The organism is Castellaniella sp. S9 (assembly GCF_027257175.1).
Taxonomy (GTDB): domain Bacteria; phylum Pseudomonadota; class Gammaproteobacteria; order Burkholderiales; family Burkholderiaceae_B; genus Castellaniella.
This window is the reverse complement of sequence record NZ_JAPFGD010000005.1, coordinates 338262-392446: the sequence shown is the minus strand read 5'-3', so window position 1 is coordinate 392446 and position 54185 is coordinate 338262. Positions and strand designations below refer to the sequence as shown.

44 protein-coding genes, 1 tRNA gene and 2 pseudogenes (1 of these 47 only partly in view) are annotated in these 54185 nt (G+C 64.5%); 14 read left to right on the top strand and 33 right to left on the bottom strand.

Annotation, left to right across the window (positions count from 1 at the left end; genetic code table 11):
- Window positions 1-134: 134 nt before the first annotated feature.
- A pseudogene (locus tag OOZ48_RS10880) lies at window positions 135-581 on the bottom strand (integrase core domain-containing protein); the annotation flags it as partial.
- A gap of 155 nt (window positions 582-736) precedes the next feature.
- Between OOZ48_RS10880 and istA the strand changes: the two are divergent.
- Together istA and istB are read left to right on the top strand one after the other, a co-directional pair.
- On the top strand, window positions 737-2317 hold the full coding sequence (gene istA, locus OOZ48_RS10875; protein WP_269498176.1) for an IS21 family transposase: 1581 nt from the start codon (window positions 737-739) through the stop codon (window positions 2315-2317).
- The gene (istB, locus tag OOZ48_RS10870; RefSeq protein WP_269498175.1) at window positions 2314-3072 is read left to right on the top strand and encodes an IS21-like element helper ATPase IstB; all 759 of its coding nucleotides are present in this window, start codon (window positions 2314-2316) and stop codon (window positions 3070-3072) included. The genes istA and istB overlap by 4 nt, the downstream gene beginning before the upstream one ends.
- A 131-nt stretch (window positions 3073-3203) precedes the next feature.
- Here istB and OOZ48_RS10865 read toward each other — a convergent pair.
- From OOZ48_RS10865 to OOZ48_RS10840, 6 genes and pseudogenes are all read right to left on the bottom strand, one after another.
- Window positions 3204-3499: pseudogene (locus OOZ48_RS10865) on the bottom strand (IS481 family transposase); the annotation flags it as partial.
- Between the two features lie 57 nt (window positions 3500-3556).
- Complete coding sequence (locus OOZ48_RS10860; RefSeq protein ID WP_036993197.1) at window positions 3557-3862, bottom strand: ArsR/SmtB family transcription factor; 306 nt, start codon at window positions 3860-3862, stop codon at window positions 3557-3559.
- Window positions 3863-3996: 134 nt separating this feature from the next.
- The gene (locus OOZ48_RS10855; protein ID WP_036993199.1) at window positions 3997-4980 is read right to left on the bottom strand and encodes an LLM class oxidoreductase; all 984 of its coding nucleotides are present in this window, start codon (window positions 4978-4980) and stop codon (window positions 3997-3999) included.
- A gap of 66 nt (window positions 4981-5046) precedes the next feature.
- Entirely contained in the window at window positions 5047-6171 is a 1125-nt protein-coding gene (locus OOZ48_RS10850; protein ID WP_269498171.1) for an alkene reductase, read from the bottom strand.
- Between the two features lie 165 nt (window positions 6172-6336).
- Complete coding sequence (locus OOZ48_RS18545; protein WP_066694822.1) at window positions 6337-6567, bottom strand: aldehyde dehydrogenase family protein; 231 nt, start codon at window positions 6565-6567, stop codon at window positions 6337-6339.
- A gap of 183 nt (window positions 6568-6750) precedes the next feature.
- A complete protein-coding gene (locus OOZ48_RS10840; protein ID WP_269498169.1) occupies window positions 6751-8175 on the bottom strand; it encodes an aminotransferase-like domain-containing protein in 1425 nt (474 codons plus the stop codon).
- A 264-nt stretch (window positions 8176-8439) separates the two neighbouring features.
- Between OOZ48_RS10840 and OOZ48_RS10835 the strand changes: the two genes are divergently transcribed.
- Complete coding sequence (locus tag OOZ48_RS10835) at window positions 8440-9330, top strand: LysR family transcriptional regulator (RefSeq protein ID WP_269498167.1); 891 nt, start codon at window positions 8440-8442, stop codon at window positions 9328-9330.
- Window positions 9331-9354: 24 nt separating this feature from the next.
- Here the strand turns inward: OOZ48_RS10835 and OOZ48_RS10830 are convergent, their stop codons facing one another.
- Window positions 9355-9648: a helix-turn-helix domain-containing protein gene (locus OOZ48_RS10830; protein WP_003460387.1), complete on the bottom strand. Its 294-nt coding sequence runs from the start codon at window positions 9646-9648 to the stop codon at window positions 9355-9357.
- A gap of 106 nt (window positions 9649-9754) precedes the next feature.
- On the opposite strand from OOZ48_RS10830, the gene OOZ48_RS10825 reads away from it, so the two are divergent.
- Window positions 9755-10396 (top strand): substrate-binding domain-containing protein, encoded by a 642-nt coding sequence (locus OOZ48_RS10825; RefSeq protein ID WP_269498165.1) that lies wholly within the window; start codon window positions 9755-9757, stop codon window positions 10394-10396.
- Window positions 10397-10451: 55 nt separating this feature from the next.
- Here the strand turns inward: OOZ48_RS10825 and OOZ48_RS10820 are convergent, their stop codons facing one another.
- Together OOZ48_RS10820 and OOZ48_RS10815 are read right to left on the bottom strand one after the other, a co-directional pair.
- Window positions 10452-12392 carry a tyrosine-type recombinase/integrase gene (locus tag OOZ48_RS10820; protein ID WP_269498164.1) on the bottom strand — a complete coding sequence of 647 codons (1941 nt, stop codon included), beginning with the start codon at window positions 12390-12392 and terminating at the stop codon, window positions 10452-10454.
- 226 nt (window positions 12393-12618) lie between these two features.
- A tRNA-Gly gene (locus OOZ48_RS10815) sits at window positions 12619-12694 on the bottom strand.
- A gap of 259 nt (window positions 12695-12953) precedes the next feature.
- Between OOZ48_RS10815 and murB the strand changes: the two genes are divergently transcribed.
- Window positions 12954-13970: a UDP-N-acetylmuramate dehydrogenase gene (gene murB, locus OOZ48_RS10810; RefSeq protein ID WP_269498163.1), complete on the top strand. Its 1017-nt coding sequence runs from the start codon at window positions 12954-12956 to the stop codon at window positions 13968-13970.
- A gap of 5 nt (window positions 13971-13975) precedes the next feature.
- On the opposite strand, the gene dapB is transcribed toward murB, so the two are convergent.
- Window positions 13976-14767, bottom strand: coding sequence for a 4-hydroxy-tetrahydrodipicolinate reductase (gene dapB, locus OOZ48_RS10805; protein WP_269498162.1), 792 nt, complete (start codon window positions 14765-14767; stop codon window positions 13976-13978).
- Between the two features lie 4 nt (window positions 14768-14771).
- Window positions 14772-15188 (bottom strand): outer membrane protein assembly factor BamE, encoded by a 417-nt coding sequence (locus OOZ48_RS10800; protein WP_442867573.1) that lies wholly within the window; start codon window positions 15186-15188, stop codon window positions 14772-14774.
- 223 nt (window positions 15189-15411) lie between these two features.
- Here OOZ48_RS10800 and fur point away from each other — a divergent pair, with 223 nt between their 5' ends.
- Window positions 15412-15828, top strand: coding sequence for a ferric iron uptake transcriptional regulator (gene fur / locus OOZ48_RS10795; protein WP_269498161.1), 417 nt, complete (start codon window positions 15412-15414; stop codon window positions 15826-15828).
- Window positions 15829-15870: 42 nt separating this feature from the next.
- Here the strand turns inward: fur and recN are convergent, their stop codons facing one another.
- A complete protein-coding gene (gene recN, locus OOZ48_RS10790) occupies window positions 15871-17511 on the bottom strand; it encodes a DNA repair protein RecN (RefSeq protein ID WP_269498160.1) in 1641 nt (546 codons plus the stop codon).
- A gap of 13 nt (window positions 17512-17524) precedes the next feature.
- A complete protein-coding gene (locus tag OOZ48_RS10785; protein WP_269498159.1) occupies window positions 17525-18442 on the bottom strand; it encodes an NAD kinase in 918 nt (305 codons plus the stop codon).
- A gap of 116 nt (window positions 18443-18558) precedes the next feature.
- Between OOZ48_RS10785 and hrcA the strand changes: the two genes are divergently transcribed.
- The 5 genes from hrcA to dnaJ all read left to right on the top strand — a co-directional run bounded on the left by hrcA (window position 18559) and on the right by dnaJ (window position 24600).
- Entirely contained in the window at window positions 18559-19572 is a 1014-nt protein-coding gene (hrcA, locus tag OOZ48_RS10780; RefSeq protein ID WP_269498158.1) for a heat-inducible transcriptional repressor HrcA, read from the top strand.
- A gap of 65 nt (window positions 19573-19637) precedes the next feature.
- Window positions 19638-20684 carry a ferrochelatase gene (gene hemH, locus OOZ48_RS10775; RefSeq protein WP_269498157.1) on the top strand — a complete coding sequence of 349 codons (1047 nt, stop codon included), beginning with the start codon at window positions 19638-19640 and terminating at the stop codon, window positions 20682-20684.
- Between the two features lie 108 nt (window positions 20685-20792).
- Window positions 20793-21350: a nucleotide exchange factor GrpE gene (gene grpE, locus OOZ48_RS10770; RefSeq protein ID WP_442867572.1), complete on the top strand. Its 558-nt coding sequence runs from the start codon at window positions 20793-20795 to the stop codon at window positions 21348-21350.
- A gap of 111 nt (window positions 21351-21461) precedes the next feature.
- The gene (gene dnaK / locus OOZ48_RS10765; protein ID WP_269498154.1) at window positions 21462-23384 is read left to right on the top strand and encodes a molecular chaperone DnaK; all 1923 of its coding nucleotides are present in this window, start codon (window positions 21462-21464) and stop codon (window positions 23382-23384) included.
- Window positions 23385-23481: 97 nt separating this feature from the next.
- Window positions 23482-24600, top strand: coding sequence for a molecular chaperone DnaJ (dnaJ, locus tag OOZ48_RS10760; protein WP_269498150.1), 1119 nt, complete (start codon window positions 23482-23484; stop codon window positions 24598-24600).
- Here dnaJ and OOZ48_RS10755 read toward each other — a convergent pair.
- Window positions 24597-27371 (bottom strand): M16 family metallopeptidase, encoded by a 2775-nt coding sequence (locus tag OOZ48_RS10755; protein WP_269498148.1) that lies wholly within the window; start codon window positions 27369-27371, stop codon window positions 24597-24599. The two genes, dnaJ and OOZ48_RS10755, sit on opposite strands and share 4 nt — an antisense overlap.
- A gap of 92 nt (window positions 27372-27463) precedes the next feature.
- Here OOZ48_RS10755 and OOZ48_RS10750 point away from each other — a divergent pair, with 92 nt between their 5' ends.
- The 3 genes from OOZ48_RS10750 (at window position 27464) to tcuB (ending at window position 31048) form a co-directional block, all read left to right on the top strand.
- The gene (locus OOZ48_RS10750) at window positions 27464-28393 is read left to right on the top strand and encodes a LysR family transcriptional regulator (protein ID WP_269498146.1); all 930 of its coding nucleotides are present in this window, start codon (window positions 27464-27466) and stop codon (window positions 28391-28393) included.
- 84 nt (window positions 28394-28477) lie between these two features.
- Window positions 28478-29881 carry an FAD-dependent tricarballylate dehydrogenase TcuA gene (gene tcuA / locus OOZ48_RS10745; protein WP_269498145.1) on the top strand — a complete coding sequence of 468 codons (1404 nt, stop codon included), beginning with the start codon at window positions 28478-28480 and terminating at the stop codon, window positions 29879-29881.
- A gap of 15 nt (window positions 29882-29896) precedes the next feature.
- Window positions 29897-31048 (top strand): tricarballylate utilization 4Fe-4S protein TcuB, encoded by a 1152-nt coding sequence (gene tcuB, locus OOZ48_RS10740; RefSeq protein ID WP_269498143.1) that lies wholly within the window; start codon window positions 29897-29899, stop codon window positions 31046-31048.
- Here tcuB and OOZ48_RS10735 read toward each other — a convergent pair.
- The 18 genes from OOZ48_RS10735 to OOZ48_RS10650 all read right to left on the bottom strand — a co-directional run.
- Window positions 31045-31767 (bottom strand): SDR family oxidoreductase, encoded by a 723-nt coding sequence (locus tag OOZ48_RS10735; protein ID WP_269498140.1) that lies wholly within the window; start codon window positions 31765-31767, stop codon window positions 31045-31047. The two genes, tcuB and OOZ48_RS10735, sit on opposite strands and share 4 nt — an antisense overlap.
- Window positions 31768-31828: 61 nt before the next feature.
- Entirely contained in the window at window positions 31829-34354 is a 2526-nt protein-coding gene (locus OOZ48_RS10730) for a branched-chain amino acid ABC transporter ATP-binding protein/permease (protein WP_269498139.1), read from the bottom strand.
- A 10-nt stretch (window positions 34355-34364) separates the two neighbouring features.
- Window positions 34365-35240: a branched-chain amino acid ABC transporter permease gene (locus OOZ48_RS10725; protein ID WP_269498137.1), complete on the bottom strand. Its 876-nt coding sequence runs from the start codon at window positions 35238-35240 to the stop codon at window positions 34365-34367.
- Window positions 35241-35316: 76 nt separating this feature from the next.
- Window positions 35317-36579 (bottom strand): ABC transporter substrate-binding protein, encoded by a 1263-nt coding sequence (locus OOZ48_RS10720; protein WP_269498135.1) that lies wholly within the window; start codon window positions 36577-36579, stop codon window positions 35317-35319.
- A 167-nt stretch (window positions 36580-36746) separates the two neighbouring features.
- On the bottom strand, window positions 36747-37715 hold the full coding sequence (locus OOZ48_RS10715; protein ID WP_269498133.1) for an NAD-dependent epimerase/dehydratase family protein: 969 nt from the start codon (window positions 37713-37715) through the stop codon (window positions 36747-36749).
- Window positions 37716-37728: 13 nt separating this feature from the next.
- Window positions 37729-38136, bottom strand: coding sequence for a cupin domain-containing protein (locus OOZ48_RS10710; RefSeq protein ID WP_269498131.1), 408 nt, complete (start codon window positions 38134-38136; stop codon window positions 37729-37731).
- A gap of 39 nt (window positions 38137-38175) precedes the next feature.
- Window positions 38176-39117 carry an NAD-dependent epimerase/dehydratase family protein gene (locus tag OOZ48_RS10705; protein ID WP_269498129.1) on the bottom strand — a complete coding sequence of 314 codons (942 nt, stop codon included), beginning with the start codon at window positions 39115-39117 and terminating at the stop codon, window positions 38176-38178.
- On the bottom strand, window positions 39114-39947 hold the full coding sequence (locus tag OOZ48_RS10700) for a sugar phosphate isomerase/epimerase family protein (RefSeq protein ID WP_269498127.1): 834 nt from the start codon (window positions 39945-39947) through the stop codon (window positions 39114-39116). Before OOZ48_RS10700 ends, OOZ48_RS10705 begins: the two co-directional genes overlap by 4 nt.
- Complete coding sequence (locus OOZ48_RS10695; RefSeq protein WP_269498125.1) at window positions 39944-42496, bottom strand: branched-chain amino acid ABC transporter ATP-binding protein/permease; 2553 nt, start codon at window positions 42494-42496, stop codon at window positions 39944-39946. Before OOZ48_RS10695 ends, OOZ48_RS10700 begins: the two co-directional genes overlap by 4 nt.
- Window positions 42493-43365: a branched-chain amino acid ABC transporter permease gene (locus OOZ48_RS10690; protein ID WP_269498123.1), complete on the bottom strand. Its 873-nt coding sequence runs from the start codon at window positions 43363-43365 to the stop codon at window positions 42493-42495. Before OOZ48_RS10690 ends, OOZ48_RS10695 begins: the two co-directional genes overlap by 4 nt.
- Window positions 43366-43398: 33 nt before the next feature.
- Window positions 43399-44646, bottom strand: coding sequence for an ABC transporter substrate-binding protein (locus OOZ48_RS10685; protein ID WP_269498120.1), 1248 nt, complete (start codon window positions 44644-44646; stop codon window positions 43399-43401).
- A gap of 59 nt (window positions 44647-44705) precedes the next feature.
- Window positions 44706-46157, bottom strand: a complete 1452-nt coding sequence (locus OOZ48_RS10680) for an FAD-dependent oxidoreductase (RefSeq protein ID WP_269498118.1) — start codon at window positions 46155-46157, stop codon at window positions 44706-44708.
- A gap of 7 nt (window positions 46158-46164) precedes the next feature.
- Window positions 46165-47955: a thiamine pyrophosphate-binding protein gene (locus OOZ48_RS10675; protein WP_269498116.1), complete on the bottom strand. Its 1791-nt coding sequence runs from the start codon at window positions 47953-47955 to the stop codon at window positions 46165-46167.
- Window positions 47952-49424, bottom strand: a complete 1473-nt coding sequence (locus tag OOZ48_RS10670) for an aldehyde dehydrogenase family protein (protein ID WP_269498115.1) — start codon at window positions 49422-49424, stop codon at window positions 47952-47954. The genes OOZ48_RS10675 and OOZ48_RS10670 overlap by 4 nt, the downstream gene beginning before the upstream one ends.
- Window positions 49425-49596: 172 nt before the next feature.
- Window positions 49597-50532 (bottom strand): LysR substrate-binding domain-containing protein, encoded by a 936-nt coding sequence (locus tag OOZ48_RS10665; RefSeq protein WP_269498112.1) that lies wholly within the window; start codon window positions 50530-50532, stop codon window positions 49597-49599.
- Between the two features lie 153 nt (window positions 50533-50685).
- Window positions 50686-52419, bottom strand: a complete 1734-nt coding sequence (locus OOZ48_RS10660; RefSeq protein ID WP_269498110.1) for an FAD-dependent oxidoreductase — start codon at window positions 52417-52419, stop codon at window positions 50686-50688.
- Between the two features lie 179 nt (window positions 52420-52598).
- Window positions 52599-53768 (bottom strand): vWA domain-containing protein, encoded by a 1170-nt coding sequence (locus OOZ48_RS10655; protein WP_269498109.1) that lies wholly within the window; start codon window positions 53766-53768, stop codon window positions 52599-52601.
- Window positions 53769-53783: 15 nt separating this feature from the next.
- Window positions 53784-54185 carry the 3' portion of an AAA family ATPase gene (locus OOZ48_RS10650; protein ID WP_269498107.1) on the bottom strand. The gene runs 462 nt beyond the window's last position, so 402 of the gene's 864 nt are visible here — the last part of the coding sequence; its start codon lies off the right edge, out of view; it ends in the stop codon at window positions 53784-53786.

Genomic DNA, 54185 nt, shown 5'->3' with positions numbered 1-54185 from the left:
AGATCGTTCGCCCGCTACTGCGTTGCAACGTCTTGCGAACTGCCTCTTCCTTGAAGGCCTGGCTGTATGTCGTCAAATTCATGTGGAGAACCCAAATTCGATGCGACAACTATGCTGACACGGGGGGCGTTGTTGTCGGTTTGTGCGCGATGGTTGGCGGCGAACAGCGCCGGTGGGGTGCGGCCACAACTACTGTGCGGACGAACCTCGTTGTAGTCCCGCCGCCAATCGGCGATTACCTCGCGAGCCTGGGCCAACGATGTGAACCAGTGCTCGTTGAGGCATTCATCGCGGAACTTGCCGTTGAAGCTCTCGATGTAGCCGTTCTGCATGGGCTTGCCGGGTTCGATCAGGATGTGTTCGACGCCATGCTGCTGCGCCCAGGTGATGAAGGCGCGGCTGGTGAATTCCGGACCATTGTCCGTGCGCACGGCACGGGGATAGCCGCGGAAGCAGGCGATCTGCTCCAGCACGCGCACCACGTAGGCACCGCTGATGCCATGATCCACCGCGATATCCACGCACTCGTGGGTGAAGTCGTCGGCGACGGTCAGGCACTTGATGCAGCGGCCATTGGCCAACCCCGGCGGCCACCCAAACTGCCCCACTTATGGCCACCCAAACTGCTCCACTCTGGCCGCGGTGATCTGACGCATTGAGCATGGTGCGTCGGGCGCCGTGAGTCCCGACCCGGCAGGACGTTACTTTCGCTCCCTTATCCCGAGGGAGCCCGAGGTTGAACGTCTTGAAGCCACATCTACAAACCACCATCTGGACGCTGCTCAAGGGCGGCGCCACCCAACGCGAGATCGAACGCATCACCGGCATCTCGCGCCACACCATCCGCTCGTATCAGCAACGCTTTGCCGCCGACCCAGCAAACTGCCCCGGGGTGGCCACCGACTCTCCCATCCAAACTGCTCCACCCTGGCCACCGACCCTGACGCCGGTTGCAACACCGGTGGCCACCTCCAGGTGCGAACCCCACCGCGCCTTCATCGACGCCCAGTTGCGCCTGGGCCGCAACGCCACCGCCATCTACCAAGACCTGGTCGACCTTCACGGCTTCGATGGCGCGTACAACTCCGTCAAACGCTTCGCGGCACAACTGCGCCACAAGGAACCCGAGCAGTTCGATCGCCTCTCGTTTGCCCCGGGTGAAGAGATGCAGGTCGACTACGGCGAGGGCGCGCCCACCCGGGTACCCGGCACCGAGCGCTGGCGCAAACCCCGCCTGTTCGTGGCCACGCTGCGTTACTCGCGGCGCAGCTTTCGCCGCGTGGTCTGGAATTCCGGCCAGCAGATCTGGGCCGAGCTGCACGAGCAGGCCTGGCGCTACTTCGGTGGGTCTGCCCGGTATGTCGTGCTGGACAACCTCAAGGAAGGCGTCTTGAAGCCCGACCTGTACGAGCCCGCTCTCAACCCGGTCTATGCCGCCACGCTGGCCCACTACGAGGTGGTGGCCGACCCGGCTCGGGTGCGAGACCCCAATCGCAAAGGGACGGTAGAACACGCCATCGCCCACACCCAGGCCACCGCGCTCAAGGGCCGGCGCTTCGAGAGCATCGAGGAGCAGAACGCCTTCCTGGAACACTGGGAAGTGAAGTGGGCAGCGTCTCGCATCCACGGTGCCGAACGCCGCCAGGTGCAGGCCATGTTCGAGGAGGAGCGCGCACACCTGCAGCCGCTGCCGATCACCGGCATGTCGTACTTCACCGAGGTGCAGCGCACGGTCTGCGACGACAGCTGTGTGCGCATCGAGCACAGCAGCTATGCCGCGCGCCCCGCACCCATTGGCGCCAAGGTGCTGGTGCGGATCTTCGAGCGGCGCATCGAAATTCGGGACTTGCGCACCCAGGCCTTGCTGCGCACCCACGCCCGGGTGGATCGGCCCGGCACCGTGGTGTTGCCCATGGCCGAGCGCGTGTTCAACCCCTCGCGTGAGACCCGTTTCATTCTCAGCCAGGCCCAGGCCATCGGCCCTCAGGCGGCACGGCTGTGCGAGATGCTGTTTGCCATCGAAGGCCGGGTGGGTCAGCGCAAGCTCTGGGGCATCGTCAACCTGGCACGGCGCTACCCACACCGGTTCATCGACGCAGCCTGCGAGGCGGCCATGGAACAAGGCGTGCACAGCTACCGCCACGTCAAGGCGCTGACCGAGCGGCTCGTGGCCGATGCCTTGGCTGCCCTGGAGGCCGACGCCCCGACACCAGCGCTCACCCAACAACACGCGCTCATTCGCAGCGCTGACGAGTACGGCGATCTCTTTGCCCACGCCGCCACCGCCACCCAATCCCTTGAGAGCGCCCAGCCATGAACATGATCGAGATCGAACGCGCCCTGCGCGAGCTGCGCCTGTCTGGCATTGCCGAGACCCTGTCGACCCGTGTGATGCAGGCTCATGCCGCCCAGCAGCCCTTCCTGGAGACCTTCTCCGCTATGCTCCAGGACGAACTGGACCGGCGCCGCTCTCGCTTGACCGAGCGCCGCTTCAAGCGCTCGGGTCTGGATGAGCGGCCCTCGCTGGCGGACTTCGACTGGCGTTTCAATCCGAAGCTTCCGCGCAGCGCCTGCTTCGAGTTGCACACCCTGAAGTTCATCGGCGAGGGCGCCAACGCGCTGATCATTGGCAAGCCCGGCACCGGCAAGAGCCATGTTGCCAAGGCCGTGGCCTACCAGGCCACGCTGCAGGGATACGACGTGCGTTACGTGGAGGCCGACACCGAGTTCGCCCACTACGGGCTGGCCAGCACACAAGAACAGGCCGAACAGCTCAAGAGCTGGATCGAGCCCGACCTGCTGGTGCTGGACGATCTGTTCCTGGCCCGGCGCATCGCCGATGTGAGTGCCGAGTTGCTGCAGGCCATCGTGCACCAGCGCTACAAGTTGCGCCGCGCCATCGTCATCACCTCCAACCGCGTGGTGCAGGACTGGGGCAAATACCTGGGCGACGCCACCATGGCCACCACCATCCTGGACCGACTCATGCACCGCTGCGCGATGCTGGAGTTCGAGGGAAAGAGCTACCGTTTGAAGGAGGCCGCCTCACGCATCACCGCCACGCCCGTATAGTCACCATCCGACCGTCCTGTCTGGAGCAGTTTGACCGGCCATAAGTGGAGCAGTTTGGGGTGGCCATCGGGGGGCAGCGAGGCCCTCTCTAACGCATGAAAATCAATCACTCCTACGCTATCCGGTATTCGTAAAGGAGGGAGGGTTTCACGCAGATGCACCAGCAGGTCGTCCAAGGGAAGCAGGGTGCGGCGCCTGAAATCGACCACCATCGCTTCTTCAGCATCCGAGAGCCGGACGCTACATGGTTTGGCAGGCCCCATGGGTTTGTCTGTTGTCGTCGAGCGCGAACCCCACTTGGCTACGGTCTTGACGTTCAGTCCGTAGCGGGCGGCAAGGGCGCGCGTCGACTCTTGCGACGCTTGGAGCTCGGCTCGAACTCGCGGGGCGGTGTTGTGCGGGCTGAGCCATGAAGACCTGTTGCCATAGCGCATCCTCCTGATGAGGGCTCAAGAATGCACCATGACTTCGTGGGACTGCACACCTAGATTCTTTCTTGCAGCGCCTTGAGGAAGGCATCGATATTCTCATCGTGGCGTTTGTAGTAGGTCCAAGGGCCGATCCGCTGCGATGTCACCAATTGCGCGCGCTGTAGAGCTGCGAGATAAAGCGATGTCGTTGACTGCGAGAGGCCCGTGCGCTCTTGGATGATACTGACGCACACGCCTACCGTTTCTGGGTCGACCTCCTGCCCGGGAAAGGCTGTCCTGGGATCCTTGAGCCAATTGAGGATGGTAAGGCGCATCGGGTTCGCCAATGCTTTCAGGGCTTCGTTGACGTCAATAGTCATGAATTTTTTATACCTACTCTTCCGATATCTGGATATCTTCCTGATTCACGCAGCAAATTGGAAGGCTTCACCATGATCTCCGCGCCTGCCCTTCGCAGTGATGGGCAGGCTTGGACTGGAATCCTATTGTCCTGTCAGGTAGGACTATCGGACACCTGTGCGCCGAATTGCGGGACGATATGTTTGCCAAGTTCCTCGATAACCTCTGCTGCGGGGCGTTTACCATACTTGAGGTTCAGGATGACGTGATCTACACCGATTTCCTGAAGTGTATCCAGCAAGGCCAGAAGATGGTTACGTCCCAGTCGAAATCCTAGATGGATAGGCGAGGGCGGCGTGGATGGGTGTTCGTCCAGGTCGATATACAGCGATTGCAAGAACGGCTTGTAGATAGTGCCACATTGTTTAGCCGTTTCCTGTCGCCAATCTTCCACGATGAGTCGCTGTATTTTTGGCGGACGTGGATAGTTGATCCATCCATGGCTTTCACGCGCGATCCAATCGAGCGACTGGCGGCTATGTCCGGTTACGAATAGCGGTATTTCCCGAGTCGTAGGTTTGGGAACGAGATCGGCCCCCAGTAACTCACCGTGACTCCAGCGAATGGGCTCGAAGTGTGTTCGATGGGCTTGGCGTATCACATTGAGGTTTTCTTGAAAGGTCTCGCCGCGCTGTTCTGGATCAACGCTGAATGCGGGAAACTCCACGGGACGATCGCCAGAGGCTACTCCCAGGAGCAAGCGACCTCCACTTAACTGATCAATGCTCGCTGCGGCCTTTGCCGTGTGCAAGGGATTACGCAAAGTAAGGGCGATGGAGGCGGTGCCTAGTGCGATTTTTGTTGTATGGGCTGCCATGTAGCCCAGATACACCCAAGGGTCGAAAACCTGGCCGACATCGCCGAAGCTTGGGTCCCTGAGCGGCACGTCGCGAAACCAGAGCGCCGAAAAACCAAGTGCCTCTGCACGTTTGGCCAGCGCGACCTGATCCAGCATGCGCGGTGTGTCACCCTCGAAAGCCTCCAGGGGAAAGAACAGCCCAAGGCTTAGATGACCCTGCCTGAAGGTCCGTTTGAATCCCCTATGCTCTTGGTAGGGAGTCGTGCTCGGTTGGTACATGCTTAACTTCCTCGGTCAGCAAACGCTGAGCCACGCCCCTGAGTTATGGGGCGTGGCACTGAGCGCTTAGGGTGTGTAAGTAGGGTAGTCGGTGTAGCCCTTATCGGTACCGCCGTACATGCTGCTTGGATCAAGTGGGTTAAGCGGCCAGTTGTTGGCGATACGCGCGGGCAGGTCGGGGTTCGCAATGAAGGGGCGACCAAAAGCGATCAGGTCGGCCCAGCCAGCTTTTATCACGCGATTTCCTCGTTCAGCGGTGTACTTGCCGGCATAGAGAATCTTGCCGCTGAAGGTCTTACGAACAGCTTCCCGGAACGTCTCGGGCAGCTCGGGTGCGTTTTCCCAATCGGCTTCAGCGAGCGACAGGTAGGCAATGCCCACTTCCTCGAGGATCTTCACTGCCTCGATGTAGGTTTGGTGAGGATCTTCTTCGACCAGGCCGAGGTAGACGCGGTCTTCGTCTGTGGTCGCGAACAGCGGGGCGAAGCGAACGCCAACGCGCTCCTTGCCGACCACACCAGCAACGGCGAGGGTGATTTCGCGCAGGAAGCGAAGACGGTTCTGCAGCGAACCGCCATATTCATCATCACGCTGGTTGGTATGCGCCGAAATGAACTGGTTTACCAGGTACCCATTCGCGCAGTGAAGCTCCACCCCGTCAAAACCTGCGTCCAAAGCATTTCGGGCTGCTTGGGCGTACAGCTCAACCAGTTCCTTTACCTCCTTGGTGGACAGGGCTCGTGGGGTCGAAGGGTCGGCCAGTGTACCCGTGCCGGGGCCAGTTTCGATGAACACCTTGACGATGTCCGCGCGGATGGCTGATGGCGCCACGGGCGCTTCGCCACCGGGTTGCAGCGATGTGTGCGACACGCGGCCTACATGCCAAAGTTGAGCAAAGATCACCCCTCCTTCGGCGTGAACAGCGTCGGTGACCTTACGCCAGCCTTGTATCTGTTCCGGGCTATGAATGCCGGGTGTCCAGGCATAACCCTGTCCTCGGGGTTCAATCTGTGTGCCCTCGGTCACCATGAAGCCAGCACCGCTGCGCTGACGGTAATAGGTAGCCATCAGGTCGTTCGCAATATTGCCGGGTTGGGAGCTGCGCGAACGCGTCAGTGGCGGCAGAACGATACGGTTCTTGAGGGTGTATGGGCCCAGCTGAGTGGTTTTGAAAAGTTCTGATTGTGTCACTTCATTTACCTGCATATCTAAATTAATAGATGTCATAAGTCAAAGAACATGGATCAACGAGGTCAGAAGAGCCTAGCGGTGCTTCGTTGAGGCTGACGTAGATATTCTTCTTCTGGCTGTAGGCTTCCAGCATTGACTTGTGAGTTTCCCGTACTAGGCCAGATTTCATATAGCCACCAAAGGGGCATGGGCAGGGATCTCATGATAGGTATTTACCCACATACGTCCGGTTTCCACCGCGCGTGCCAAACGTAACGCACGGTTGATGTCTTGAGTCCAGACTGCACCGGCTAGGCCGTACTCGGAGTCGTTGGCCATGGCGATGACCTCTGCTTCATCCTTGAAAGGAATCACGCACTGAACAGGGCCGAAAATTTGCTCGTAGGCTACGCGCATATCGTTGCGAATACCGGCCAGGGAAGGTGATTCGGATGGGTATCGCTGGAATCTTTCATAGGGCTACCTCCTGAGGTTTCTAGCGCGGGCTACGAGTCAATACTATTCGCGATATCTGCATATGTCAATATGTCGCTACTGTTCCCGGCACCTATGCATATTTTTCCGAGGTCGAGCAGTTCGTTAGACGATCACAGACCTTGCAGTAGCTACGTCGGCAAAGCCAAGAATTTCAGAGAGCTTTTCCAGCGCAGTCGTCAAGCTTGCTTGGTCGCTGGCGCCTCCAAGGGAAAGGCGAATGGCGTTGGGTGCCGGCTCTTGTACGCAGAAGGCATCGGAGTTCGCTACGCCCAGTCCCTGTTCTTGGGCGGTCTGGATCAATCGGTACTGAGCGAGCTTCTCGGGCAAGGCTAGCCAGAGGTGCAACCCGTGCGGGTGCGCATGCAGGATGCCCGGCAGAATCCGTGCGGCAAGCTTTTGGCGCTGCTCGAGCTCACGCCTGATCTTCTGCAACATCTCGCGCGCCTGACCGTTGCGAACCCAACTGGTGGTCATTAAAACCATGCTCTGGCTGGTCATCAAAGTAATGGCGCGCAGCGCATCCAGCATCGGCTCCATGGGCCTTGCCTCGGGCATGACGACATAGGCGGTTCGCAAGCCAGGCGCGAGACATTTCGAAAGCGTAGAGATATAGAAGACCGCCACCTTCGCGGAGCGTCCCGCCAGCGTTGCCAGCGGCGGCGGTGCGTCGCCTGCCAGGAGCCAGTACGGATCATCCTCGATGACTGCAGTCCCGTATCGAGAGGCAACCGCGTAGATCGCCTCGCGCCGTTCGACGGACATGGTCGTGGCGGTTGGGTTGTGGATGGTGGGAACAAGGTAAATGAACCTTGGACTCTGCGTTTTACACACCCTGTCTAGGTCGTCGGGACGCATGCCTTCGTGATCTGCAGCCACCGAGACAACGGTTCGTTGTAGCACACGGCCTGCGGCTAAAAGTCCTGGGTACGTCAGGTTCTCCGCGGCAATCACGTCGCCAGGCTGCGAATAGGCTAGCAGAATCGCACTCAGCGCCGATTGAGCCCCCGGACACACCAGGATTCTGTCGGGGCTGATGCGTCCCAACACTGGTTCCAACCAAGTTGCCGCCGCCTCGCGATCGGTCTTCGAGCCGGCACCGACGTGATAGCTCATCAAGGTGCCATCACTGAGCTGTTCCTGGGCGTACGCCATGCCCGTCTGTATCATCCGTCCGAATGCATCGCTACCCAACAGAGGGGGGATGTTCATACCGAGGTCGACGGTTTGATCCCTCTCAGCCAACGAGTTGGCGATGTAAGACCCGCCGGCGCCGTGAGCATCGAGCAGCCCCGCATGACGCACTTCGGTGTACGCGCGCGTCACCGTTGTTAGGTCGACACCCATCGTCTGCGCCAGGTCGCGCTGCGGCGGCAGCCGATCTCCTGGGCGCAACACCCCATCTCGTACCGCATCAACGATCTGGCGGGCTATCTGCTGGTAGCGCGCCCCGGCCCCGTCCTGGAAAGGCTGAATCCAGGCTTTGTTCGCCTTCTTGAGCTTACGACCTAACTGCGGATTGTTGTTCATGGGTGAAATCTTGCCCCCTTTTTAGTTCCAATCCATGCAAACTTACCATACAATACTGTCGTTGCATGGATGCCTCTGGATTGTTGTATGGATACGAGCTCGCACGAGCGGCCTCAACTGACTGATTTTACCTTCCATGCAATACCGCGTACAGGCGCATTCAAGCCGACATGTACGCCTACGTTTGGTGGCACATCACTTCGAGAAGGTCTGGGCATGATGAAAACTTGCTGGAACCGTATCCGCTAACGTGTAGATCACAACATGGACTTGCGACACTTACGTTGCTTTCTAGTTCTGGCCGAGGAGTTACATTTCACGCGGGCTGCCGAGCGCTTGCATATCGAACAGCCCCCTTTGTCTCGAGCCATCAAAGAGCTTGAGGAAGATTTGGGTGTTCTGCTTTTCGATCGGAACCGCCGAGGAACCGTGCTGACCTCAGCAGGCGCGACATTCTTGCAGGACGTTCGCAGGCTATTCACCATCTTGGAACAGGCGCGTGAGAACGCCAAGGCCGTCGGTTCTGGCTTGCGAGGGAGCATCCGCATCGCTATCTCGGACGGGGCAATCGATCCTCGGCTGTCGGCCTTTCTCGCACGTTGCCGCGTAGAGGAGCCGGAGATCGAAATCCGCCTATCCGAACTGCCTTTGGCCGATAATTTGCGTGGCCTGCGGTCTGGCGACTTCACGATTGGGTTCGCGCATACGGCGGATGTCGGTGAGGGCATTGTTGCCGAACCCATGTGGCATGACCCGCTGGTGATCGCAGTGCCAGCGCGGCACGAGCTGCTCGCCCACAAGGAGGTCCCTCTTCATGAACTGGGGAGTCACCCACTTGTGTTGTGTGATCCGCACGTATGCGAGGGCTATTGCCGTGAACTGGCACGCCTTCTTCGGTCGCTGGAACAAGAGCCCAATGTTGTGGAGCATGTGTCCTCACTGGACATGATGCTCACTCTTGTCGGCGCAGGCTTCGGCGTCGGTTTCACCACGGAGACCAGAATCGCATCCTGCCAACGGCCGGACGTGGTGATCCGTCCGTTGGCGCTGGCTTCAGCCGTGATCACGACCTACCTGCTTCGGCCTAGTGACGACAGCCTGCCGGCTCCGCTGGAGCGATTTATCGTTCGCCTACGCACCCATTTCGGTGGCTAACAAAGCTGCCCGCTGGAAATCCGCTCAAGAATCTGGGCCGAGACCAATATTGCGCTCTGTTGCAGTCATCAGTTCAGCAGAACTTATCCTGAGCGCAGTGGCTACTTTCAGTATCAGGGCCAGCGTGGGCATATGCTCTCCACGCTCGATTTTTCCCATGTGCGAGCGCTCAATGCCGGCCAAAGAGGCAAGCTCTTCTTGAGCGATCCCTCGGCCCATACGAGCGGCACGCACCGCTTGACCGAAAGCCTGTGCCGGCTCGGCTTTATAGGTGGTTGTGCCAGGGGGGCGGCCCCGTTGAACGCTACGCTTCTGCATTGGCAGAAGCGTCAAGCAATCAATGAAACTTAACCACGTTAAACTTAACTCTTTTGGTTATCATGTTGGCTCGCCTTTTTAACCCGATTGCTTATTGGGGGCTCTTATGCACGACGCCACCAGCCAGTTATCCCGCTTCAGGCTTGCTATCGCGCCGGGCGTACCGTCATCGCAACTTTCGCAGCTATTTGCGCTACAACGCGCGGAAGAGCCAGACATCACCCTCGCAATTTTTGAAGTCACGGGCGACGATCTGTATGAGGGCCTTCGAGAAGGCCGCTACGACGCAGGGGTGACGCTTCAGGGATTGAATGATCCGTCTCTAGCGAGTCAACCGTTGTGGACCGAGAACATGGCTGTCGCCGTGCCGCTGTGCTCCCCGTTGCTCGCCCATACCAAGCTCACGAGCGCCGAGTTGGTGCACTATCCTGTGTTTCGCTGGCAAGCAGAAACCTGCCCCCTGCTGGATCAGCGGCTATCTGCCCTCGTGCCCGTGGACGAGCAGAACATTCAGCGCGTGACTTCCTTCGAGATGATGGCGCTCTGGGTCGCGGCCGGCTATGGCATCGGGCTGTCCGCACAGCCCCGCATCCAACGAGCTTCTGGATGGGGAATCGGGATGCGAGCGCTATCCGATGGCCCTTACGAAGTCGTGACGCACCTGCAGCGACCCAGCGGACACGTCAACCCTGTGTCTGAGCGGTTCGAGCGGAGAGCGCTACAGGTCGCCCGAGCGAGCGTAGCCTGAGCCGGCAGCCAATGGCCGGGGCAACCCCGGCCATTGGGTCTTATAGTGCCGACGTTTAAGCCCCTTCAAGCACCGCAGCGCTATCCATCAGCCGGCGAACGCTCTGCCGAACCTCGTCGGGAACAGGCCGCGGCGAGATAGCCTCGGGAGCATCCGCATCCTGTTGGCTGCCTGTGATGACCTGGACGACCACACCCAGGTTGCTCGGCGTCACCATATCGATGGCGGCGCGGTCGCCCAGGTCCGGATGTGGCCGGGTCAACATGCGGTAAAGCTCCCACGAATCCGCCTGCGGGCACTGGGTCATGAGCACTCGGGCCAGCTTGTGCTTGAGCGGCACCAATTGCCAGTCGGGAACACGCTGCCCCCGATTGCCCAGGCTGATGGATAGCAGCTTGCCCGCCTTCAGCTCGCGGTTGATCTGGTCCTTGGACTTCCCGGCCAGCTTGCCGAACAGGGGGACCGGCAGATTGTTCGGTGACTCGTACATGGCCAGCATTTCCTCGCGCTCGCGCTGGATTGCGGAGATTTCCGGCTCCGGTGCGTGGGTCGGAGGCGGCGGCACCTGCGACAGCCGCTGGAACGTGATCCCGCCACTGTTCGGGGTCACGACAATAGGCGTGGCCACCACGGGTGGGACGCTGGGAGAAGCGGGCTCGATCATCGTGGGAGGCGCGCCCACTGCTTCCTCCACTTCCGCCATCGCCGGCACCCCGTCGATACGGATAGTCAGGTGCGCGCTCGCGGCTTCCACTTGGCCCTGTTCGAGCAGGTCGAGGCGATCAGCCCAGTCCTGCATCATGCGGCGGCGCGGTTCCACGTACTTGGCGTGGTTGTAGGCCGAACTCACCTTGTTGGGGTCGGAGTGCGAAAGCTGCGCATCCACCCAAATCTTCGGGTAGCCGATCTCGTTGAGCGCCGTCGAGATGGTGCCGCGAATGCCGTGGCCGGTCAGGCGCCCCTCATAGCCCATGAACTGCACTGCCTTGTTGAGGGTGTTCTCGCTGATGCGTTTCTTGAGTTCACTGCGATGCGACAGCAGGTACTTCTGCGCCGGCCGCATCACGCCCAAGAGGTAGCGCACGATCTCGATGGCCTGCAGGGACAGTGGCACGATGTAGGGCGGCACGTCCTGCGGCCGCTTGCCAGCCTTGCGCATTTCGTCCTGGAGCTGCTTGACGACCTGCGGCGGAATGATCCACAGGCCGCGGTCAAGGTCGAACTGTTCAGGTTCGGCCAACCGCAGTTCGCCCGTGCGTACCCCCGTCAGGAACAGTAGCCGGACGCCAAGCTGAGTCTGCCAGCCGCGCGGGTTGTAGAGCCGGAGCTTCTGAAGGAACTCGGGCATCTCGGGCAGATGGAGATAAGGATTGTGGGCCACCGGAGGCTTGGGTTCGGCCACCACGTCCAGGTCGGCGGCCGGGTTGACCTCCAGCCCCTCGGCGATGACCAGGGCATAGCGGAACATCTGGTTGAACCAGGTACGGACCTTCTCGGCGGTGGTGAACGCCTTGCGCTTCTCGATCGCCGCCAGGACGCCCAGGAGCTGGGGCCGGCGAATGTCGTAGATGGACATCTTCCCCAGGGTGGGTAGCACGTCCTTGTTGAAGATACGCAGGATCTGCGAAAGCGTACTTTGGCGGCCTTCCTTGAGTTCCTTGCGGCGATGCTCGACCCAGGCATCGAAGACGTTCTTGAAGGTGTATTCGCCGGCCAGCTTGGCCGCATGCCGACGCTGATCGCGTTCGATTTGGGGATCGATCCCCCTGGCGAGCAGGGCCTGGGCCTTGTCCCGCTCGGCGCGGGCCTCGCGCAGACTGATGGCGGGATAGCCGCCCAGGGCCATGCGCTTTTGCTTGCCCAGCCAGGAGTAGCGGAATATCCACGACTTGCCGCCTGCGACAGAGACCATCAGGCTCAGGCAGTCGTTATCGTAGAGGGTGTAGCGTTTGCCGGTGGTCTTAGCCTGCCGGACGATCAGATCAGAGAGTGCCATTTCGAGGCTCCTAAGTAATGACTTAGGCCCTATGCTCGTCATGGTCCCCGCTCAGTCCCAGCAACTATCCGGAAGCCGCCTCACCCGTATTCCTGTGCCTAGATTGGCGCCTAAAAAAGGCTGGCTGTGGGTGGATTTCCGTGGCGCTCGCTGGAATGAAAAAAGGGGCCGAAGCCCCTCTTTTCAACGACTTACAGACGTAAGTAGAAGTCTGTAGATCATAACTTGGAGCGGGAAACGAGTCTCGAACTCGCGACCTCAACCTTGGCAAGGTTGCGCTCTACCAACTGAGCTATTCCCGCGTTAGCTATCAAGCTAAGCCCTGCATTCTAATGCCGATTCCGACGTCTGTCAAGAAAACCTTGACCACTTCGGCCTTCCCAGGAACCCCATTTCCGCCGCCTGCAAGGCTGCGGCAAGGACCGGGAAAACCATCGTCACCGATGCAAGGAGGCGAATTCTAGCACGCGCGACGCCAGGCCTGTCAAACGCGCCTGGCGGCATCCGCCAGGCGTCCCACCGCATCCCCGCGTTATGCTTACGTTTTTGCCGCAAACTGGGATGCGCATGGCGCCGGACATCACCGAACAGGACCTCCGCAGCAGCAATACGCTGGGCCTGCCGGCGCGCGCCGCCGTGCTCCGCATCCGGGACGAGGCGCACGCCCTGGCGCTCAGTGCGCTGGCCGACGCGGGGCGCGAGGTTTTCGTGCTGGGGGGCGGCAGCAATGTGGTGATGCGCGAGCGCCCGCGCCACCTGGTGGCCCGGGTCGAGCTGCGTGGCGTCCGCCTGCTGCGCGAGGATGATGAGGCCTGGGAGGTGGAGGCCGCCGCCGGCGAGTCCTGGCATGCGTTCGTGGACGAATGTCTGCGCCGCGGCTGGCCGGGGCTCGAGAACCTGGCGCTGATTCCGGGGACGGTGGGCGCTGCGCCGGTGCAGAACATCGGCGCCTACGGGCTGGAGCTGGACCAGCGCCTGGCGGGCGTGACGGCCTGGGATATCCCGGCGGGGCGGCGGGTGGACTTGGCGCCCGGGGACTGCGGCTTCGCCTATCGCGACAGCCTGTTCAAGCGGATGGGGGCCGGGCGCTGGCTGATTCTGGCGGTGCGCTTTCGCCTGCCCAAGACGTGGCGGCCGGTGCTGGATTATCCGGACTTGCGATCGCATCCGGCGCTGGCCGGGGCGGCGACGCCACGCGCGGTGTTCGATGCGGTCTGCGCCGTCCGCCGGCGCAAGTTGCCCGATCCCGCCGTGCTGGGCAATGCGGGCAGTTTCTTCAAGAATCCGGTGGTGCCGGCGGCGGTGGCCGAGGATCTGCGTGCGCGATTCCCGGGCCTGCCCATGTATGCGCAGGCCGATGGCGGCCTGAAGCTCGCGGCCGGCTGGCTGATCGAACAGGCAGGCTGGAAGGGCAGGCGCCTGGGGCCGGTGGGCATGCATGAGCGCCAGGCGCTGGTGCTGGTCAATCACGGCGGGGCGGCGGCGGACGACGTGCTGCGCCTGTCCGAGGCCGTGCGCGAGGACGTGCTCGCGCGGTTCGGGGTGGCGCTGGAAAGGGAACCTGTGCTGCTGGACTGAGGCGCTCAGGTCGCCAGGACGTCCTGCATGTCGAACAGGCCGAATTCCTTGCGTGCGAGGTAGCGCGCGGCCCGCAGGCTGCCCTGGGCGTAGGTGGCGCGGCTGCTGGAGCGGTGGGTGATCTCGATGCGCTCGCCGGTGCCGCAGAAATACACGGTGTGGTCGCCGACGATGTCGCCGCCTCGCACCACCGAGAACCCGATGTGGCCGGTCTCGCGCACGCCGGTGTTGCCGTGGCGCGCCCAGTCGGCGACCTCGTCGAGGGACACGCCCCAGGCGCGGGCGACGGCCTCGCCCATGGCGAGGGCGGTGCCCGACGGGGCGTCGACCTTGTTGCGGTGGTGGGCCTCGAAGACCTCGACGTCGTAGCCGCTGTTGAGCAGGCGCGCGGCCATGTCCAGCAGTTTCAGCGTGGCGTTGACGCCGACGCTCATGTTGGGCGCGAACACGATGGCGGTCTTTTGGCTGGCGGCGCGTATGGCCTGCTTGCCGGCCGCGTCCAGGCCCGTGGTGCCGATGACGGCCTTGACGCCGTGGCGCACGCAGGCCTCGAGGTGGGCGAGGGTGCCCTCGGGGCGGGTGAAGTCGATCAGGCAATCGGCGCCGGCCAGCGCGTCCAGGTCGTCGGTGGTCCGCACGCCGGTGTCGCGCCCGAGGAAGGCGCCGGCGTCCTCTCCCAGCGAGGCCGCGCCCGGGCGCTCCAACGCAACGGTCAGTCGCAAATCGGCGGTGTCCAGCACGGCCTCGATCAGCATGCGGCCCATGCGCCCTCCGGCGCCCGCGATGGCAATACGCATTGGTTTACTCCTTTGACGCGTCCGGGCCTGTGTCGCCCGCCGGCGCGTTCGCCGCATCCTGGCCGGCGGCGCCATCGGGGCTGATGGCGTCCTTGCCGCTGTCGGCCTTCTGGAAGGGCTGGCGGTCGGGTTGCGGATCGCCGGACCAGCGCACGAGCTGGTCGTGTTCGAACCAGACGGTGAACTTGCGCAGCTCATCCTTGCCGTAGCCCGGCTGGTTGTAATAGGGGTAATCCCAGCGGTCGGCGTGCAGGGCGTCCTGCAGGGTCGGCGTGCCCAGGATGAAGCGCACCTGGTCGCGCGTCATGCCGACCTCGAGCTGGGCGATTTGTTCGGTGGTGATCCAGTTGCCTTGCTGGATGGTCGCCCGATAGGGAAAGCCCCAGTTGGTCGAGCCGCAGGCCGAGAGCGTGGCCGCCATGATGCCCGCGACCAGGCAGACCTGGATCCGGCGTAGGTGTTCGGTGGCTAGGATTCGCACAAATCTTCCCTGTGTCGAAGTGTGGGAGTACGGTTGGAACCCCCTAAAACCGCTATCATAAAGGTATTCGAACTTGCGCATCATAGCGCGGACCGCACCCGTGCATGCGCCGGGGGATTTTGGGCGGCTTGCCTTCCAGGGCATTACCCGGGATACTTCAACCATGAACGACCAGCTTGAACTCAAAAACATGGGTTTGAAGGCGACTTTTCCTCGCCTCAAGATCCTCGACATATTCCGCAAGGCGGAAGACCGGCACCACAGTGCCGAGGATATCTATCGCGCCCTGATCGCCGAGGATGTCGACATCGGCCTGGCCACCGTATACCGCGTCCTGACCCAGTTCGAACAGGCCGGCATCCTGATGCGCAGCCAGTTCGACGGCGGCAAGGCGGTGTTCGAACTCAACGACGGGGATCACCACGACCACCTGATCTGCACCAATTGCGGCACGGTGGTGGAATTCTCGGACCCCGAGATCGAAAAGCGCCAGCATCGCATCGCCAAGGACAATGGCTTTACGCTCGAAAGCCATACCGTCATGCTGTACGGCATTTGTCCCAAGTGCGCGACCAAATAACCGGATGGCACGTCCGGCGTTGACCCCGCCGGATGCCCGGCCCTAGGTTCCCAGCATCTCCCGCGCGTGCTTGCGGGTGGTGTCGGTGATCGTCAGCCCGCCCAGCATCCGGGCGATCTCGTCGACGCGGGCGGCTTCGTCCAGCGCCAGGATCGCCGTCGAGGTGGCGCCTTCCGTGGTCGACTTGCTGACCTGGAAATGGTGTGCCGCACAGGCGGCGACCTGCGGCAGATGGGTCACGCACAGCACCTGGTGGCGCTCGCCCAATTCCCGCAGCAGGCGGCCCACGACCTCGGCCACGGCGCCGCCGATGCCGGCGTCGACTTCGTCGAAGATCAGCGTGGGCACCCGCGCCGCGCGGCTGGCGATCACCGACAGCGCCAGCGAGATGCGGGCGAGTTCGCCGCCCGAGGCGACCTTGGCCAGCGGCCGCGGCGGTACGCCGGCATGGCCGGACACCAGGAATTCGACGGACTCCAGGCCGTGTGGGCCGGGCTTGGTCTCGTGCAGGGCGACCTCGAAGGTGCCGCCCGCCATGGCCAGGGCCTGCATGGCGCGCCCGACCTCGTTGCCCAGATGGTGGGCGGTGGCGGCGCGCGCCTGGCCGAGCTCGGTCGCCGCCTGCCGGTAGCGGGCCTCGGCCGCCCGGCGGGCGTCCTCGAGGGCCTCGAGATCGAGCGCGGCCTCGCCGGCGCGGGCCTGCTCGCGCAACCGTTCGTGCAGTTCCGGCAGGGCTTCGGGCTCGGTGTGGAAGCGCCGCGCCGCGTCGAACATGCGCGTCATGCGCTGCTCAGCACGGGATAGGGCATCGGGATCGGGTTCGAGCCGGTCGATGTACGCCGCGAGGCCGGACACGGCCTCGGCGCAGACGATGCGCGCGGATTCGATGGCCTGGCAGAATTCGTCCAGGGCGGGATCGTGACGCAGCAGGGGCTGGAGCGCATGCCGCGCGGCGTACAGGGCCTGGGCGGCGGAGCCCTGTTCGCCGTCCAGGGCCTCGATGGCCTGGCCGGCGCCTTCCAGCAGGGCCTGGGCGTGGGCGAGGCGCGCCTGGTGCGCGCACAGGTCCTGCCATTGGCCGGGCTGGGGGTCGATCTCGTCCAGGACGGCGAGGTCGCCGGCCAGGCGCTCGCGGGCCTGGGCCAGGTCCTCGGCGTTGCGCCGCGCATCCTCGAGGGCGGATTCCGCCGCGCGCCAGTCCTGCCAGGCCCCGGCCACCGTTCGCGCCAGCGCCTGGTGGCCGCCCTGCGCGTCCAGCAGCTCGCGCTGGCTGGCGGCCCGCAGCAGGCTTTGGTGGGCATGCTGCCCGTGGATGTCGACCAGCAAGGCGCCGACCTCGCGCAATTGGGCGAGGGTCGCGGGCGTGCCGTTGATGTAGGCCTTGCTGCGGCCCTGGCGGTCGATGACGCGACGCAGGATGAGCTCCGGCCCGTCCAGCGATTGTTCGGCCAGCCACGCGCCGACCGCCTCGGGGGCGTCGAACAGCGCGCTGATGTCGGTGCGCTGGGCGCCCTCGCGCAGCAGCGCGGCCTCGCCGCGCTCGCCCAGGGCGAGGGACAGGGCGTCGATGAGGATGGATTTGCCTGCGCCGGTCTCGCCCGAAAACACCGTGAAGCCGGCCTCGAAATCCAGGCTGGCCCGGGTGACGATGACGAAGTCGTTGATGTGCAGCTCGCGCAGCATGTCGTGACGGGCCCTAGTCGGTGTCGGTATCGGTGTCGGGGTCGTGCCAGGGCTGCAGCATGCGGTTCCAGTTGAGCTTGCTGCGCAGGGTGGAAAAATAGCTGTAGCCCGTGGGGTGCAGGAAGCGCACCCGGTGCGGGCTGCGGCGTACGTCGATGCGGTCGCCCTCCTGGCAGTTCGACCAGGTCTGCATGTCGAAGTGGATGCTGGCGCCCGATTCGACCCGGCCCAAGGCCCGGATGGTGATGTTGAGCACGCCGTCGTCGGGCAGGGCGATCGGGCGGTTGGACAGCGTCTGCGGCGCCACGGGCACCAGCACCAGGGCCTCGACCTGCGGATGCAGGATGGGGCCGTTGGCCGACAGCGCATAGGCCGTCGACCCGGTGGGCGTGGCGATGATCAGGCCGTCGGCGCGCTGGCTGTACATGAATGTGCCGTTGAACTGGACGCGCAGCTCGATCATGCCGCCGCGCCCGGCGCGGTTGATGATGACGTCGTTCAGGGCCAGACCCGAGTACATTTCCTCGGTGCCGCGCATCACCCGGCCCTCGAGCAGGATGCGCTCGTCGGGTTCGTAGCCGCCGTTGAGGATGCTGGCGACGGCCTCGTCGGCGCTGTCCAGGGGGATGTCGGTGATGAAGCCCAGGCGGCCGTGGTTGATGCCGATCATGGACACGCCGCTGGTGGCCAGGCGGCGGGCGGCGCCCAGCATGGTGCCGTCGCCGCCCATGATGACGGCCAGGTCGGCGCGCCGGCCGATGTCCTCGAACGAGGCGAGGGGATATTCGGCGACCCCGGTGTTGCGTCCCGTGTCGGCCTCGATCAGCACGTCGCAGCCGGCGTGGCGCAGGGTGCCGGCCAGCCGGCGCAGCGGCGCGTCCAGCCCGCTGTCCTGGTATCGGCCCACGATGGCCACGGTCTTGAAGTGCATGGGACGGAATACCTCGCCGATTAATGGAATAATAGGGCAGAATCCGATTATAGGGGGATGCCCGGTGCGGCGCTGCCGTAGTGACCGCAGGACGGGCCCCCGCACTGGGACAGCACATGGATGACAGAGCCAAGGCGCTGCTCAAGGCGCTGATCGAACGCTACATCGACGATGGCCAGCCGGTGGGCTCGCGCACGCTTTCCAAGATGTTCGACCTGTCGCCGGCGACCATCCGCAACGTGATGGCCGATCTCGAGGACCTGGGCCTGATCCACAGCCCCCATACCTCGGCCGGCCGGGTGCCCACGCCGCGCGGCTACCGCATGTTCGTGGACACCCTGCTGACGGTCCAGCCCTACGACTTGGAACCCGCGGCGCGCATGCAGGAATTCCTGCCGGCGTCCGAGCCCGGCCGCGCCGTGACCGCCGCCGCCTCGCTGCTGTCCAATCTGTCGCAATTCGCCGGCGTGGTGCTGACGCCCAAGCGCTCCCAGGTGTTTCGCCACATCGAGTTCATCCGCCTGTCCGACCGCCGCGTACTGCTGATCATCGTCACGCCCGATGGCGACGTCCAGAACCGCATCCTGTTCGTCACCCGCGAATACACCGAGGTCGAACTCCTCGAGGCCAGCAATTTCTTCAACCGCAACTTTTCGGGGCGCTCGTTCCACGAGGTCCGCCTGTCCCTGGCCAACGAGCTGTCTTCCCTGCAGACCGACATCTCACGGCTGATGCAGGCGGCCGTCGAGGCCGGCACCAGCACCGAGGCCTCCGAGGACGACGCGGTGGTGATCTCGGGCGAGGGCAAGCTCCTCGGGATCTCCGAGATGACCGCCGACATGGACCGCCTGCGCCGCCTGTTCGCCCTGTTCGAGCACAAGACCGAACTCCTGCACCTGCTGGACGTCTCCAGCCAGGCCCAGGGGGTCCAGATCTACATCGGCGGCGACTCGCGCCTGGTGCCTCTGGAGGACGTCTCGGTCATCACGGCGCCCTATGGCGCGGACGGCAAGGTCGTCGGCACGCTGGGCGTGATCGGCCCCTCGCGTATGGCCTACGAACGCGTCATCCCCATCGTGGACCTCACCGCCCGCATGCTGTCCAACGCCCTCAGCCACGCATCCCCCTGAGGCGGCGGGGCCGCGCGCCCCATCCCGCACCACATTCTCCGCACGTACCCGCCAGTCCTTTGCCCATGCCCCGCTACCTGTCCGAACCCCCGAACCCCCAGGCCCTGAATCTCGAGGTTCCCGATACCGGGCCGGGTCCCGTGGGGGTGTTGATGATCAACCTGGGAACACCCGACGAGCCCACCGCCGCGGCGGTGCGCCGCTACCTGGGCCAGTTCCTGTCGGATCCGCGGGTGGTCGAGCTGCCCCCGCTGTTGTGGCAGGTGATCCTGCGCCTGTTCGTGCTCACCCGCCGGCCGGCGGCGGTGGCGCCCAAATACCGGGACATCTGGCTCGAGCGCGGCTCGCCGCTGCTGGTGTACAGCCGTGATCTGGCCGACGCGGTGGCCGCGGAATTGGCGGGGCGCGGCCTGGATGTGCGCGTGCACCTGGCGATGCGCTACGGGAACCCCTCGATCGCCGAGGGCGTCGACGCGCTGCGCTCGGCGGGCTGCGGCCGCATCCTCGTGGCTCCCATGTATCCCCAGTACGCCGCCAGCACCACGGCCACCGCGGTCGATGCCACCTGCGCGTACCTCGCCCGCCTGCGCCGCCAGCCGGCACTGCGCGCCATGGCATCCTTTCCGCAGGAACCCGCCTACATCGAGGCGCTGCACGAGTCCCTGCGCGAGCACTGGGCGCAGGCGGGCGTGCCCGATCGCGTGCTGCTCAGCTTCCATGGCTTGCCCGAGGCGTCCGTGCGCCAGGGCGATCCCTATTTCCGGGAATGCCTGGCCACCGCCCAGCGGCTGCGCGAACGCCTGGGCGCGGACGGATCCCGCCTGCACGTGGCCTTCCAAAGCCGTTTCGGGGCGGCGCCCTGGCTGCAGCCGTACACGCTGCCCACCCTGCGGGACTGGGCCCGCGAGGGCGTGGGCACCGTCGACGTGATGTGCCCGGGCTTTGTCGCCGACTGCCTGGAGACCCTCGAGGAAATCGACATGCAGTGCCGCGAGGCCTTCCTCGGCGCGGGCGGCCGCGCGTTCCGCTACGTGCCTTGCCTGAACGCGCGGCCGGCGTGGGCGCGCGCCTATGCGGACCTGATTGTCCGCGATCTGGGCGGCTGGCTGTAAAAGGGGTCTTGAAATCCGCGCGGACGCCCCCATGTCCACTAACATCGTTTTTCGTCCATCGTTCTATCCGTAGTGGAGACTCCCCGTATGTCGGCATCCGAGCAAGACCTGGATCCCCAAGATAAACCGATACCCGACAGCCGGCCCGGCCCCGAGGACGCGGCTGCCGAAGGTGCCGCGCCCGCAGAGGCGGGCGAGGACTTGGCGGCCCTGCTGGCCGACGCCGAGGCCAAGGTCGCCCAGTATCACGATCAGTTGCTGCGCGCCCACGCCGAGGTCGAGAACGTCCGGCGCCGCGCCCAGGAGGACGTCGCCAAGGCCCGCAAGTTCGGCATCGAGTCCTTTGCCGAAAGCCTGATCCCGGTGCGTGACAGCCTCGAGGCGGCCCTGGCGCAGGCCGGGCAGACCGCCGAGGCCTGGCAGGAGGGCGTCGAGGCCACCCTGCGCCAGTTGAACGGCGCCTTCGAGCGCAACCAGATGCGCGAGATCGCCCCCGCTGCCGGCGATGTCTTTGATCCGCACCGCCACCAGGCGATCTCCAACGTGGCTTCCGAACACCCGCAGGGCACCGTCGCCCAGACACTGCAGAAAGGCTACCTGCTGGCCGACCGCGTGTTGCGCCCGGCGCTGGTCATGGTGTCGGCCGGCCCCGCCGACACCGCCTGATTCCGGCACGGACCCGGCGCGCTTCGCTTGAAATCGCGCCAGGCACCCCCACATTAGAGCCATCGGTGGATCACCACCCCATTCATCCAATCATCGACAGGATCCGCAAACATGAGCAAGATCATCGGTATCGACCTGGGCACCACCAACAGCTGCGTGTCAGTGCTGGAAGGCGGCAAGGTCAAGATCATCGAAAACTCCGAGGGCACGCGCACCACGCCCTCCATCGTCGCCTACATGCCCGACGGTGAAATCCTCGTGGGCGCGCCGGCCAAGCGCCAGGCCGTCACCAATCCCAAGAACACCCTGTTCGCGGTCAAGCGCCTGATCGGCCGCAAGTTCGACGAGAAGGCCGTGCAAAAGGACATCGACCTGATGCCCTACCGCATCATCAAGGCCGACAACGGCGACGCCTGGGTCGAAGCCCAGGACAAGAAGCTCGCGCCGCAGCAGATCTCGGCCGACATTCTGCGCAAGATGAAAAAGACCGCCGAGGACTACCTGGGCGAGGAAGTCACCGAGGCCGTGATCACGGTGCCGGCGTACTTCAACGACAGCCAGCGCCAGGCCACCAAGGATGCCGGGCGCATCGCCGGCCTCGAGGTCAAGCGCATCATCAACGAGCCCACCGCGGCGGCCCTGGCCTTCGGCCTGGACAAGGCGGAAAAGGGCGACCGCAAGATCGCCGTCTATGACCTGGGCGGCGGCACGTTCGACGTGTCCATCATCGAGATCGCCGACGTGGACGGCGAAAAGCAGTTCGAGGTGCTGTCGACCAACGGCGACACCTTCCTGGGCGGCGAGGACTTCGACCAGCGCATCATCGACTACATCATCGGCGAATTCAAGAAGGAATCCGGCGCGGACCTGTCCAGGGACGTGCTGGCCCTGCAGCGCCTGAAAGAAGCCGCCGAAAAGGCCAAGATCGAACTGTCCTCGACGCAGCAGACCGAGATCAACCTGCCGTACATCACGGCCGACGCCTCCGGCCCCAAGCACCTGAACATCAAGATCACTCGCTCCAAGCTCGAGGCCCTGGTCGAGGAGCTGATCGAGCGCACGATCGAGCCCTGCCGCATCGCCATCAAGGACGCCGGCGTCAAGGTGTCCGACATCGACGACGTGATCCTGGTGGGCGGCATGACGCGCATGCCCAAGGTCCAGGAAAAGGTCAAGGAATTCTTCGGCCGCGATCCGCGCAAGGACGTGAACCCCGATGAGGCCGTCGCCGCCGGCGCCGCCATCCAGGGCTCCGTGCTCTCGGGCGACCGCAAGGACGTGCTGCTGCTGGACGTGACCCCGCTGTCGCTGGGCATCGAGACCCTGGGCGGCGTGATGACCAAGATGATCAAGAAAAACACCACGATCCCGACGCGGTTCTCGCAGGTGTTCTCGACGGCCGACGACAACCAGCCGGCCGTGACCATCAAGGTCTATCAGGGCGAGCGCGAAGTCGCCGCGGGCAACAAGGCCCTGGGCGAGTTCAACCTCGAGGGCATTCCGCCCGCTCCGCGCGGCCTGCCGCAGATCGAGGTGACCTTCGACATCGACGCCAACGGCATCCTGCACGTGTCCGCCAAGGACAAGGGCACCGGCAAGGAAAACAAGATCACGATCAAGGCCAGCTCCGGCCTGACCGAGGACGAGATCGAGCGCATGGTCAAGGACGCCGAGGCCAATGCCGAGGAAGACCACCGCATCGCCGAGCTGGCCCAGGCTCGCAACCAGGCCGACGGCCTGGTGCATGCCACGCGCAAGTCGCTGACCGAATACGGCGACAAGCTCGAAGCAGCGGAAAAGGACGCGATCGAGGCGGCCATCAAGGATCTCGAGGACGCCATCAAGGGCGACGACAAGGCGGCGATCGACGCCAAGTCCGAGGCGCTTGCCACGGCCTCGCAGAAGCTCGGCGAAAAGATGTACGCCGACATGCAGGCCCAGGCGGCGGCCGAGGGCGCGGCGTCGGCCGATGCGGCCCAGCCGGCCGATGACAACGTGGTCGATGCGGACTTCAAGGAAGTCAAGCGCGACTGATCGCGACACGCCTCGTACGGGCCCGGTTGCGGCGCTTCGGCGCCGCGCCGGGCATCTTTCCTTCCAATAGCTGCGCAGCGCAGGCACGTAAATATCAATGGCAAAACGCGATTTCTATGAAATCCTCGGGGTGGCCAAGAACGCCTCGGACGATGACATCCGCAAGGCCTACCGCAAGCTGGCCATGAAATACCACCCGGACCGCAATCCGGACAGCAAAGAAGCCGAGGACAAGTTCAAAGAGGCCAAGGAGGCCTACGAGGTCCTGTCCGACGAGGAAAAGCGCGCGGCCTACGACCGTTTCGGGCATGCGGGGGTCGATCCGAATGCGGCCGGCGCCGGCATGGGCGGCGCCGGTGGCTTTGCCGACGCCTTCGGCGACATCTTCGGCGAGATCTTCGGCGCCGGGCGCCGCGGCGGCGGGCCGCAGGTCTACCGGGGCGCAGACCTCAAGTACAACCTCGAGATCAGCCTCGAGCAGGCCGCCAATGGTTTCGACACGGAAATCCGCATCCCCAGCTGGGAATCCTGCGAGACCTGCCACGGTTCGGGCGCCAAGCCCGGCACCTCGCCGCGCACCTGCCACACCTGCGGCGGCAGCGGGGCGGTGCGCATGCAGCAAGGCTTTTTCAGTGTGCAGCAAACCTGCCCGACCTGCCACGGCTCGGGCAAGGAAATCACCGATCCCTGCGCCGATTGCGACGGCGTCGGCCGCATCCGCAAGAACAAGACCCTGCAGGTCAAGATCCCGGCCGGGATCGACGACGGCATGCGCATCCGCTCATCGGGCAACGGCGAACCGGGCCTGAACGGCGGGCCGCCGGGCGACCTGTTCGTCGAGATCCGCATCAAGCCGCACGGGATCTTCCAGCGCGATGGCGAGGACCTGCACTGCGAATTGACCATCCCGTTCACCAAGGCGGCGCTGGGCGGCACCCTGGAGGTGCCCACGCTGTCGGGCCGCGGGGAAATCACCATCCCCGAGGGTACCCAGACGGGCAAGACCTTCCGCCTGCGCGGCAAGGGCATCAAGGGCGTGCGCTCCAGCTATCCGGGCGATCTGTACTGCCACATCGCGGTGGAAACCCCGGTGCGCCTGAACGACGAGCAGAAAGCCCTGCTGCGCCAGTTCGAGGCCTCGCTGAGCAACGGCGGCGACCGCCACTCACCCAAGAGCGAGTCCTGGACCGACAAGGTCAAGAACTTCTTTTCCTAGGACGGATCCGGATCCGCCGCCACCGCCACGCTGAAGCCCTCGGGATCCAGCGTGGCGCGCAGCGCGGCGTTCACCTGTTCGGCATCCAGCGCCCGCAGCTTGGCCTGGAAGTCCAGCAGCCAGTCAAAGCTGCGGTCCGTGCGCAGGTAATGCATCCAGCGCAGCGCCAGGCGGCGATCGCTCGAAAGCCCGAGCTGCTGGAAATTCAGCAATGAACCCACCGCATCGCGGACTTCATCGTCGGTGAAGCCGTCGCGCAGTGCCGCGCGCAGCGTATCGCGCACCGCCGATTCCAGCGCGGCGGCGTTCTGCGGCGCCATGCTGGCGAACAAGGTCCACGAACCGGACGGCTCCCAGGGCGAGGCGTCGAGCGCGCTGCCGACGCTGTAGGACAGGCCGTCGCGCACGCGGATGCGCTGCCACAGGCGCGAGTCCTCGGATCCGCCCAGCAGGTAGTTGGCGACCGTGAGGGCGGGATAGCGGGGATCGGTATCCTGCAGCTTCAGCGGCAGCGTGGCCAGGTAATTGGCGTTGGCCTTGCCCGGCGTGGGAATGTGGAAGGCCCGGGCCGGCACCGCATGCCAGGGGCGCGGGATGCGCGTATAGGCCGGCGCCGTGCGCCAGCCCTCGAGCCCTGCGCGCAGGCTGGCCTCGAGGGCCTCGGGGTCGAAGTCCCCCACGACGGACACGGCCACGTCGCCGGCGCCGTAGAACCGCTCATGGAAGGACGCCAGATCCTCGCGCGTGGCCCCTTCGACCTCGGCGAGGGTTTCCTGCGGGGTCGGGGTGTAGCGGATGTCATCCGGACCCCAGGGCTGGCCGTGGCGCTCCAAGGCGTTGGCGGCGAGCGAGCCCGGGTCCGACATGGCGAATTCCGTGGCGGTCGCCACGCTGCGGCGGATCTTGGCCAGCTCGTCGGCCGGGAAGGTCGGCTCGCGCAGCAGCCGCAGGACCAGCCCGATCAAGTCGGGCAGGTGTTCGCGGGTGGTCTGCATATCGACGCGCACGGTGTTCTCGTCGCCGTCGATGTCGATCTCGGCGTCCAGGGCGTTGAGCCGGTCCTCGATCTGCTGGCGGTCCAGGCCCTGCGCGCCGCGCTGCAGCATGGTCGAGGTCAGTGCGGGCACGACGCCCAGGCCCTTGAATTGCTCCACGGATCCGAAGCGCAACTGCAGCACGGCCTGGACCTGATCGCCGGGCGTGGGCTTGGGCAGCAGCGCCAGGTGCAGGCTGCCGTTGGGCATCTCGACGGTCCGCCGCTGCGTCGCCGCGTCGATGGCCTGGGGGCTGGTGTCGAAGTCGGCGACCTCGGGGCGCGAGGTGCCGGTTTCAAGCGGCGCGAGCAGGGTATCCAGATCCACGGCCGCCGCCCGGGGCGGGTTCTGCGGTTGCGGGGTCGGCAGATAGAGCCCGGTGGTGCGATTGGCGGGCAGCAGCCAGGCATGCAATTGGGCCTGCACCTGTTGCAGCTCCAGGGCCTCGACCTGGTCGCGCACCAGGAAGAACAGGCGCCAGTCGCCCAAGCCGGCGGCGTCCGACAGCGCGGAAGCCAGTGCGCCGGGCTGGTTGTAGATCTGTTTCCATTGCCGCAGCCAGGCGGTGCGCACGCGATCCAGGGCCGCCTGGTCCAGGGCGTCGATGCCCGGGCCTTCGAGGGTGGAGGCCAGGGTGTCCAGTGCCTTGTGCGCATCGGCGCCGGGCTGGACCTGCGCGCCGAACACCACATAGCCGGGCTGCGCCAGGCGCCGCGCATCGCCGAATACACTGCTGGCGAGACCCTCGTCGACCAGCGCGCGGTACAAGGGGCCGGAGGGCGCATCGGCGAGCATGTCGGCGCCGATCGACAGGGCGGCGGCCTCGGGGGCCGGGCCGGCGGGGATGTGGTAGAGCGCCAGGGCCAGGGGGCTGCCGCCGGGGCGGCGCAGCGTGATCGAACGTGCGCCCTGCTGGACGGGTTCGACCGTGTATTCGGCGGGCAGGCTGCGTTCGGGGCGCGCGATCGGGCCGAAATCCGCCGCGATCCAGGCCAGGACCTGGTCCGGATCGAAGCGGCCGGCGACGATCAGGACGGCGTTGTCGGGCTGGTAATAGCGGTCGTAGAAGGCGCGCAGCCGGGGGATGTCGACGTGCTCGACATCCGAGCGCGCGCCGATCACGCTGCGGCCGTAGGGGTGCCACATGTAGGCGGCCGCGACGGTCTGCTGCAGCACGGAGCCGAAGGCGCTGTTCTCGCCGCGCTCCATCTCGTTGCGCACGACGGTCATTTCGGCGTCCAGGTCGGCGCGGCTGACGCGCGCGTGGCGCATGGCGTCCGCCTGCCAGGCGAGGAACCAGCGCAGGGTGTCGGGATCGCTGGCAAAGGTGGCGTAGTAGTCGGTGACGTCCAGGCCGGTCGAGCCGTTGGCCGCCAGGCCCCGGCGCGAAAACTCGGCCAGCGCGTCGGGCTGGGTCTCGGTGCCGCGGAACATCAGGTGTTCGAGCAGATGCGCCATGCCGGTCTCGCCCGGGCCTTCCCGCCGCGATCCCACGAGGTAAGTCATGTTGACCGTGGTCTGGGGGCGCGAGGCATCGGGCGCCAGCACCACCCGCAGGCCGTTGTCCAGGCGGTATTCGCTGACGCCCTGGACCATCGGGCCCGCCTGGATCCCGGCGGGCGGCGTCGGTGCCGCGGAGACCTGCGCGACAGGGGCGGCGGCTGTTTCGGCCTGGCCGGCCTGCGGCACGAGCGGCCAGGACAGGACGAGCAGGGCGGTCAGGGCGAGGCGGAGCATGGGCTGTTTCATGGAGGGCGCGGGAACGGACGGGCGCGCCCGGGCTGGGCGCAAGACCCTTACCTTAACGCAGATTCGGCTACTATCGATCCATGGAAATCCGCCAACTGCGCTACTTCGTGTGCGCGATCGAGCAAGGCAGCATGGGCAAGGCCGCGCGCGAGCTCGGCGTGGTGACCTCGGCGCTCAGCCAGCAGATCAGCCGCCTCGAATCCGAGCTCGCGACCCGCCTGCTGCAGCGCACCGCGACGGGCATCATCCCCACGGATGCGGGCATCGCGTTTTTTCGCCAGGCCCAGCTGGCGCTGCGCAACATCGACGCCGCCGCGCGCGCGGCGCGCCAGGCGCGCCTGTCCGGCCATGTCAGCGTGGGCCTGGCGCCGACCACGGCGGCCGTCCTCGGGCTGCCTCTGATCCTCGCCATGCGCGAGCGCTATCCGGACGTGCGCCTGCACCTGGTGGAATCGCTCTCGGGCCACCTGGGGGCCATGCTCAATGCCCGCCAGCTCGACCTGGCGATCCTGTTCAACGACGATGCGGGCCGCAAGTGGTCGGTGACCCCGCTGCTCGAGGAGCGCCTCTATGTGATCGCAGCCCAGGGCTTCAAGGGTTTTCCACGGCGCAAGACCGTGCGCCTGGCGGGCCTGGCCGGGCTGCCGCTGGCCATGCCCACGCACATGCACGGGCTGCGCAGCGTCCTGGCCTCGGCGGTGCGCCGCCAGGCGGTCGGGCTGGACGTCACGATGGAGATCGATTCGCTGGCGTTGCTGATGGATGCGGTGGCCGCCGGACTGGTGGCCACCATACAGCCGGGCGCGGCCGTCACCCGCCTGGCGGCGCACGGCCTGGCGATGGCGCAGATCTCGGACCCGGGACTGGTGCGCCGCAATCTGCTGGCCAGCCTTTCCGACGACGAGCTCTCGCCAGCGGCCCTGGCCGCCCGCGTGGTGATGCGCGATACGGCGCGGGCGCTGGCCGACGGCGGCCGATGGGTGGGCGCGCATAGTCTTCACGAAGCGTGAACAGGGCTTGAGGCCACGCGGTCTAGCGGGCCGCCGCCGCCCGACCTATGCTCTACAGGGTGTTCAATCCCTGGTGTGCCGATCATGCTCGATGTCCTGGTCATCGGCGGCGGAAACGCCGCTCTGTGCGCCGCGCTGATGGCGCGCGAAGCCGGCGCCGAGGTGCTGGTGCTGGAGTCCGCCCCGCGCGAGTGGCGTGGCGGCAATTCCATGCATACGCGCAACCTGCGCTGCATGCACGACGCGCCCCAGGACGTGCTGGTGGACGCCTATCCCGAGGAGGAGTTCTGGCAGGATCTGCTCAAGGTCACGGGCGGGCGCACCAACGAGGAACTGGCGCGCATCGCGATCCGCGCCTCGGCGACCTGTCGCGGCTGGATGCGGCGCCATGGGGTGCGTTTCCAGCCGTCCCTGTCGGGCACGCTGCACGTGGCCCGCACCAATGCGTTTTTCATGGGGGGCGGCAAGGCCCTGGTCAATGCCTACTACCGCAGCGCCGAGGCGCTGGGCGTGCGCATCCGCTATGACGCCACGGTGGACAGGCTGGAACTGGAGGACGGGCATTTTCGCGCCGCCTGGCTGGGCGACGAGCGCATCGAGGCGCGGGCCTGCGTCGTCGCCTCGGGCGGCTTCGAGTCCAATCGCGAATGGCTGCGCGAGGCCTGGGGGCAGAACGAGGCGGGCGAATGGCCCGCCGAGAACTTCCTGATCCGCGGCACGCGTTTCAACCGCGGCGTCCTGCTGCGCGACCTGCTGGACCAGGGCGCGGACCGCATCGGCGATCCAACGCAGTTCCACTCGGTGGCGATCGACGCGCGCGCGCCGCTGTACGACGGCGGGATCTGTACGCGGATCGATTGCGTGTCGCTGGGCATCGTGGTCAACCGCCAGGCGCTGCGCTTCTACGACGAGGGCGAGGACTTCTGGCCCAAGCGCTATGCCATCTGGGGGCGACTGGTGGCCCAGCAGCCCGGCCAGATCGGCTATTCCATCATCGACGCCAAGCCGATCGGGCGCTTCATGCCGCCGGTGTTCAAGGGCGAGCGCGCCGACACCCTGGGGGAGCTGGCCCGGCGCGTGGGGCTGGACGAGGCCGCCTTCGTGCGCACCGTGACCGAGTACAACGCCGCCTGCCGCGTCGGGCATTTCGACCACGAGGTGCTGGACGACTGCCACACCGAGGGCCTGTCCCCGCCCAAGACCCATTGGGCGCGGCCCCTGGATACGCCGCCATATTACGCGTATGCGCTGCGCCCCGGCATCACCTTCACCTACCTGGGGGTGCGGGTCGATGCGCAGGCCGCCGTGCATTTCGGCGGCCAGCCCAGCGACAACCTGTTTGCGGCCGGCGAGGTCATGGCCGGCAACATCCTGGGGCAGGGCTACACCGCCGGCGTGGGCATGAGCATCGGCACGGCCTTCGGCCGCATCGCCGGCGCCCAGGCCGCCGCGGCCGCCGTGCGGCAGCCCGCCCCAGCCATTGCATAGCCACGAGGAATCCGGATGCAGACCCTGCAAACGCTCACCCAGGACGCGGTGTCCACCCTGATGCTGTCGCCCGAGGAGTCCGAAGTCGACCGCGTCATGACCATCTGCAATGCCTGTCGCTATTGCGAGGGGTTTTGCGCTGTATTTCCGGCGATGACGCGCCTGCTGGAATTCAACAAGGCCGACATCCACTACCTGGCCAATGTCTGCCACAACTGCGGCGCCTGCCTGCATGCCTGCCAGTACGCCGCGCCCCACGAATTCGACGTCAACGTGCCACGCGCGCTGGCGGCGGTGCGGCCGCAGACCTACGCCGAGTTCGCCTGGCCGCCGGCGCTGGGCCGGCTCTACCGGCGCGCCGGCCTGACGATGGCCCTGGCGACCGCGGGCGGCCTGGCGCTGTTCCTGTTGCTGGTGCTGGTGATCAACCAGGGGTCCTGGCTGCATGCGCCGCTGGCGGGCAATTTCTATGCGATCTTTCCGCACAACACGCTGGTGCTGATGTTCGGCACCGTGTTCCTGTACGCCGTCGTGGCCCTGGGGCTGGGGGTCGCCTCGTTCTGGCGCATGCTGTCGCCGCCCGCGGTCGGCGCTGCGGTCATGGGGGCTGCGAGCCTGGATGCCGCGGGCAAGGCCTTGACGCTGAAATACCTGGACGGCGGCCACGGCGAGGGCTGCAACGACGAGGACGACCGCTATACCCTCAGGCGCCGGGTATTCCACCACCTGACCTTCTACGGCTTCGTGTGCTGTTTCATCGCCACTTCGGTGGCGACCCTCTATCACTATCTATTGGACTACCAGGCGCCGTATCCGGTGATCAGCGTGCCGGTGCTGTTCGGCATCGTGGGCGGGATCGGCCTGCTGATCGGGCCGGCCGGCCTGCTGTGGCTGAACCTCAGGCGTCATCCCGCGCATGCCGTGGCGGCCCAGCAGCCGATGGACCGGGGCTTCATCGCCCTGTTGCTGCTGGTCAGCGCCACCGGCCTGGCGCTGCTGGTCTTTCGCGACACGGGGGCGATGGGATTGTGGCTGGCGCTGCACCTGGGCGCGGTCATGGCGTTCTTCCTGACCATGCCCTATGGAAAATTCGCCCATGGGGTGTTCCGTTCCGCCGCCTTGCTGAAGAACGCGCTCGACAAGCGCGCGCCGCAACGCCAATCCTAGACCAGGCCGCCGTTGGGCTGGATCACCTGCCCGTGCACCCACGAGGCCTTGCCCGAGGCCAGGAAGGCGACCACCGCGGCGACCTCGGCCGGATCGCCCACGCGGTTGAAGGGACTCATCGCCGCCGAGCGCTGGATGGCCTCGGGGCCTTTGCCCGCGCGGAACAGGTCCGTGTCCACCGGGCCGGGCGCCACGGCGTTCACGTGCACGCCGCGCGAGGCCACCTCCTTGGCCAGCGAGCGCACCAGGCATTCGACGGCGGCCTTGGTCGCGCTGTAGGGTCCGATACCCGGGACGGCGTGGCGCACCAGCGAGGTGGTCACGGCGATGATGGCGCCGTCGTCCGCCACGTTGCGGGCCGCCTCGCGCAGCACGTTGAAGGCGCCGACGATGTTCACCTCGATCAGCCGGCGGAAGTCCTCGGTGCTGAACTGCGCCAGGGGGCTGGGGGGCACGTTGATGCCGGCGTTGGCCACCACGCAGGCGGGCGCGCCGCCGAAATCGCGCGCGACATCGGCAAAGACCCGGGCCACTTGCGCCTCGTCCTGGATGTCGGCCGCATAGCCGGCGCAGCGCGCCTGGCCGATGCGCTCGGGAAAATCCCCCGCCTGGGCGACATAGGTATAGGCGACGTCGAAGCCGTCCTCGGCCAGGGCCTGGACGCAAGCCGCGCCGATGCCGCGCGAACCGCCGAATACGAGGGCTGTTTTCTTGCTCATGGGGAATCCTTTGGAATGAGGGTCGATGGGGTGAAAGGCGCGGGCCGGCGCGGGCGCCGGCTCACAGCCAGAGAATCTGCTTGCGGTACTCCAGATCGGTCAGCAGCGGTTGGGCCGGCCCCTCGTGGAAGACCGAGCCGCGCTCCAGCGCATAGACCCGATCGGCCAGCGCCAGCACCAGGTCCAGATTATGCTCGACGATGATGATCGAGATGTGTTCGCGCAGGCGATCGAATACGGTGAACAGTTCCTGCACCACCGCAGGCGCCAGGCCCTCGAAGGGCTCGTCGAGCAGCAGCAGCCGCACATTGCCCGACAGGGCGCGGGCCACCGCCACCATCTGCTGTTCGCCGCCCGACAGATAATCGGCGGCCACGTCCATGCGTTCCTTGATGCGGGGAAAGAACTCAAAGATCCGCGCCTCGTCCCAGACGACCCCGCTGCGCCCGTCGGTGGGACGGGCCTGCCGCCCCAGGGCGAGGTTCTCGGCCACGGTCATGCCGGCGAACAGCCCGCGGCCCTGCGGCACGTAGCCGATACCCATGCGGGCGATGTCCGGCGCGGCGAAGCCCGAGATCTCACGGCCCGACAGGCCGATCGTCCCGGAGGCGGGGCGCACCAGTCCGATCAGGGTCTTGAGCAGGGTGGATTTGCCGGCGCCGTTGCGCCCCAGCAAAGCCACGATCTCGCCCTCGCGCACCTCCAGCGAGGCCTTGTCCAGGATGTGGCTCTTGCCATAGTAGGCATCGACCTGGTCGACACTCAGCAGCAGGGGCCGGTCGGCGGTCGGCGTCGCCGAGCGCCCGACCACCGGGGGCGTGCCGGTGCCGGTGTAGATCTCCTGCACCCGGCGGTCCTGGCGGATGGCCTCGGGGTCGCCGGTGACCAGCACCTCGCCCTGGTTCATCACCGTGACCTGGTGCGAGAACGAGAGGACCCGGTCGATGTCGTGCTCGACGATCAGGACCGGGATGTTGTCCGCGATGGTCTGGATCAGGCGCGAGACGCGTTCGCGCTCGGCGGCCGCGAGGCCGGCCAGCGGCTCGTCCAGCAGCAGGACGCGCGGCTTGGACCCCAGCGCGATGCCCAGGTCCACCAGCCGTTGCCCGCCATAGGACAGCTGGTCGCCGCCGACGTCCTCCATGCCCTCCAGCCCGAGGAATTTCATGAGCTCGGCCGTTTCCGCGTGGACCTCGGGATAATCGTCGATGTCGCGCCACAGGTTGAAGTGCCCGGGCCGGCGCGCCTGCAGCGACAGGCGCAGGTTTTCATAGATCGACAGCCCCTTGAACAGGCTGGTGATCTGGAACGAGCGCGCCAGGCCCAACTGGCAGATGGTCTCGGGGTGCTCGCGGTGGATCTCGCGTCCGTGCAGCAGGACCTTGCCCGAGGTCGGCATGAACATGCCCGAGATCAGGTTGAAGGTCGAGGTCTTGCCCGCGCCGTTGGGCCCGATCAAGGCGTGGATCTGCCCGGTCCGCACGGTCAGGTCCACGTCGCGCACGGCCTGGATGCCGCCGAAGCGGACGTTCAGGCCGCGGGCCTGCAGCACCTCGCCGGGACTGGCATCGGGGCGCAGGAAGGCGGGCAGCGGCAGGCCCTCGTGGATCTTGCGCCGGCTCATGGCGGCGCTGTCGGCCGGCGGCGGCTTGAGGCGCCCGCGCAGCGCGGCCCAGATGCCGGTCAGGCCGGAGGGCGAGAACAGCACGAAGGCCATGAAGATCAGGCCGAACCACAGCAGCCAGTTGTCGGTATAGATGGAGAACAGTTCCCGGAACAGCAGGTAGAACAAGGCCCCCAGGGCGGGCCCCAGCAGACTGTGCATGCCGCCGATCACCACCATGGCCAGCAGTTCGCCCGAGAACGCCACGGTGGTGGATTCCGCCGCCGCGAGGTGGTGCAGGAAGACCAGCAGGGCGCCGGCCAGCCCGGTGACGCAGGCCGACAGGATGAAGACGACCAGCTTGTAGTATTCGACGCCGTAGCCCTGGAACGTGGTGCGCAACTGGTTTTCGCGGATCGCCACCAGGACATGGCCGAAGGGCGAGCGCGTCACGCGCAGCAAGGCGTACAGCACCAGGGTCGCGATGACCGCCGTCATGATGTAGTAGGCCAGGTAATCGTCCAGGTCGATGGGTCCGATCGCCCCGCGCTGCAGCCCGCCCAGGCCCCCTTCGCCGCCGGTCACGCTGGTCCAGCGAAAGGCGACTGCGAAAGTCAGGGCGGACAGCGCAAGCGTCAGCAGGGCGAAATACACCCCTCGGCGGCGCAGGATGAGGAAACCGGTGACCAGCGCCACCAGCGCCGTGAAAGCGATCGAAAACAGGATCGGCATGAAGATCTGGCCGGGAAACCAGTGGATCTGCGCGAGGGCCGCCGCATAGCCGCCGATGCCGAACCAGGCGCTGTGGCCGAAGGACACCAGGCCGGTGTAGCCCACCAGCAGGTTCAGGCCCATGGCGGCCATGGACAGGATCACCACCAGCGTGGCGCTGTCCAGCGTCAGGCCGATGCCCTGAAAGACGACCGGCAGGAGGGCCAGGCAGAGCATGCCGATCCACAGGGGTTGGTACTTGTTGCGGTTCATCTGTCCAGCCTCACTCGAAGCGCTCGATCCGCTTGCCGAGCAGCCCGCGCGGGCGGAACATCAGCACCAGGAACATCAGCACGTACATCGAGGCCTCGCCGGCGGCGGACTCGAAATAGATCGTGATGCCGCGCACCACGCCGACCAGCATCGCAGCCAGCACCACTCCCCAGAAACTGCCCAGCCCGCCGATGATGACCACCACGAAGGCGACGGTCATGATCTCCGTGCCCATGGCGGGGTGGACGACTGCGATCGGCCCGAACAGCACGCCGCCCAGCGCGGCCGTGCCGACGCCCAGCATGACGATCGCCGTCATGTAGGGCTGCAGGCGGATGCCCAGCGCGGCCACCATGTCGGGTTTCTGCACCCCGGCGCGGATGACCCGGCCAAAGGGCGTCTTGTGCAGCAGCAGCCAGATCCCCGTCATCACGATCAGGACGACCAGCAGGATGAACAGGCGGTATTTCGAAAACAGGAAGTCGCCGGCGGACACCGAGCCCTTGAAGACCGCGGGCATGGTCGAGGGCAGCGGCGAGGCGCCCCAGATCATGCGGATCAGCTGTTCGACCACCATCGCCAGGGCAAACGTCACCAGCAGGCTGAGAATGGGGTCGGCCGTGTAGAAGCGGCGCAGCAGGAATCGCTCGAACAGGATGCCCAGCAGGGCCACCAGCACCGGCGTGATGATGATGCTGCCGCCGAAGCCCAGGTGGCGCATGACCTCCAGCGAGACATAGGCGCCCAGGGCGTAGAAGGCGCCATGGGCGAGATTGACGATGCCTCCGACGCTGAAGATCAGGGACAGGCCCAGAGCGAGCAGCAGGTAATAGCCGCCGAGCACCAGGCCGTTGACGGCCTGTTCCAGGAAAAAAATGAATTCCATATCCGTCCAGAGGGAAGGGGAAAACGCGGCCGCGCGCGCCGGGCGAAGGGCCGCCGGCGGCGCGGCCGTGCCGGTCCTACATGACGCAGGTGTTTTCCGATTTGGGCGGCGCCAGCACCTCGAGCGACTGGTCGGCCGCCGGGACCGGGTCGCCGAAGACCAGGAAGTCCTGCGGCCCCTTGACCTGGTCGGCCGGCATCACGGTGAAGGGATAGGCCTCTTGCATGAGCTGGTGGTCCCATGGGCGGAAATAGGCCTTGCGCGCCTTGAGGATGTCGAATTCCGCGCCCGATTCCAGATAGGCGATGAGCTTGTCGGTATCGGTCGATTGGGTCTCGGTGATCGCCTGCGCGAGGATCTTGAGCGAGATGTACTCGATCCAGGCGTGGTTCTCGGGAATCTTGTCGTATTTCTTGGTGAACTCGGCGACGAAGGCCTGGGTCCCGGGGGTCTGCAGCTTGTGGTGCCACACCGTCGGCCAGATGCCGCTGAGGTTGCCGGGGCCGGCCGCCCACGCATCCGCCGTATTGAGGTTGAAGCCGGCGATGGGATACTGCAGGCCGAATTCGGCGTATTGCTTGACGAAGTTCGTCACCTGGTTGCCGGCGAGGTTGCAGGCGACCACGTCGGGCCTGGCCTGGCGGATCTTCAGCAGGTAGGGGCTGAAGTCGGTGACGTCGGTGGCCACGAGTTCGTCGCCGATGATGGTGCCGTCGTGCGCCTTGACGAACTTGCGCACCGCCGCCGACAAGTCATGGCCGAACAGGTAGTCGGCCGTCAGGGCGTAGATCTTTTTCCCCTTGATGAGGCCGTCGCGCGCCAGGGCCTCGCCGGCGGCATTGACCATCACCGTGACGGGGATGTCGATGTGGAAGGTATAGCGGTTGCAGTCCTTGCCGCGCAGCGTGTCGGAGCGCGCGCCGGTGTTCAGGAACAGGACCTTGTTGCGGGCGGCGACCTGCGAGATCGCCAGGGCCGATGCCGAGCTGATCTCGCCCATCAGCGCCATGACGTGGTCGCGCTCGATCATGCGCTGGGCCTTGGAGGAGGCGACCTGCGGATTGACGGAGTCCTCGGACACGACGTCGAGCTTGCGGCCCAGCAGCCCGCCGCCGGCGTTGATCTGCTCGGCGGCCAGCTGGATGCCCATGACGGCGTAGTTGCCCAGGGCGCCGAGGAACCCCGTCATGGGGGTCAGGTGGCCGATCTTGATGGGATCCGACTGGGCGTGGCCCAGCAGGGGGAAACCAAATGCTGCGCTACCGATCAATGCCGCGCCGGATTTCAGCACGGTCCGGCGCGGAACTGACGCGCTCGTATTCTGCCTGCCGTTCTTCATGGCGATGTCTCCGATGGGTGGACGATGCAGGGATGCCCCTGCGGCGTACTTCTGCTTCTTGTTTGAATGACAAGTCGATGATAGGGGTTTATGCCCCTCATCATGAAATACCGTTTTTCGAGATAGGGTATAGGCTATTCCTATGGCCCCGCCATGCTCGACCTCCTTTATTTCTCGCTGCTCGCGCCTGTTCGTTCCGCTTTGGCTGCGCGAATGGATTTTTCGATGCCGGCACGTAGATCGTATCGAGGGCTGTATCCCAATTCCGCCTGTGCTCTGCTGATATCCAATGCGCCTTTGCGAGCCGTTGGGAACTGATCGCCGTGCAGGTACGGGCCTGGGGCTGTCGAGACGTCGGCGTCGGGGATGAATTCACGGACGAGCCTGGCCACGTCATCGATGGTGGGCGCCTGCCCCGTTGCGATGTGGTAGGCGTCGAACCGATGGTTTTCTTTGTCCAGGGCCAATAGGACGCCGGCCACTGTATCGTCGATATAGACCTGGTCCACCGCCAGATCACCGCCGGTTTTCAGGTGGTAAGCGGTTCCTTCCAGTGCGGCGTCGATAAATACCTTGGGAACACGCGCCCTGGGCAGCTTGGGGCCGTAGACCCAACATGTGCGTGCATTGATGCATTCCAGGCCATAGCGATCCGTGTAGATGCGGCCGTAATGCTCAGTGGCGAGTTTGGTCAAGCCGTAGATGCTGGTGGGTTTTTGGGGGTGTTCTTCGGTAATGATAGGCGCGGTGAAGTCGCCATAGGTTTCTTCGGTGCTGACATGAACCACCCGTTTGACGCCATGGTGGCGCATCGCCTCAAATAAATTGATCGAGCCCTCGGTGTTGACCCGCAGGGCTTTGATGGGCACGTCCGCAGCCAACACGACTCCGACAATCGCGGCGGTATGGACGACTGCTGTCGGCTGGTGAGTGATGAAGACATCGACGACCTGGCTCCACTCCCCGAGATCCGCCTCGACCAATGTCAGTGCGGGTTGCGCCGCGGCTAGCTCGATCGATGCGGGCGATGATCGCAGGTCCAGTGACACGACATGGTCACCACGCGCCAGCAGCGCCTTGACGATTGCGATCCCCAGCCAGCCAGAAGCCCCAGTGACAAGAATTTTCCGCGACATGTTGCGCCTCTCCTCATTCATCCGTCGGCGGGGTGGTGATGACCAGGAATACCAGTGTCTCGGTCCCCGTGCAGTGCAACTCGTGCACTACACCCGGCGGAATGAACGCCACGTCGTTGGCGCGGACCACGCGTCGTTCACCATCGGTAATCAGTACGCCTTCTCCGCTGAGTACGTGGTAGATCTGTTCCTGGACCTTGTGGACGTGGCTTTCGACAAACGCACCGGGTTCATAACAGGAAATCCGGTGGTCAAAGAACTTGCTGCCGTTCTGCTCCGGTGTGACGATGGCCTTTGAGAGTGCCTGGTGGTGATGGCCCGGGTATTCGATCCAGAAGAGCTCCGCGAGATTGCGGGTGACGGAGGGGGCATACGGCTTGGTCGGGTGGTCTTCGTTGGTCCGTGGGTTTTGAGCATTCATGATGTGTCTCCTGGGATGTTGGGGGAATGATCCTGGTCTCTATTCGATCAGGCTGCGTTGACTGAATTCAGGGATGAAACCCAGTCGCTCTTGCGCGGGTCGCAGGTCGTAGAGCGATGCATAAGGATTCTGACGGTACAGTTCAGGATTTTTGACGTCGACCGATCGACCCAGGATGCGCTCCAGCCGTTGGACGGTCGGTTCAGGGGCCAGTGTGTCCCTGGCGGCGAGATAGAAGGCCTCGAAGGGGCAAGCCGGTGTTCCGGGTGCTTGCATTTGCAGGGCCAGCCAAAATGCGCGGGCAAGGTCACGGGGGTCAATGTGATTGAACAACGGGCCACCGCCTGCGGAGGATGGCCCGCCGGCCTTTCGGCCGGTGTAGTGCTCCGGGTCCTGCGCGCGGGCGCGAATCTCGCCTTCCATCTCGGGGTAGGCGACGAATACGGTGCGCAAGGCGATGACCTCGAGCCCTCGTAGCGCAAAGGACCTGCCGATGTCCTCGCCCAGGACTTTGCTGAGGGCGTAGGGATCGGTGGCTCGCAGGGGATGAGCCAGATCCACGGGCACATAGTCAGGCGGGACCATCGCGCCTTCGCGCACGGTGTAGCCGGCCACGGAATCGCTCGAGCAGAACACCACACGCCGGATGCCTGCTTCTTCGCCGGCACGAAATGCGTTCCAGGCGCCTATGGTGTTGATGCGCAGGATATCGTCCCCGTCGCCCGCCCAGATGTTGGGCCTGGCGGCAATGTGCAGGACGGCGAAGCAGCCCTCAACTGCACGCCGCAGACAGTCGAGATCGGTGATGTCGCCCGTCTGCCAGTCGATGGGCTCCTCGGCTTGGCGCAGATCCAGCCCCCGGACCTGGAGGCCTTTGCGCAGGAGCTCGCGCACAACGTGCCTGCCCAGCAAGCCCGCGGCGCCGGTCACCAGGACTCTGGGCTTGTCCGGATCGAAATGGGCCGGTTGTTTCGTGGTCATCGTGGTTTCCTGATTGCGACCAGGCCATGATCAGCCAGAGCGTCGTGACTGTGGAGGATCGAGCCCAGGGCGTCTTGGTCAATAATCTCGAGCAGAATCGGTCCCTCATAAGCTTGCGTCTGAAGGGCCGCAGCAAGCCCACCGAAGGGGACGTCGCCCTTTCCAACAGGATCGTGGCGCCAGGCATTGCGTGTCGTGTCCGAGCAGTGCACCAACCGGATGCGCCCACCTAGGACGTCGATGCCTTCCTTCGGGGCTTCGTGGATAAAATGGGCGTTGGCGACGTCATAGCAGGCACAAAGCACATCCGCATTTCCCATCTCGTCGAGGAAAGATCGAATGTCGCTGGATCTGGGCAGGGCCGCGAAGGGTACATTCTCTATCGCCAATCCCACGCCCAGGTTTCGCGCGAACGGAATCAGCTCGCCAATCGTGTCCTGCACAAAATTCCTGGACATTTTCCGAGGACAAGGCAGCAAAGGATTGACGCGTCCGGGCACTGTCACCAGGAGGGGTGCGCCGATGTCGGCCGCCAGGACCAGGGCTTGCTGGAACATCGTGATCGTATAGTCACGAGTATGCGCGAATGGGCTTGCCAGATTCGTATCCAGGCTGGGGAGATTCAGCGATGTGAACGACAGGCCCTCGCCATCCATGTAGGCACGCAGTGCCCGCCGCTCGGTGGTGGAGGCTTCAAAATCGAGGTGAGGCGGATTGATCACACCCTCGAATTCCCGATATCCGAACGGCGCGAGCTGTTCGAGACAGCTTTTCAGCGGATGGGACCATATATACCCATAGGTATTGATGCCGGCTGGAGGACGTGTCATGCCGCCTCCCGTTGTTGTCCGACGCCGAGCAGGCGTTGTTGCAGGTCGCTGTCCGCATTGAGCTCAGCCGCAGTGCCGGCATATGCGATCCGGCCATTGACCAATACGTAGGCTCTGTCGGAGAGCAACAGCGCGGATTCCGCGTGGTGCTCCACGAGGATCATGCTGACCTGATGCGATATGCGCTGAACGGCTACGCGGATATCCTGGACGATCGCGGGTGCGAGCCCTTCGAAGGGTTCGTCGAGCAATATGAGGCTTGCAGGCGACATCAGCGCGCGTGCTACGGCAACCATTTGACGTTCCCCGCCTGACAAGTTCTCCGCTTTGGATTTTGCCAGCACCCGCAGCTTTGGAAACAGGTCGTAGACTTCTTCCATGCTCGAGCCTCCCGCCCGCGCCGCAATGCGGAGGTTTTCCTGGACAGTGAGGTTGGGGAACAGGCGGCGACCTTCCGGCACGATGGCGATGCCTTGCCGATTGATCTCGTCTGGACGCAGGCGGGCGATATCGCGCCCCTTGAAGCGCATCTCTCCCGCGCTGACGCGTACGGTGCCCATGATGGTGCGCAGCGTGGTGCTTTTTCCGACGCCGTTTCGACCGAGCAGTGCGACGACTTCGTTGGGATGGACGACGAGATCGATACCATCGAGTACGGTTCCCCCACCATAGCCTGCCTTGACGCCGATGAGCTCCAGCAGTGGTTGGACGTTTGATGATGTGGACGAAGCCTGGCTTGGTGCGGCGTCGGTTACGGTTTCGGCCTTCTCCTGTGCGGGTTTGCCATGCTGTTCCCCCATATAGGCGGCAATGACGTCTGGATGCTTGGCGACGTCTTGGGGCGCGCCATCGGCGATGAGCTTGCCTTGATGCAGTACGGTAATCCTGTCGGACAGCGCCAGAACCCGGTCGATGTCGTGCTCGATCAGAAGAACGGCATGGCTACGCGCCAATCTGACAATTAGGGCCGATACAGTTTCGCGATCCGCTTCGCTCAGGCCAGCCAGCGGTTCGTCGAGGAGCAAGACACGTGCGTTCCCAGCCAAGGATAGGGTGATCTCCAGTAACCTCTTTTCCCCGTGCGACAGTTCTGAACAGAGATCGGCTGCCCGGTCGGTGAGTCCGACCGCGTCCAGCAGCGACCATACGCGGGCATTGTCCGCTTCATTCTGATAGGCATCGAGCCAGAAGCCGCCCCATGGTCCCGATCTGCCCTGCACGGCGACTCGAACGTTCTCGAAGGTGGTCAGGTTCGGAAAAATGCTCAGAATCTGGAATGACCGCGAAAGTCCGCATCGGACACGCTGATGGGTGGACATATGGGTGATATCCCGGCCTTCCAGCAGGACTGTGCCGACATCCGCCCGAAGCAGGCCCGTCAGGATGTTGAAGAAGGTCGTCTTGCCGGCGCCGTTGGGTCCAATCAAGCTGTGTAGCCGCTTATCGTGAACGTCTAGCGATATATCCCGTGATGTGACGATCGATCCGAATTGCTTGGACATTCCGCGGACCGAGAGAATGGGTGCATCGGAACTGCCGGCCCGTTCTTCTTGGGGAGGCGGCGCATAGGGGGTGATTGATGCGGGGCGCGGGGGGATCTGGTGGCGCACCAGCGTCCAGCGCGCGTCGCGGCCCGTGATTCGTCGCAATATCCCGTGCATGCCCTCGGGGGACAGGATGGCGAACAGAATGATGATGGGGGCGAACATCAGCCACCAGTTCTCTGTGATGGCGCTCAGGCGATCCTCGAGAATGATGAAGGTGGCCGCCCCCCAGAGAGGGCCGAGAAAATGGTGGACGCCTCCCAGGGCGGCCATCAGCACCGGGTCACCGGCGTGCTGCCAGCTGAGGTTGTTGGCGTATGCGCCGCGCAGGAGCAAGGCCATGAGGCCGCCACCGATACCAACCAGTATTCCAGAGAGGCAGAAGGCCGCGAGCTTCAAGGAGAAGGCGTTGAAGCCGAGGCTGGAAACGCGTTGCTCATTGTCGCGTATGGCCTGCAGCACCCGGCCGAATGGTGAATGAACGATACGCCATAGAACGTAGATCGATGCCAGCACCACGGCGATCGTAAAGAAATGAAATGCCAAGGTCGAGCCAAAGAGCGGCCGCGGCACATCCTGAATTCCATTTTCCCCGCCGGTCACAGAGGTCCAGCTATATGAAATTTCGAACGCGATCTGGGAGCAGGCCAGTGTGAGGAGGGAAAAGTAGAGGCCCCGACGCCTTAAGATCACTGCACCCAAGGCCAGCGCGAGGCCCAGCGAGAACAACACGGTAAAGGCCAGGGCGACGAACTCGTTCGTTGCCAACGTTTTTGCGATCACCGCTACGCTATAGCTGGCGACGCCAAAGAAGAACGATGCCCCGAAAGGCACGAGGCCCACATAGCCGATCAGGAAGTTCACGCCGATACCGTACAAGGTATAGATGGCGACCTGCGTAATCTTGGAGACCGGCATGCCGAGCATCAGCACGCCGGCGGTCAGCACCAGCAGGAATGCCGCGATAGCTAGAACCGGATGGAGGGCTTTGTGCGCGCCTTTCATTCGAAACGCTCCCATCGTTCACCGAGCAAGCCGCGTGGCCGCAGCAATAAAATAAGGAACATGAATACGTACATGGCTGCCCCCGCGGCATGGGGATAGAACTGTATGGTCAGTGTCGTCACGATGCCGACCAGCAAGCCGGCAACCGTTGCCCCTCGCAATGAGCCCAGGCCGCCGATCGTGACGATGACGAAGGCCGGCATGACGGCGCTGGCCGACATCGACGGAGATACATTCCATAAGGGTCCGGCAAGCACTCCTGCGATGGCGGCGAGGCCGCAGCCCAGGCCAAATACGGCAGTCATGACCCGCGGCAGCCGGATGCCCAGCATCTCGACCATCTCAGGATCCCGGCTGCCCGCGCGCAGAATCCGGCCATAAGGCGTGAACACGAGGAAGGCCCACAGTGCGGCCAGTGTCAGGACCGTCGCCACCAGGACCGCGACCCGGTAGCTGGTCATCAGGAGGGGGCCGGCTTCGAATACCCCATTCAGAAATGGCGGCGCACTGAATGGCTTGCCGTCCGCTCCCCAGATGAAGCGGATGATGGCCTCGATCAACAGCGCCAGGGCAAAAGTGACGATCAGGCTCAACAGTGGCTCTTTGCCGTACAAGCGCCGGATGAGGACGATCTCCACCAGCATGCCTACCACGGCAACGAGGACGGGTGCGAGGGGAACCGCAGCCCACCCGAACCACTGGTACAGCATCAGGCCGAAATAGGCTCCCAGCGCAAAGAACGCACCATGTGCGAAATTAATCACCCCCAGCAGCCCGAAGGTGATGGAAAGGCCCGCCGCAATCAGCACATAGAGGAAACCCAGCACGACCCCATTGGCCGCCTGCGACAGGACAATCTCATTGAACATGGTGCGAACTCCCGGACTGAAATGAAGGAGTGGCTACAAGGACGGCATGTTGCAGCCGACTTCTTCCTTGGTTCCGAAATCCTTCAGAGTGTCTTCCTCCGTTTTGCTGGTGTGGCTGTCGACATCAAAGAAGTCCCATTTGTCGGTGATGTTGTCTTTGATGGTGACGATGACCGACGGGCGGATCAGTTGGTGATCCCATGTGCGGTAATAGGCGGGAAATGCTCCTTTGGTGTCCTTCCATTGCTCGAGGGCCTGGACCACAGCCTTGCTGTCCGTCGATTTCGCCGCGTCGATCGAATCCAGCAGTGAGCGCATCGACAGCCAGCCGGAGTAGGCCTTGTCGGAGGGCGGCTTGCCGAACTGGTCTGTAAACGCCTTGGTAAACGCCTTTTCAGCTGCGCTGTTGGCCGGATCGTTGTAGTACCAGGGCTTTACATACGTTCCGGTTGACGCCTCAGGCCCGACATCCCAGAAATCCGTGTCGCTGACGGCGATTTCATAGAAGGGGATCTTGCCCTTCATATTCATCGCATTCCATTGTTTGAGAAAGCTGGAGAGGTCCTGGCCGACCAGCCCGCCTACGACGGCATCCGGTTTGGCGGATCGGATCTTGAGAACATAGGAGCTGTAGTCCGCCGTATTGAGCGGTACTTCGTCGATGCCGGCTACTGTGCCTCCGGATTTTTCCAGTATGGTTTGGCCGGTGCGCAGGATGTCCTGGCCGAACGCATAGGCTGCCGTGATGAAGTAGGCATTCTTGCCTTGTTTCTCGACGGTCGGCATCAGGCCGGCCATTTGTACGGGAACCGTGGCCTGGAATCGGAAGGTGTAGCGGTTGCAGTTCGAACCCGTGACTTCGCGCGCCGCGGCCCCGGCAGCGATCAGCGGCGTTTTTGTGCGTTCCGCGACGCCGGCCATGGCCAGTGCCGATGCGCTGCTGTTGGCGCCGACGACACCGACGACCTGGTGCTCATCCACGAGTTTCTGGAAATTCTGCTGGGCGGCCTGCGCGTTCGATTCGTCCAGGAAGATGATCTCGACGTCGCGGTCGAGCACCTTGCCGTGCTGCTCGACCGCGAGCATCGCGCCCCGGGACAAGTACTCGCCAATCGAGGCGCTTGGCCCCTGTTTGGGAAATACCATACCGATCTTGATGGGCCCTGTATCCTGTGCATAGGCGCCGGCGGAAGCGCCAAGCAGCATGGCCATCAGCAGGCTCGAACCATAGGCCGCCATACGAAAGGGGGGGTGTTTCTTGTGTGTGGTGGTGCTCTTCATGTCGCACGTCTCCTTTTGTGTAAGATCCGTTGCCGTTCGTGGCTTCGGGTTATTGCGTCCTACAACGACGCAACCATTTTTCCGGCCCTGCGGCCGGATACGAAGGCCCAGGCCAGGTGATGGCCGTGCCCTTTCAATAACAGGCCGCCTTGCCCAGTCGAGCCCACTGCATATAAACCTTCGATGGCTTGTCCTTGACGATCCAGGACGCGATGGGAGGTGTCCACTTTCAGTCCCCCCTCGTTGTGCACGAAGACTGGACGAACGGGTCCGAGTGCGACATAAGGTCCGATGGCCGGCCGACCCTCCATGGCGTTTTGCAGGAGGGCTTCGTCCATTCCGAGATGTTCGGCCAAGGATTCCAGGGTCTGCGCCTGTGTGTGGATGTCTTTTCTGTTGCGTGCGTAATCCGGCAGATACGCATAAGCGACGCCAGGCGCCGTCGAAATGAAATCCGGCCATCTGGAAAAGCGCGATGCAACGCTGTGGTCGAGTATGATCCAGCCGCGATTGTTCGGCTCTCCGGCGAGCGCATACGCCAGCCGTTCAGGACGGGCGTGAACGGCTTTGCCGCTCTGGTTCACCAGTACCGCGCCCGCCTCGAACAAAGACAGGGAAGGCGCCAGAGCCGTCGTCAGAAACTGCATGAGGAACGGCCTGAGCAATGCTTGAGGCATGTGGTCCATGGACCATTGCATGAAGGCGGCCAGGGCCCGCCACGGAGGCAGGCGTCGAACCAGTGTTTCCTTGAGGGGCGGCACGAAGCGAAGTTCGGGCCCCAAGGCCAGGTCGCCGTTCAGAATGGTCGCCCCCAGCCCTTCAGCCATCGTTTGGCCATCTCCGGTGGCGGTCATGTTGACGCCTTCGACTTTGGCCTCGATCGGCCCCATGAAGCGAGCCTTGAGTTCAGGACTGTTGGTGAAATCGCCCGCCGCAAGAATGACGCCTTTGGTTCCGTACAAAACGGCACCACCGTTATGCTGTCCTTGACACCGGACACCGATGACACGTCCATCCTGGGTGACGAGCTCACTGACGTGTGTATTACAGCGGATGATGACGCCGGATTTCCGTGCGCGGCGCTCGAGGTGATATATGAATGCCCGCGAGTTTGGCAGCACGTTATGCATCCGCGGCTGGCGATGCGGGGGCTCCGGCATGGGGCCCATGAAACGGACGCCCGAGTCCAGCAGCCATTGGAAGGCTGCAGGGACTTCATCGCAAAGAATTTTGCGTAGCGCGTCATTATCACGGTCCGACAGGTCGCCGGCGAAACCCGGCATGTCCTCCCAATGGTGCTGTGGATCGTCTGTAATGCCCTTGGCACGCTGATGCGGGGTCTGAGTGGCTGATATGGAGCCGATCGACCAGGCAGTGGATCCGCCGAGCTTCGGGTTCTTTTCGACGAGCAAGACGCGCGCACCGGCGGCACGTGCCTCGATCGCGGCAGCGAGGCCGGATCCCCCGCCGCCGACAACAACGACATCGTACGTTTCGCTGTGTGTGCCCATGGCCGTATCACGCAATCCAGGGCTTGCCAAAGGCCGGTTCCGTGTAGGGGATCGGCGGCAATTGCCAAGTCCCGGTCGACGGTGGGCGGACTTCAGCATCAATGTGCACGTCGATCACGCAAGGCCGGCGATTTCTGAGGGCTTGTTCAACCGCCGGCGCAAGATCCGCACTGCGTGTGATCGTGACGCCGTCCGCACCGCAGGCACGGGCCCATGCGGCAAAGTCCGGGTTGTAGCGCTGGCCGCCGGGACCTTGGTCGCCCTTGTAGAAAGCGGTGCCCAGCTCGCGGCCATCGAACAATCCGTACTGCAGGTCCCGGATGGCTCCCCAGGCAAAGTTGTTCCAGACGATCCAAATGCAGGGCAGCTGATATTCGACGGCAGTGGCAACCACATAGGGCGTCATCATGAATCCGCCATCCCCCACTACCGCGACACATGGGCGCTCTGGCGCGGCGAGTTGAGCGCCCAGCACACTGCATACGCCGAATCCCATCGACGAGTAGCCCCAGCTATTGAGCATGCTGGCGGGCCTTTGGGGACGCCAGAACTGCATGAACCAATTATGGTGGACGCCGGAGTCGAGCGTCAGGATCACGTCCTCAGGCAGCACTTTCTGTAATGTGCCGACGACGTATTCCGGTCGGATAGGCGTGGTAATGGCGCCGAAGTTCGGCGCGATGAAATCGTTCCATTCCTGTTGCCAGTCCGCGATTTGCGCACGCCATGCCGAGAAATTTTCGCGCTTGAGCGTGCCGTGACTGGCGACGCCGCCCAGCAGCTGTTCGCAAAACGTTTTCGCGTCCGCGATCAGGCCGAGCGTCGGCGGATAGTTGCGGCCGAGTTCTGCCGGATCCAGGTCCACGTGCAGCAGCTTGGTGCCGGGAAAATTCCAGGAGTACCCCGGCATCCACGTCGACGAGGATCGGTCGTCGAAACGTGTGCCCACGCAGATCACAAGATCGGCGTGTCGCCCAGCCTGGTTGGCGGGATAGGCGCCGTTGCGTCCAATGAAACCGAGGGTCAATGGATCGTCGGCCGGCACGCACCCCATGCCATTGGGGGAGGTGATCACTGGGATTCCCAATTGCGCCTGCAGCTTGGAAAGCGCAGGCCCGGCTTCCGAGAGCGTTGCCCCTTGACCGATAAAGAACACCGGCCTTTGCGACGCTGTTAGCAAGCTCAGGGCTGCAGCCAGGTCGGACTCGCTGACGGCGGGACGATGGCGCCCGAGCGTGCGGGATGCGGCCGAGATGTCCTCCACCACATCCTCCTCTTGAAAGACGTTATAGGGAACGTCCATGTTCACCGGTCCCGGCCGGCCTGTGAGCATGGTGTCGAACGATTGCCGCAATGCCAGCGGCAACATGTCGACACGCGAAGGCTGGAAACTGCGCTTGACGACGGGGCGCAGCACTTGAGCGAAGTCTGCCTGGTTATGTTTGTACAGCTCCTGGAACGGGGCTCGATTAGCCTGCGATGTAGGGACGTTGGCGGTGATGGCGAGGAAGGCCGAAGAATCGGATAGCGCCGTCGCCAGGGACATGACCATGTTGGCGGATCCGGGACCTGTTGAGGTCAATGTCGCCACCGGTGCGTGGCGAACCCGGAAATAGCCGTCCGCCATGTGGCCGGCGCATTGCTCGTGCCGCGGCGAAACATACTGGATTTCATCCTTGCGCTCGTGGAGCGCATCGAGAATGCCGACGTTTCCGTGTCCGCAAATACCGAACACGTACGGCACCTTTTGTTTGATGAGATAGTCGACAATGACCTCTCCGCCTTTTTGCTTCGTCATCGCTGTTTTCCTCGATTTGTATTGGAAAGGAGCGTGGCGACGCGCTCCTCGCTCATTTCCCGCATGGCGTAGTAAGGGCCTTCCCGTCCGAAGCCACTCGCCTTTGAGCCACCGTAGGGCATCATGTCGACGCGCGAACTCGACGTTTCGTTGATGTGCACCCCGCCGACCTGCAACTCGGTAATGAAGCGAAACGCTTCGTCGAGCCGATTGGTGAAGATTCCCGTTGCCAGTCCGTATGGTGTTGCATTGACTTGCGTGATTGCCTCGTCCAGGGTGGAAAAAGGCACAAGCGACATCACAGGGCCGAAGACTTCCTGACATCCGAGAGGCGTTTCCGGCGAGATGTCCTTGAGTAGTGTGGGGGCGACTACATTGCCCTGCCGGCTGCCGCCGGCCAGGCAAGTCGCACCTGACTGGACCGCCTGGTCGATCCAGTCGGAGATCCGCTGTGCGGAAGCCGGGCTGATGACGGGGCCGACCACCGTCGCCGGATCCAGGGGGTTCCCGGCTGCGAGGTCGCGGACGCGCTCCGTGAGACGTGCCTCGACAATCGGGAATATATTTTTGTGGACCAGCAGCAATTGGATCGATGTGCAAACCTGCCCGGCTTTCCGGTATGCCGCGTTTACGATTTTGGGGAGGGCAAAATCCAGGTCTGCGTCGTCACAGACAATGCCGAACGCGATTGAACCCAGTTCCATCTGGGTACGGCGCAGGCCTGCACGCTGCTGGATCGCCCGGCCGGCCTCGGTGCTGCCCGTAAAGGCATAGAATTTCACGTCCTGTTCGTCCAGCAAGCCCTGAACCACTTCGGCACCGCCATGCAGGACCGAGACCAATCCCTTGGGTGTGCCGGCTTCCATGAGTGCTTCCGCCAGTTGGCATGCGACCAGGGGGGTGTGTGGGGACGGTTTCAATATGATGGCATTGCCGGCCGCCAAGGCGGGCGCCACTTTGTGCGCGACGGTATTGAGGGGGGCGTTGAACGGCGTGATTGCGGCGACCACGCCAAGCGGTATGCGCATGGTCCAGCACATCCGCCCCACCTGGCCGGGTGCGCCCTCCACCGGGACCAGCGTGCCGGTGAATCGGCGCGCCTCCTCCGCCGCGAGGCGAAATGTCTGGATTGCACGTTGTACTTCACCCGCCGCATCGCTGAGGGTGAATCCGGCTTCTGCGCAGATCGTTCGCTGAAGGCTGTCGGACCGTGCTTCGAGTGCTGCCGCCGTCTTGTCCAGAAAGCGCCCGCGCTCATGCGGGCTGAGTTTTCGATTGTCATGGAAGGCGCGGACCGCAGCTTGAACTGCTTCGCGGACCTGTTCGGCAGTGGGAGTGCTGATCTCGGCGAGCGGACGATTGTCGAACTTGTTCAACACAGTGAATGTCGTGGACCGGCCCTGGATCCACTCGCCTGCGATCAGCAGGCTACGCGCCGTTTCCACGTTGTGAGCGACTTGTACTTCCATTCTCGTCCGCCTTTTCCATGGGTGGTGAATGGGGACAGAATACGTGGGCGGACGGTAGAAAAAAAATACTGTTTTTTAAGGATGGGTATAAGCAAAACAGATGGGATTTCGATTCTTCGCTCATTAGGGTCCGACGGGAGCCCAAGACGTTCGGCCGAGGCGGCGCCTGCCGCTACAACAGCTTGACGGTCGGCCAGGCACCGGTTTCGGTCAGCCAGCGAATGGTATTCTTGATTTCGGAGGAAATCAGCGCGGCGGCGGGCGACAACATTTCGGGCGCGATGGTGTACAGATAGTTCCGGCGGCTGATGGAGGCATCCGAAATCGCCAGGGCGCGCCACTCCTTGCCGCGCTCACCCTCCAACAGCAGCGCCGACATGGGTTTGATGGTGGCGCCCATGCCGGCATAAACACAGCTCATCAGCAGTGACAGCGAGTCGATTTCGGCAACGATATGGGATGAAAGGTTGCGCGATTCCAATTCGCTCTCGATACGTTGGCGCAGACCGTGCTTGCTGGTCGGGAGAATGAGGGGTAGTTCAGCCGCTTCAGCCAAAGTGATCTTGGTCCGGCGCGCGTCAACGAGGGAGCTTGAGCGCGGAAGCAAGACAAAGAGCTCCTCTTCGATGATAGGGACGGCGTTGAGATCCGAGCCGACGTTTGGCTTGAACAGGATGGCGATGTCGAGTTGCCCGAGACGAATCATTTGTCCGAGGTGGCCGCTCATGCCCTCCACGACGTTCAGCAGAATGCGTGGATAGCGTTCGTGGATACGACGCACCAGCGGCAGGCCGAGGGCGGACACTGTGGTGGCCGGTAGACCGACCGTCACCATTCCATGGATTTCCATCGTTTCCTGTCGGGCGATCGACAGCGCCTGGTCGAGTTGCCTGAGCATGAACTTGGCGTGGTGGTAGAGTGCCAGGCCGTTGTCGGTCGGTGTGACGCCCTTGGGGGATCGAACCAGAAGGGGCTTGCCAACCTCATCCTCGAGCTTGGTCAATTGTTGACTGAGGGCGGGTTGAGCGATGAAAAGCTGGCGGGAAGCTTTGGTCATGCTGCCGCTTTCCACGATTTGGACGAAATACTGGAGCTGTTTCAGATTCATTTCCGGCCCTGGGCGACTCTATTTCCCTGACTGTGGGCGGCGGCCGGTCTCCCGTTGCGGGTGTAGGCACCGCCACAGCGATATAAGCTGAACGTATAGCGTCGCACTACTCAAGTCATCTCACAAGGGGGGATTACTTGGATGGCGTGCCGGCTACCTTGCCAGATCGATGTTCGCGGCGTGCCGCGCCGCCACATAGCCGAAAGTCATGGCAGGGCCCAGCTGCGCCCCGGCGCCCGGGTATTCCCCGCCAAAGGGGGAATGCATGTCCGCGCCGCAGGCGTACAGGCCCGCGATGGGCCGGCCGTCGCCGCCCAGGACGCGCGCATCCGCATCGGTGCGCAAGCCCAGGCTGGTGGCCAGCGGGGTGGGGTAGACGCGCACGGCATAGAACGGCGGCGTGGCGATGGGCCCCAGGCAGGGATTGGGCTGGTGCGCGCTGTCGCCGTTGTTGCGGTCGTACAGGCTCTCGCCCTTGTGAAAGTCCGGGTCCTTGCCGGTGGCGGCATACTCGTTGACGGCCGCCACCGTGCGGGCGAGGCCGGCGGGATCGATGCCCGCCTGCTGGGCGAGGTCGGCCAGCGTCGCGCCGGCCAGCAGGTAGCCGCCGCGGATGTGGCGGCGCAGGGCCATCGAGTGCGGCCAGACCATGCCCAGCCCGTATTTCCATAGAAAGCGCCGGTCGCAGACCAGCAAGGCGGGAATCGAGGGATCGTCCGGGTGCGCGGCGTACATGCCTCGCGTGAACTCATGATAGGACGCCGCCTCGTTGACGAAGCGCCGGCCGGCGGCATTGACCGCGATCAGGCCGGGCTTGGCGCGGTCCAGGACGATGTGCGGGTAGACGGCGGTCGATCCATCGCGCCGCGTCGCGATGGAGCTGGGGAACCACAGCGCGTTGTCGCCCGTGGGCTGCCCGAGGGCGGCGCCGGCCTCCAGGCCGAGACGGATGGTCTCGCCGGTACAGGCCTCGCAGGCCGCCGTGTACCGTGGGGTGGGCGAGGGCAGGTGGCGTTCGCGCCACCCCTGGTCGGCCGGGAAGCCCCCGCCGGCCAGGACCACACCGCGCCGGGCGCGCAGGGTGCGCTTGCCGCCCTGATGGCTGACGACGACGCCGCACACGGCGCCATCGTCGCTGGTGAGCAGCTGCGACACCCGTGCCTCTAAAAGAATATCCACGCCATGATCCAGCAGGCCCTTGTAGAGCCGCGCCGCCAGTGCGTTGCCCAGGACCAGGCGCGTGCCCCGCCGATAACGCAGACGGTCGGCCAGCAGGCGGCCGGCCAGCGTGGCTCCCAGGCGTACGGCATCCCAGGATGCGGGGCCGCGCAGCAGGCGTGCGGCCTCGCCGCGCGTGACCATCAAGCCCCCGGGCAGCATCAGTTCCCGGATCGGCCAGCGCAGTTGCCGGAAATGGGCGCCCAGCAGGCGGCCGTCGAAAGACAGGGGTTCGAGCGGGCGGCCGCCGGTGGCCGCGCCGGGCAGTTCCTGGCGGTAGTCGGGATGGTGGGGATAGGCCTGGAAGCGCACCTCGCTGCGTGCCTCGAGGTATTCGACCATGCGAGGGCCTTGCGCCACGAAGGCCTCGCGCATCCATCGGTCGGCCCGGTCGCCGACCAGCGCGTCCAGGTAGGTCATGGCTGCCGCGGCATCGTCCCGGACGCCCAGGTCGCGCTGATGGGGGTTATCGGGGATCCAGACCGTGCCCGAGGACGTTGCGGTGGTGCCGCCGACGCAATCCGTGCGCTCGATGAGCACGACCCGCAGTCCCTCGAGCGCACCGACCAGCGCGGCCGTCATGCCGCCGGCGCCGGCGCCCAGGACGATCAGGTCGACGCTATCGGCAGGCGCGCCGGTGGGGTGACTGGGGTCGGGGGTGCCATTCATTGCAATGCCTCGGGGCGTGTGTAGGGCCGGGCCTGCGGCCCGCGCCAGGGGGATGGAACGATTCTAGGGGCGCGGGCGTGGGAATGAAAGCAGGTTTTTTCTCGGGTAGGTATAAGTGGAATGTATAGGGGGCGGCAACCGGTGTGGCCCGGCGCGGCGTAGCCGCGGGGATGGCCGGTTTATTTCGCCAGCAAATGCATGGCCCGCTCCAGGCCCTCGATGCTGATGCCGAACATGCGGTCGTGCATGATCTCGCGCACGATGCCGATCGATTGCCGGTACTGCCAATATCCCGAAGGCTCGGGATTGAGCCATACGGCGCTCGGCCATTGCGTCAGGAGGCGCTGCAGCCATGCGGCGCCGGTCTCGCGGTTGTGGTGCTCCACCGAGCCGCCGGGGTACAGCAGTTCGTAGGGGCTCATCGAGGCGTCGCCCACCAGGATGAGGCGCCAGTCGGCGTTGTGGCTGCGGATCAGGTCCAGGGTGTCGACGCGCTGCTCGCGGCGCCGGTTGTCGCGCCAGACGGTCTCGTACGGGCAGTTGTGGAAATAATAGACCTCGAGGTGGCGGAATTCGCTGCGGGCCGCCGAGAACAGCGATTCGATGCGCTCGACGTGTTCGTCCATGCTGCCGCCCACGTCCAGCAGCATCAGCACCTTGACGGTGTTGCGCCGCTCGGGCATCCAGCGCAGGTCCAGCATGCCGCCGCTTTGCGCGGTGCCGTGGATGGTGCCCGGCATGTCGAGCTCCAGCGCCGCGCCTTCGCGGGCAAAGCGGCGCAGGCGCCGCAGCGCGATCTTGAAATTGCGTGTCCCCAGTTCCTGGCGGTCGTCGTAGTCGCGGTACTGGCGCGCCTCCCAGACCTTGACCGCGCTGCGGTTGCCCGCCGAGGGTCCGCCGAGGCGGATGCCTTCAGGGTGATAGCCGCCGTGGCCGAAGGGCGAGGATCCGCCGGTGCCGATCCATTTGCTGCCGCCCGCATGGCGTTCCTTCTGTTCCTCCAGACGCTGCTGGAACAATTCCATCAGCCGGTCCCAGCCGAGCCGCTCGAGGGCGGCCTTTTCCTCGGGCGTCAGGTGTTTGCGGAACGTCTGCAGCAGCCAGTCCAGGGGCACTTCGGGCGCCCCGGCGGCGCGCGCGGCCAGCCCTTGGCTGAAGGCCGCGAAGATCTGGTCGTAGCGGTCGTACAGGGTTTCGTCCTTGACCAGCACCATGCGCGCCAGGTGGTAGAAATCCTCCTGGGTCTGCGGCGCGGCCTGGCTGCGCAGCAGCTCCAGCAGGGTCAGGTACTCCTGGATCGAGACCTGGATGCCGCCGGCGCGCAAGCGGTAGAAGAAATCGATCAGCATGGGGTGGCCCGCGCCTTAGCGCTGGGCGCGGCGGTTCATGGATGCGAGGCGCTGCAGCAGGCCGAGGTCCTGTTCGTTCTTCAGCAGGGCGCCGGCCAGCGGCGGAATGTCGGCATCGCGCAGCGCCGAGGGCGGCACCGACTCGGCCAGCAGCAGGCGCAGCCAGTCCAGGAACTCGGAGGTCGAGGGTTTTTTCTTCAGGCCAGGCGCCTCGCGCAGGCCGAAGAAAGCGTCCAGCGCCGCGCCCAGGATGTCCGCGCGTATGTCGGGGAAGTGGACCGCGACGATCTCGCGCAGCGTATCCGGGTCGGGAAAGGCGATGTAGTGAAAGAAACAGCGGCGCAGGAATGCGTCGGGCAGGTCTTTTTCGTTGTTGGAGGTGATGACGATCAGGGGGCGATGGCGCGCGCGGATGGT

Excerpts from the sequence above, each read along its gene's own strand:
- istB (WP_269498175.1), top strand. The coding sequence starts at position 2,314 with ATGAACATGATCGAGATCGAACGCGCCCTGCGCGAGCTGCGCCTGTCT.
- OOZ48_RS10860 (WP_036993197.1), bottom strand. The coding sequence starts at position 3,862 with ATGACTATTGACGTCAACGAAGCCCTGAAAGCATTGGCGAACCCGATG.
- OOZ48_RS10855 (WP_036993199.1), bottom strand. The coding sequence starts at position 4,980 with ATGTACCAACCGAGCACGACTCCCTACCAAGAGCATAGGGGATTCAAA.
- OOZ48_RS18545 (WP_066694822.1), bottom strand. The coding sequence starts at position 6,567 with ATGCGCGTAGCCTACGAGCAAATTTTCGGCCCTGTTCAGTGCGTGATT.
- OOZ48_RS10840 (WP_269498169.1), bottom strand. The coding sequence starts at position 8,175 with ATGAACAACAATCCGCAGTTAGGTCGTAAGCTCAAGAAGGCGAACAAA.
- OOZ48_RS10835 (WP_269498167.1), top strand. The coding sequence starts at position 8,440 with ATGGACTTGCGACACTTACGTTGCTTTCTAGTTCTGGCCGAGGAGTTA.
- OOZ48_RS10830 (WP_003460387.1), bottom strand. The coding sequence starts at position 9,648 with ATGCAGAAGCGTAGCGTTCAACGGGGCCGCCCCCCTGGCACAACCACC.
- OOZ48_RS10825 (WP_269498165.1), top strand. The coding sequence starts at position 9,755 with ATGCACGACGCCACCAGCCAGTTATCCCGCTTCAGGCTTGCTATCGCG.
- OOZ48_RS10820 (WP_269498164.1), bottom strand. The coding sequence starts at position 12,392 with ATGGCACTCTCTGATCTGATCGTCCGGCAGGCTAAGACCACCGGCAAA.
- murB (WP_269498163.1), top strand. The coding sequence starts at position 12,954 with ATGCGCATGGCGCCGGACATCACCGAACAGGACCTCCGCAGCAGCAAT.
- dapB (WP_269498162.1), bottom strand. The coding sequence starts at position 14,767 with ATGCGTATTGCCATCGCGGGCGCCGGAGGGCGCATGGGCCGCATGCTG.
- OOZ48_RS10800 (WP_442867573.1), bottom strand. The coding sequence starts at position 15,188 with ATGGCGGCCACGCTCTCGGCCTGCGGCTCGACCAACTGGGGCTTTCCC.
- fur (WP_269498161.1), top strand. The coding sequence starts at position 15,412 with ATGAACGACCAGCTTGAACTCAAAAACATGGGTTTGAAGGCGACTTTT.
- recN (WP_269498160.1), bottom strand. The coding sequence starts at position 17,511 with ATGCTGCGCGAGCTGCACATCAACGACTTCGTCATCGTCACCCGGGCC.
- OOZ48_RS10785 (WP_269498159.1), bottom strand. The coding sequence starts at position 18,442 with ATGCACTTCAAGACCGTGGCCATCGTGGGCCGATACCAGGACAGCGGG.
- hrcA (WP_269498158.1), top strand. The coding sequence starts at position 18,559 with ATGGATGACAGAGCCAAGGCGCTGCTCAAGGCGCTGATCGAACGCTAC.
- hemH (WP_269498157.1), top strand. The coding sequence starts at position 19,638 with ATGCCCCGCTACCTGTCCGAACCCCCGAACCCCCAGGCCCTGAATCTC.
- dnaK (WP_269498154.1), top strand. The coding sequence starts at position 21,462 with ATGAGCAAGATCATCGGTATCGACCTGGGCACCACCAACAGCTGCGTG.
- dnaJ (WP_269498150.1), top strand. The coding sequence starts at position 23,482 with ATGGCAAAACGCGATTTCTATGAAATCCTCGGGGTGGCCAAGAACGCC.
- OOZ48_RS10755 (WP_269498148.1), bottom strand. The coding sequence starts at position 27,371 with ATGCTCCGCCTCGCCCTGACCGCCCTGCTCGTCCTGTCCTGGCCGCTC.
- OOZ48_RS10750 (WP_269498146.1), top strand. The coding sequence starts at position 27,464 with ATGGAAATCCGCCAACTGCGCTACTTCGTGTGCGCGATCGAGCAAGGC.
- tcuA (WP_269498145.1), top strand. The coding sequence starts at position 28,478 with ATGCTCGATGTCCTGGTCATCGGCGGCGGAAACGCCGCTCTGTGCGCC.
- tcuB (WP_269498143.1), top strand. The coding sequence starts at position 29,897 with ATGCAGACCCTGCAAACGCTCACCCAGGACGCGGTGTCCACCCTGATG.
- OOZ48_RS10735 (WP_269498140.1), bottom strand. The coding sequence starts at position 31,767 with ATGAGCAAGAAAACAGCCCTCGTATTCGGCGGTTCGCGCGGCATCGGC.
- OOZ48_RS10730 (WP_269498139.1), bottom strand. The coding sequence starts at position 34,354 with ATGAACCGCAACAAGTACCAACCCCTGTGGATCGGCATGCTCTGCCTG.
- OOZ48_RS10725 (WP_269498137.1), bottom strand. The coding sequence starts at position 35,240 with ATGGAATTCATTTTTTTCCTGGAACAGGCCGTCAACGGCCTGGTGCTC.
- OOZ48_RS10720 (WP_269498135.1), bottom strand. The coding sequence starts at position 36,579 with ATGAAGAACGGCAGGCAGAATACGAGCGCGTCAGTTCCGCGCCGGACC.
- OOZ48_RS10715 (WP_269498133.1), bottom strand. The coding sequence starts at position 37,715 with ATGTCGCGGAAAATTCTTGTCACTGGGGCTTCTGGCTGGCTGGGGATC.
- OOZ48_RS10710 (WP_269498131.1), bottom strand. The coding sequence starts at position 38,136 with ATGAATGCTCAAAACCCACGGACCAACGAAGACCACCCGACCAAGCCG.
- OOZ48_RS10705 (WP_269498129.1), bottom strand. The coding sequence starts at position 39,117 with ATGACCACGAAACAACCGGCCCATTTCGATCCGGACAAGCCCAGAGTC.
- OOZ48_RS10700 (WP_269498127.1), bottom strand. The coding sequence starts at position 39,947 with ATGACACGTCCTCCAGCCGGCATCAATACCTATGGGTATATATGGTCC.
- OOZ48_RS10695 (WP_269498125.1), bottom strand. The coding sequence starts at position 42,496 with ATGAAAGGCGCGCACAAAGCCCTCCATCCGGTTCTAGCTATCGCGGCA.
- OOZ48_RS10690 (WP_269498123.1), bottom strand. The coding sequence starts at position 43,365 with ATGTTCAATGAGATTGTCCTGTCGCAGGCGGCCAATGGGGTCGTGCTG.
- OOZ48_RS10685 (WP_269498120.1), bottom strand. The coding sequence starts at position 44,646 with ATGAAGAGCACCACCACACACAAGAAACACCCCCCCTTTCGTATGGCG.
- OOZ48_RS10680 (WP_269498118.1), bottom strand. The coding sequence starts at position 46,157 with ATGGGCACACACAGCGAAACGTACGATGTCGTTGTTGTCGGCGGCGGG.
- OOZ48_RS10675 (WP_269498116.1), bottom strand. The coding sequence starts at position 47,955 with ATGACGAAGCAAAAAGGCGGAGAGGTCATTGTCGACTATCTCATCAAA.
- OOZ48_RS10670 (WP_269498115.1), bottom strand. The coding sequence starts at position 49,424 with ATGGAAGTACAAGTCGCTCACAACGTGGAAACGGCGCGTAGCCTGCTG.
- OOZ48_RS10665 (WP_269498112.1), bottom strand. The coding sequence starts at position 50,532 with ATGAATCTGAAACAGCTCCAGTATTTCGTCCAAATCGTGGAAAGCGGC.
- OOZ48_RS10660 (WP_269498110.1), bottom strand. The coding sequence starts at position 52,419 with ATGAATGGCACCCCCGACCCCAGTCACCCCACCGGCGCGCCTGCCGAT.
- OOZ48_RS10655 (WP_269498109.1), bottom strand. The coding sequence starts at position 53,768 with ATGCTGATCGATTTCTTCTACCGCTTGCGCGCCGGCGGCATCCAGGTC.